Here is a 55237-nt window from a genome sequence, read left to right as displayed (position 1 = left end):
GTATGGCCGCCATGAGACTGATGCACCTCGGATTGACCGTTCATGTTGCCGGTGACACCACTACTCCCGCGATCCGTGCCGGGGACCTTTTGGTGGTCGCTTCCGGCTCCGGGACGACGTCGGGCGTGGTCAAGGCTGCCGAGACAGCAGTCAGGGCCGGGGCGAAAGTCGCAGCTCTGACGACGCGCCCGCAGTCCCCTGTGGGCGAACTGGCTGATGCGCTGGTGGTCATTCCCGCTGCACAAAAGACAGATCACGGATCCAACATTTCCCGGCAGTACTCCGGCAGCCTCTTCGAACAGGCACTCTTCATTGCCACCGAAGCAGTTTTCCAGGGCCTCTGGGAAAACACTGACGAGTCCGCTGAACAGCTGTGGTTGAGGCACGCGAACCTCGAGTAAGCCTCTCCGCTATTCCTATACAAATCACCCCTAAGAAAGAAGAAATACTATATGAAACTCCAAGTTGCGCTCGATCTCCTCACCGTTGAGGATGCCCTCGAACTGGCCGGCAAGGTTGCCGAGCACGTCGACATCATCGAGCTCGGTACGCCGCTGATCAAGGCTGCGGGCCTTTCCGCCGTTACGGCCATCAAGGAAGCCCACCCCAGCAAGATTGTCTTCGCCGACATGAAGACCATGGATGCCGGTGAGCTCGAAGCGGATATCGCTTTCAAGGCTGGCGCCGACCTCGTTTCCATTCTCGGCTCTGCAGATGACTCCACCATCGCCGGTGCAGTCAAGGCTGCCCAGGCACACAGCAAGGGCATCGTCGTAGACCTGATCGGCGTTGCCGACAAGGTCACACGGGCCAAGGAAGCACGTGCACTCGGTGCCAAGTTCGTCGAGTTCCACGCTGGACTGGACGAGCAGGCCCAGCCGGGCTTCAACCTCCAGAGCCTGCTGAACGCCGGCGAAACCGCACGGGTTCCGTTCTCCGTGGCCGGCGGCGTCAACGCCTCGACCATCGAGGCCGTGCAGCTTGCCGGAGCCGACGTAGCCGTCGCCGGCAGCGCAATCTACAGCGCAGCCGACCCTGAGCTGGCCGCCAAGGAACTCAAGGCAGCCATCCGCTAGCCTGCTCTGCTTCAGAGCTACCATTAGCGATCCCCCGGCCACTCGGTCGGGGGATCGCTTTTGTCTTACAGGAACCAGTTACGCAAACTCCCCCGTCTCGAAGAACTCCTCCAGTACGGCGAACGCCGGAGCAGGATCCAGTCCGCGCTCGGCGAGCCAGGCGTCGTCGTTGTAGGAACAGGCATAACGCTCGCCCGAGTCGCATAGCAGGGAGACGATACTTCCTGTCCGGCCGGCCGCTTTCAGCTGCGCGACCAACTGCCACACTCCCCACAGATTGGTCCCGGTCGAGGGTCCGGCCTCGATCCCGGTGAGTGAATGCAGGTGCCGGGAGGCCGCGACGGACGCAGCGTCGGGCACCTGAATCATCGCGTCGATGACCGACGGGACGAAGCTCGGCTCAGGCCTCGGTCGCCCGATGCCCTCGATGCGGGACGGCTTGCCCACGGCCGCGACTCCCCCTGCCCAGGTGGGATAGAAGGCCGAGTTCTCCGGGTCCACGACGGCAAGCCGGGTGGGATACCGGTTGTATCGGAGGTACCGGCCGATGGTGGCGCTGGTTCCGCCGGTTCCCGCGCCGACCACCACCCACTCGGGAATGGCGAACCGCTCGTGTTCCATCTGGCGGAAGATGGATTCGGCGATGTTGTTGTTTCCGCGCCAGTCAGTGGCGCGCTCCGCGTAGGTGAACTGGTCCATGTAGTGTCCGCCGGTTTCGGCCGCAATGCGTTCGGCGTCGTCGTACACCTCGGAGGCATGGTCAACGAAGTGGCAGGTCCCGCCGTACTGCTCGATGAGGGCAATCTTCTCGGGACTGGTGGAGCGGGTCATCACTGCGACGAAGGGCAGCCCGAGCAGCTGGGCGAAGTACGCCTCCGATACCGCGGTGGACCCGCTCGACGCCTCGACAATGGTGGCGCCCTCCCGGATCCAGCCGTTGACCAGCCCAAAGAGGAACAGCGAGCGGGCAAGGCGGTGCTTCAGGCTGCCGGTCCGGTGCGTCGACTCGTCCTTGAGGTAGACGTCGATGCCCCAGTTTTCCGGCACGGGCAGCGCGAGCAGGTGAGTGTCAGCGGACCGGTTGCCCTCGGCCTCGATGCGTCGAATCGCCTCATCGGACCAGGCGCGGTCGGCCCCAGCGGAAATTGTCATACCTGCACCTTACGGACCCGCCCTGATGAAGAACCACGGCAGAACGACGACGGCGCCACGCAGGTGCCGCCGTCGTCGTCCGTTCTCTAGAGGTTGCGGTCAGCGAAGACCTTCATCGCGTCGCGCACAAATTCCGCACCCTGCCGACCGCCGTAGTTCGCCGCGAAACGGTCATCGTCGACGTACATGTCACCGAGCCCGACGAAGTATTCCTTCACGAGCCGCCCGCCCGACGACGGCAGTCCGGGGACACCGGAGAGCCACTCATAGTGCCGCCGCGCCAAGTCCTGCGCCGCGTCGCTGTCAGCTGTGATGCCTTGCCCTGCAGCGGCGGTCCAGTCAGCCCCCAGCTGCGTCGTCCGGGCCTTCCACTCGGTGCGCTCGACGTCGCTCATGCCGGCCCACCAGCGGTCTCCGGTGGCGTAGGCCTCGGCGCCCCACCGTTCCTCGACCTCGTCCTTGTACTGCGTATGGTCGAATCCGTCGAACATGTTCTCTGCCATCAGTTCTCCACCTCCTTCCAGTTGTTCGATGGTGAGCGAGACCGACGCGATCTGCCGCGCCAGCCGTTCCTGCTCGTGCTGCAGCAACTCGAGGTGCTTCCGCAGGGCACGCGCTGGTTCCGCTTCCCTGTCCAGGACCTCCGCGATGGCCGGAAGCCCGAGGCCAAGCTCGCGGAGCAGGAGGATCCGCTGCAGCCGTACCAGTGCGCCGTCGTCGTAGTAGCGGTAGCCGTTGCTGCCCACCCGGGACGGAGGCAACAGGCCCATGCGGTCGTAGTGCCGCAGGGTGCGGCTCGTGGTTCCCGCAAGCCGCGCTATGTCCTGAATCGACCTGTCCATGCGCACCTCCCTGACCATCTCTTTCAGGGTATAGGTTGACGCTGCGTCAAGGTCAACCGCCGGGTGTAGGGTTCCTGCATGAGCACTGTGGAGGAGCAGTTCCTCACCCGCGCCATCGACCTTGCTACCCGCAACGTGCACGACGGCGGCGGCCCGTTCGGCGCCCTCATCGCCACAGATGATGGGCACACTTTCGAGGGCACCAACAGGGTGACCGCGAACAATGACCCGACTGCCCATGCCGAAGTCATGGCGATTCGGAACGCGTGTTCGTCGTTGCAGACCTTCGACCTGACCGGGTGCACCCTCTACACCAGCTGCGAGCCCTGCCCACTGTGCCTGGCGGCCGCACTGTGGGCCCGCGTGGATGACATCGTCTTCGCCGCGGACCGGCACGACGCGGCACGTGCGGGATTCGACGACGCCGTGTTCTACGAGTTCTTCGCCAAGCCCGTGGAGGAACGGTCAATGCAGGTTCGGCAGGTCGAGCTCCCCGATTCAGCGAGTACGAATCCATTCCGCGCCTGGGCGAAGCTGGCCGACCGCATCGATTACTGAGGCGTTAGCAGACCGCCCGGCAGCCATCGCCGCAGGCAGGCCCACACCCACCCCGGAAAAAATACACAGTATGCTTAGCATTTATGTCAGCGCATACCGAATCACCCCCCGGGAAGGGAAGACACATGGCCGGATCCCACCTGCACAGCGTTCGACCGAGCGCCTGGTCAGACGGGCTTGGCCGGACCGGCTCCCGGGCCGCGCAGATCCTGCTGATACTCACTCTCGCGGTCGTGGCCATCTACGGCCTGCTCCAGATCCGCCTGCTCGTCATCCCGATCATCATCGCGCTCATCCTCGCGGCAGCCATCGGGCCGTTCGTGAACCTCCTGCGTCGGCGCGGAGTTCCCGGCGCGCTCGCCACAGCGATCGCCTTCCTTGCCCTGCTGATCGCGCTCTCCGCCGTTATCACCATCATCGTGGTGTCGGTCCGAAGCCAGGCCGATGAGCTGATCACGGCCGCCAATGAAGGCCTCGATGAACTGCAGGCGTTCCTCACCAGCGGACCATTCCCCATCGCCCCGGAGCAGCTCGACCAGGCCCGGACAGCCCTGATCGACTTCGTGACGAGCCCCCAGTTCCGGTCGGGTGCGATCTCGGGCGTCTCCCTGGTGGCCGAGTTCCTCGCAGGCGCCACCCTGACGGCCGTGATCCTCTTCTTCTTCCTGAAAGACGGCAAGAAGATCTGGGAGTTCTTCCTTCGGCCCTTCAAAGGCGAGCGCGACCAGAAGCTGCGCCGCGCAGGCACCCGCACCCTCGAGGTCCTCGGCGGTTACGTCCGCGGTACGGCGATTGTCGCCCTGGTGGATACCGTGGCGATCGGCATCGCGCTTCTCGTTCTCGGTGTACCGCTCGCTTTGCCGCTTGCCATGATCGTTTTCATTGGCGCATTCATCCCTCTGGTGGGCGCCACCATCGCAGGCATCCTCGCTGCCCTTGTTGCACTTGTGGCCAACGGGCCGATTGTCGCGCTCATCGTGGTTGGTGTCGTCGTCGCCGTCAACCAACTGGAAGGCGACCTGCTGCAGCCGATCGTGATGGGCAAGTCGCTGAGCCTTCACGCACTGGTGATCCTGCTGGCGCTGACCGCCGGCACCATCCTCGCGGGCATCATCGGCGCCGTGCTCTCTGTTCCGATAGCAGCGGTGACCTGGGCAATCCTGCAGGTGTGGACCGCGGAGGACCCGCGGATGGAACCCTTGAATCCGGACCTCCCGCCCGCGGGATCCGAGCCGACCTGACCCTCCCAAACACCAAATATCAGTAGGCTTACTAACGAGTAGGATGCGGAAGATGACCACTGAGACTGCGGTCCCCTCAAAGCTCCGCCAAGGCATCTCCGGCAAGCTGCTTTACCTGTTCATCCTGGGCGATGTGCTCGGCGCGGGCATTTACGCTCTGGTGGGGGTGATCGCGGCGGAGGTCGGCGGCGCAATCTGGGTGCCGCTGATCGTGGCGCTAGCGCTGGCGTTGCTGACCGCCGGGTCATACGCAGAGTTGGTAACCAAATACCCCAAGGCGGGCGGCGCGGCTGTCTTCGCGCAGCGGGCCTACAAGAAACCGTTCATCTCGTTCCTCGTGGGATTCTGCATGCTCGCCGCGGGAGTGACCAGCGCTGCCGGGCTGGCTCTCGCATTCACCGGCGATTACCTTTCTGCGTTCATCTCCGTACCGCCCACTTGGGCGGCCGTAGCATTTCTGACATTGCTTGCCCTGCTCAACGCCCGTGGCATCAAGGAATCAGTGCGCTCCAACGTAGTGATGACCGTCGTCGAGGTGTCCGGTCTTGTACTGGTAATCGTGCTGGTTGCGGTCTTCCTGGGTCAGGGCGGAGGAAATCCGGGCCAGATTTCCCAGTTCCCCGCCGGCGCCAATCCAGCCGTTGCCGTCCTCGGAGCATCCCTCATTGCCTACTACTCCTTCGTGGGCTTTGAGGTCTCGGCCAACGTGGCCGAGGAAGTCAGAAACCCGGCCCGCGTCTACCCGAAAGCTCTGTTCGGAGCCCTCGCCACCGCGGGCGCCGTCTACCTGCTGATCGGGCTCGTGTCGGCCGCCGCCCTGCCCGCCGATGAACTCGCCGGTTCCACTGCGCCCCTGCTCGATGTCGTCACTGCCACCGGATTCGGGATCCCACCGTGGCTGTTCAGTCTGATCGCACTCGTCGCGGTCGCGAATGGCGCACTGCTGACCATGATCATGGCGAGCCGGCTTACCTTCGGTATGGCCGAAGAGGGCCTTCTCCCGTCGGTCCTCGGCAGGGTTCTACCCAACCGCCGCACTCCGTGGGTGGCCATAATTGTGACGACAGCGCTCGCCATGATCCTCACCCTCACTGGAGATCTTGCGTCGCTGGCTGAGACCGTAGTGCTGCTGCTCCTGTTCGTGTTCATCAGCACGAACCTTGCTGTACTGGTACTTCGCCGCGACCGGGTGGAGCATCGACACTTCCGCGTCCCCGCAGTCATTCCGGCGTTAGGAGTGGCATCCTGCGTCCTGCTGCTCACCCAACAGTCGGCAGAGATCTGGCTCCGGGCGGCCATCCTGGTGGGCATCGGCATCGTGCTGTATTTCATCAGCACGGTGGTGGCCAAGCGCAGCAAACGGGACGGGTCCGCGGAAAGGAGCTAGCCCGTGGGGATGGCGTTGATCGGTTCGCTTGTCATCGCGCTGGTGCTGGCGGCGCTGCACCTCGCCGCGCCGCACATTCGCAAGCTGCCGCTCGTCCCGGAAAACGTGACCGGCTCGTTTGCGGGAGGACTGGCGGTTGCCTACGTCTTCCTTCACCTGCTCCCGGAAATCGCCGAGGGCAACGAGGCAATCGGTGAGCTCCTCGAGGACACCATTGAGGTCACCCCGCTCTTCGATCTGGGCATCTTCGTCGTAGCCCTTACCGGCTTCACCATCTTCTACGGGCTGGACCGTCTGGCAACCTTCCGGCGGACGCGCAAGCGCCCCGATTCGGCAGCGGCCTACTGGGTTCACCTCGGAGCGTTTGCGTTCTACAACACCCTCATCACCTACACGATGGCCCTGCGCGTGGAAACGGGTTACCTCTTCGCAGTCCTGTTTGCCGTCGCCATGGGCCTGCACTTCGTGCTCACGGACCGGCACCTCGAGGAGCACTACCCACGACGCTTCGACTCCAGCGGTCGGGTGGTCCTCGCCGGCGCCCTCCTCCTCGGCTGGTTCCTGTCGTTCGTGTTCGCACCGACCAGCACGGTTGTCGTGGCCATCCTCACCGCGCTGTTGGGTGGTGCCGTCCTGCTGAACGTCTTCAGGGAGGAACTCCCGTCAGACCGCGGATCCAGCTTCCCCTGGTTCCTCGCCGGCATGGCGCTGTGCTCCATCCTGCTTGCCCTCCTCACGGCGGCCGCTGAATGAACCCGAAACTCGAGGCCACCGCACGGGAGCTCTTCGGCTGGGACTCCCTCCTCCCCGGACAGCGCAAGGCTCTGCATGCGGCCGACGACCGCAGGAACCTCCTCTGCGTACTCCCCACCGGTTATGGGAAGTCGGCCATCTATCAGGTGGCGGCCATGGCTGTCCCGGGTGTCGCCGTCGTGGTTTCTCCGCTGATTGCCCTCCAACGTGACCAGGTGGAGGCCATCAATGAGGCGCTCGGCGAGGTTCGCGCCTATATCTTGAACTCCACCGCCACCGACGCTGAGATCGATGAAGCCTGGGCGGCCGCGGGAGACGTCGACGAAGAACGCCGGGCCAAGTTCCTCTTTCTCGCACCCGAACAGCTGGCGCGGCAGGAGGTAGCCGAGCGGCTCAAGGCCCTCGACGTGTCCTTCCTCGTGATCGACGAGGCGCACTGCGTCTCGGCATGGGGTCACGACTTCCGCCCTGACTACCTCCAGCTCGGCTCGCTCGTGAAGCGGCTGAAGCGCCCGGTCATCGCACTGACGGCAACAGCCTCTCCCCCCGTGCGGCAGGAAATCATCGAGCGGCTGAAACTGAAGGACGCCGTCGTCGTCGCCGAAGGCTTCGACCGGCCGAACCTGCACCTCAGCGTCCGGCAGCACGAGTCCGAGCGGGACAAGAAACGCGCCGTTCTTGAGCAGGTGACTTCCCTGGCAGGGCAGGGGCTGCTGTACACCGCCACCCGCAAGCAGACGGAGGAGTACGCGCAGGATTTGCGGGAGGCGGGACTGCGCGCTGACGCTTACCACTCGGGCCGCGGGAAATCAGAGCGGACCGTCCTGCACGAGGCGTTCCACGCCGGCGAACTGGACGTCATGGTGGCGACCACGGCGTTTGGAATGGGCATCGACAAGCCCGACGTGCGGTTCGTGGTCCACGCAGACATCCCCGATTCGCTCGACAGCTACTACCAGGAGGTCGGGCGCGCCGGCCGGGACGGTGAACCTGCCGGCGTGGTGCTGCACTATCGCGCCGAAGATCTTGGGATCCGCCGGTTCTTCGCGGCCAAGAACGTGCAGGAGGACAGCCTTCGCGAGTTGCTTGCCGCCCTGAGGTCAGCCGACACCGCGCTCGACGCTGCGGGCATCCGGGAGGCGACCGGGCTGACGCAGCGGAAACTGTCCGGACTCCTGAACCAGCTCCTTGAGGTGGGAGCGGTCCGCGAGCGGGCCGGGAAATACCGGGCTGCGGCCGACGATGCTGATCAGATGGTGGCCGACGTCGTCGAGCATCGGATGCGGCGGCAGGAAGTGGACCGCTCTCGCCTGGACATGGCACGGCAGTACGCCGAGCACCGGGGGTGCCGGCGGAAGTTTCTGCTCGGTTACTTCGGTGAGGAACGGGACGGCCTCTGCGATGCCTGCGACAACTGCGACTCCGGCCGGTCGGCCGGAAACAACGACGACGGCGACAACCACCCCTTCGCCCTGCAGAGCGCAGTGCGGCACGGCGAATGGGGTCGAGGCGTGGTGATGGGGTACGAGAACGACGTCGTCACCGTGCTGTTCGAGGAGCACGGGTACAAGTCACTGTCCGTCCCCCTGGTGGAGGAGAAGAAGCTACTGAAAGAGGTGGGATCGTGAACGTGGTGTCCTCGCTGGCACGCGCCGGCGGACAGGCGCTGAAGGCCGTGTTTGCTGTCCTGCTGGTTTTTCGGCCCGGGCGGCCCATTCACCGCAACGGCGTGATGCTGGAAGGTACCCTCACCCACAACCGGGTCTTCAGCGGCGAAGAATGGCTGGACAGCGCGGGTGACGAGCAGGTGCTCGCGCGGATATCCCGCTCGGCGGGCCTGCCGGATAGCGTGCCCGACGTCGTCGGCCTGGCTTTACGCGTCGGCGACGCGGACGTGCTGCTCTCCACGACCGGGCGCGGGATACCCGGTCGATTCGTGATCCTGCCACGGCGGTCGGTCGTCGACGGACCGTTCACCACGCTCATGCCGTTCGAGGGGACCGAAGGTCCCGTGCTGCTGGCTATGCGCCGCGAAGGTCCCGGGCGCGAGTTGAAGACGCTGTCGGAGCTTCGCAGGTACGGAGAGGAGCTTCAGTGGGGCCTGTTTTACAGCCGTCTGCGCGGGCCGTGGACCCGCGTCGGCACCCTGCGGTTGAGGGTCAGTAGCAATCAGGAGCAAGCGATACGGTTCGACCCCGTGGGACGTCCTCCTGCCGGTCTGGGTACGTATGGATGGACGCGGGCGCTGCGGGTTCCGTCCTACGCCCTCGCACAAAAATCAAGAGCATGGATACACTTCGGAGAGAAATCCGATGAGCCCGAAAGTGACCCATGGAAACGAACCACAAGCTTTCTCCGGAAGAACCGTTCCCGGAAGACTTGACCGTCCTGCAAGACGTCGAGGTGGAAGTCCTCAACAGCCGAATTCACCGGGAGCTTGAGGCCGAGTACGCGGAAGGGCTCCCGGAGCCGGAAACCGAGGCACGGCTCGAGGAGGTCAACCTGGAGTTGAACCGACGCGAGCAGGAAGGCTGAGCCGGTACTCCATCGAACACATACAAGGTGACTTAATCGAAAATATGTTCTAGCTTTAAACCCGGCACTGCGGAAGGTGAAGGGTATGACGGCGGAGCACCTAGATGAGGTTCAACCAGGCTCGCGGTCGCTCAATGAGGAGGCAGACGTACGCTTCACTTCGCGGGGAGAGCCACTGGCGCTTCGCTGGAGGGCAAGCATCTGGCAGGTACTGGGCGAGCCCATGCACTGGACAAGTTCCCGGAGCTGGTGGGAGCCGGATCCCGCGGGCGTCATGGGGCAGGGCAGCATCATGACCATGCAGTACTGGCGGTTCCAGGCACAGACCGGGCCGGCGTCGCCCGTCCTCGTGTTCGACATCTGCAGTGATCCGCGCTGGGACGGTTGGCGTCTGGTGCGGGTCACCAACCTCGGATCAGGCTGAGGATGATCGTTTAGGAAGCAAGGAACCGTTCGTAAGCCCGGATGGCGCCGTCGAAAGCATGAGGGTCGGTGACTTCCGATTCCGGGAACGGCGTGATTGTTGCCGAACGTTCACGCGGGCTCCTCCGCCACGTTCCCACTGCCCGGCCGTCCAGCACGAGCGAGGGCTTGAAGACCCCGTTCTTGGCCAGCATGATGCGCGACGCATACTCACCGGGGAGCGTCAATGACCTGTCCTGGTAACCGAGGATGTATTCGTCATATCCGGGGAGGAGCAGCCCTTCAGCAGCTTCCGGTCTCCGGTCAGCTGCCGCAGACGGAGCCCAGTAGCTGACCCCGTCGTGGACATACTCGGTGAGCTCGCTGCGGGCGAGCGCCAGTCCAACCCTGGCGTCGGCGACCGTAAGCTTCGACCACCAAACGAAGTCCTGCAGGGTTGCCGGACCATGCCCCGTGAAGTAGCCGAGAACGAACCACCGAAGGGCCTCTTCCCGATCCGGATCATTCTCCCCCGGCGCCCACTCGTCAAGCAGCACGAGAGCCTGCTGCGCCCCGTCCGGCGGCCCCCAGCACACCAGCTCCGTATGCGCGAGGTACCAGATGATGTGGTATCCCCGCTGGCCAAGGGTGGAGACGCCGGCACGGTTCAACGCCTCCAGAAAGTCGTCGCGGTTCAGTGCCATTCCGCCAGCCAGCACCTCCCCCGCCACGTCACGGGCCTGACCGAGTGTCCGCTGATCCAGCCCCAACTCGCCCAGCCGCCGTGCTGCAGACTTGATCATCCGGCCCGCAGTCAATCCCAGCATCCAGCGGAGGTCAGACGGGCGCACGAAATGCAGCGTGCCTCGGACGGGATAGGAGCGCACCACATCCGCGCTATCCAGGACGGCAAGAATGTCGTCCCGGGTTGCTCCCGGGGCCCGCAAGCCGAGCGCCCACAGCGCCTGACCAAATTCCTGCGCCTGAACCGCGAGCATCGTGCGAACGACATTTGCCACACCCTCGGGTCCGTCGTCGTTCATCGGGAAATGAGTGGCGAGCCGGAGCTTCAACAGGTGATCCCGGGTGATTGGCATTCCCATGGCTACAGTATGCGTCGAGCCGGAGGAGAACCTACGGCATGATGGGCAGATGGTTTTCTTCGAGCGTTTCACCCTGCACGCTGACGACGCCGACTTCACCTGCGCGTACAGTTCCCCGGATGACCCTGCGGCGACGGTTGCCATCGCCCACGGCGCCGGCGCGGGAATGGACCACCCCTTCCTCGTCGGTTTCAGCGATGCGATGAACGAGTCCGGCTTTGCGACGCTCAGGTTCAACTTCCCCTACATGGACCAGGGCAAACGTTTCCCGGACCGCCCTCCGAAGGCCATCGCGGTCTGGCGCCGGGTCATGGAAGAGGCGCAGGAGCGTTCCGACGGCAAACCCGTGTGGGCGTGTGGAAAATCGTTCGGCGGGCGCATGGCGTCCATGGCTGTCGCGGAAGGGATGAGCACCGCCGGCCTCGTCTTCCTCGGGTACCCGCTGCATCCGCCGGGTAAACCGGAAAAGATCCGCGACGCCCACCTGGACGCCGTCGACGCTCCGATGCTGTTCCTCCAGGGGTGCAATGACCCGTTCGCGCAAAAGGATCTCCTGGACGCAGTCGTCGCGAAACTCGGAAGGCGGGCAACCCTCCAGTCAGTGCCCGACGCCGACCACTCCTTCGCGATCAAAGGCGCCAAGCGGAGCTCGCACGAGATCGGCGCGTCCCTCGCGCCTCCGGTGACGTCGTATATTTCACGCAATGCATAGGCAAGGCGGCGGATGGGTACGGTGAATATATGCCGAGTCCTGCTCCCTCAAACCTGACTGTCATCCCTGCCGCCGACGGTGCCGGCACCCCACGCCCGGCCGTGCTGGTTCTGCCCGGAGGAGGCTACGGCAAGACGTCGCCCCACGAGGCCGAACCGGTCGCGGAATGGCTGGCCGGCCTTGGCCTGCACGCCTTCGTGCTCCGGTACCGGGTTGCGCCACACCAGCATCCGGCACCGCTGAGCGACGCCAAGGAGGCGATGCTCTGGATCCGGGGCGGCGATCACGGCGTCGCTGTAGATACCGGGCGGGTGGGAGTGCTCGGGTTCTCCGCCGGAGGGCATCTCGCTGCCACCCTCTCCACCGCCACCTCCTGTGACGACCCGGAACTGGACGTCGCCGCTGCCATCCCGGCGCTGTCCATCCTGTGCTACCCGGTGGTGTCGTTTACGGACGCCGTCCACCAGGGAAGCATCGATAATCTGCTCGGCCAGTCGCCGTCGTCGGCCTTGCTTCGAAGAATGTCACCGGAATTGAACGTTACCGAGGCAACACCACCGGCGTTCCTCTGGCACACGGCCGACGACGATGCCGTCCCCGTGGAGAACACATTCGCCTACGCGGGCGCCCTGGTTCAGCACGGGGTGCCGGCGGAGGTCCACGTGTTCCCGCACGGCCGACACGGGCTGGGACTGGCAGACGGTGAAACCGGCCCGGATGAATGGACTGCACTCTGTGCCAGGTGGCTATCCAGACAGGGCTGGACGAACTGAGGCCTCGGATCCTCCGGACTGGGCATTCGAACGTAGGCTGGCGTCACAATCTTCGCTAGTCTCGCGAATTGATGAAACCCTAAAGTCCTCAGGCGCAATGTGGCGCCGGCATTTGTGGGGAGAACATATGCCCGGGAACTTCGAGATTTTCAGGGACGCGGATGCGTTGTATCGCTTCCGTCTCATGGACGAGCACGGAGGGGTCCTAGTGACTTCTGCCGGATACGGCCGAAAGGTGGAGGCAGTCAAGGCGATCACTGCCGTCCGCGAGAGCGCCGCCACCGGCCACATCAATGACCAATGCCGCGGCTAAGCAACGGCAGGTCCAGCATTACGGCCTAGGGGCCAGCTGCGCTTCCCCGGAAACTTCGGACGCACGCTGCGCGGCCCATTCGGGGGTGAGCAACTGCTGCTGCGTCGACTCAAGAACTTCACCCAGGAGCATCTTGGCGATGGCAAGCAGTTCGGCGACGCGCGGGTAAGCCAGACTGTAGAAGACCTGGCTGCCACGCCGCTCCGACACCACGAGGTGATGGGTCCGCAGGACGGAGAGGTGCTGCGACAAGCGGGAGGCTTCGACGTTCATGTCCGAAATGAGCTCGGTCACCGAAACATCCGGTGAAGCGGAAAGGATTTCCAGGACCCGCACGCGCACCGGATGCGCCATGCCCTTGAAAAGATTCGCCTTCACCTCGTACAGAGGTCTGTGCGCTCCCGGAAAAGTCTCCAACGGGTCATCCTTCGCGTGCGTGGAACGGCCGGACAAGCGAATGAGAACCGGTTCCTGGAAAGCCTCCGGCGGTCGCCGGGGCAGTTGAGCACTTCATCATACCGTCACGGGGTTACTCACCGGTAGGTATCCGCGTGGCAGTACGACGTCGGCCGCAACGGACGCACGTCGGCCCGCCCCAGAGGCCACCCCGTCCGCGGGCGGCCTCAAGGGCGGGCCGACGGGCGGTGGCTAAACGGGCTCTTCGTCAATGGGTCCGCGGGGGTAATCCTCGTCGCCGTATACCGAACGCGCCTGCTCCACGACGTCGGCCTCATTTGCTTCCCGGGTTGCCGTCGTCACGGGCTCTTCCAACTCGTCCCCAACGGGTTCCTCACTGACCTCCGCCTGTTGCTCGAGCCGGTCAGCGTCATTCGCGGTGAACAGCTCATTTCCTTCCGTGCTCATCACTCATCCTCCTCATCGTTCAGATCCTCCTCGGCCCTGCAGGAGAGGAGCGGATCAGTAGGAGATCAGTTCAACGAGCTCGCCCACCCTGTCTTCGGGGTAGTTGCGGGCAATGTCGCCCTGGCTCAGCATGCCGATCAGATCGTGACCGTCAATCACCGGAAGCCGACGGACCTGGTGGTCGGCCATGGTCTTGATGGCCTCCTCAATGCTGTCATCGGCACCGATGGTCACGGGCTTTCCTTGCCCGAGCTCACCGGCCTTCACCTCGCGTGGATCAGATCCTTCAGCGAGGCACTTGATCACTATGTCGCGGTCGGTAACCATGCCCTTGAGCCGGTTATCCTCCCCGCAGATAGGAAGCGACCCCACGTCCAGGTCCTTCATCTTTCGCGCCGCTACTTCCAGGGTTTCGTTCTCGCCGACGCATTCTGCACCGCCGGTCATGATGTCGCGTGCGGTTGTCATGATCAGTCCCCTTTCCTGCGTGATTGATGTACGGATGAAACAGGTCCTGCACGATGAGACGAACCTGTGACTACGATCATAAGCAAGCTTGCTATCTTTGTGAAGAGGTGCCGGGACGGCCTGGAGACGCGACGCGACCGGGCCTGGAAGACCACGGAAGGAGTGCCGGAAAGCCATGAAAGCAGCTGTCATAGGCGGCGGATCAACCTACACGCCGGAGCTGGTGGACGGGTTCGCCCGGCTCAGGGAGATGCTGCCCATCGAAGAGCTCTGGCTGGTCGACCCTGAGCCCTCCCGGCTGGAACTGGTTTCCGGCCTTTCCCGGCGAATCTTCTCCAGGGCGGGGCATCCGGGCAGGATCATGACCACGTCCAGCGTCGAGCAGGGCGTCAGCGACGCCGACGTCGTCCTCCTGCAGTTGCGCGTTGGCGGGCAGGCTGCGCGACACGGCGACGAGACCTTCCCCCATGAGGTTTGCTGTGTCGGCCAGGAGACGACCGGTCCCGGCGGCTTCGCGAAGGCGCTGAGGACTGTGCCGGTGGTGCTGGAGATTGCTGAGATCATCCGGCAAAAAGCGAAGCCGAACGCCTGGATCATTGACTTCACAAACCCCGTTGGGATCGTCACCCGCGCCCTCCTCCAGGCGGGCCACCGGGCGGTCGGCCTGTGCAACGTGGCCGTCGGCTTCCAGCGCAGGTTCGCTGCGCTCGTTGGTGCTGACCCTGACAATATTTCCCTGGACCACGTGGGCCTCAATCACCTCACCTGGGAACTGGGGGTCAACGTGATGACGGGCGAGGACTCCGTGGACCTCCTCCCCCGGATCCTTGAGGAGCATCTCGAGGAAGTGGCCCGGGAAGTACAGCTCCCGTCGTCCCTGTTAGCGATGCAGCGTGCCGTACCGTCCTACTATCTTCGGTACTTCTATGCGCACGACGCGGTGCTTGAGTCACAACGCGGTCAGCCCTCCCGGGCGCAGTCCGTCATGGAAGTCGAAGATGCGTTGCTCAGGAAGTACGCCGACCCGGACGTGGACGCCAAACCGGAAGAACTGTCCCTTCGCGGTGGTGCGTTCTATTCCGAAGCTGCCGTCGACCTGATGTCATCCCTGGCCTCGGGGTGCGGAGACAAGCAGGTCGTCAATGTTCGCAACGACGGCGCCCTCCCCTTCCTGCCCGATGACCACGTGATCGAAGTTCCCGCGATCATAGGAGCCGACCGGTTGACGGTCCCTCCGATCGAAGCACTGCCTGAGGAGATGGTCGGGTTGATCAGCCACGTCGCCTCCTACGAGCGGCTTGCCCTCGACGCGGCACTGCACGGCGGACGCGAGCGGGTCGTCAAGGCAATGCTCGCTCATCCCCTAGTGGGCCAGTTCGACAAGGCGGAGAAGCTGACGGACATCCTGCTCGCTGCCAACCGGGACCATCTGGCGTGGGCCAGATGAGTCAGTCTGATGCCCCCGTTGTTATCGGCATTGACGGCGGTGGATCAAAGACCGACCTCGTGGTCCTCTCGCTCGAGGGCGAGGTGCTCTTCCGGTCGCGAGGGAGTGGAACGAACCCACAGCTCGTTGGCCTCGACCGGTCGGTGACGGTGATTCGCGGACTCGCCGCCGAAGCGCTGGGCACTACCGGCGGCCGGCCCCTGCTGCAGACCAGTGTGTATCTTGCCGGCATGGACCTTCCGGTCGAGATTGAGGAGTTCTCCTCGGCAATCTCCGACGACGCGTGGGCAGTGGGAGTCGGTGGAGGGCACGCCGTCGTCGACAATGACCTGTTCGCACTCCTCAGGTCAGGAACGGATAGCTCCGACGCTGTAGCCGTAGTCTGTGGGACCGGAATCAACGCTGTCGGTGTACGGGCCGACGGCCGAACCGTACGATTCCCCGCCCTCGGGATGATCTCGGGAGACTGGGGCGGGGGCAGTGACCTCGGCGCGCACGCACTGTGGCACGCAGCAAGGTCGGAAGATGGACGGGGGCCCACAACGTTGCTCGAGAAAATGGTCCCGGAGGCCTACGGCCTTGCCACCGTGCGGGACGTCATCGAGGGAATCCACCTCAAGCGCATATCCATGCGCTCGGTAACTGACCTGACTCCAGTACTCTTCAAAGCCTCAGCGGCCGGGGACGAAGTCGCCTCATCATTGATCGACCGCCAGGCCGACGAGATCGTTGTGTTGGTCGCCACCGCACTCGAGCGTCTCGACCTGCTGCATGCCGATGTCCCAGTGGTCCTGGGCGGCGGCGTACTGGCGTCGAATGACACCCGGCTCCTCTCCCGGATCCGGTCGGGCTTGAGAGAGCAAGCACCCAAGGCCCATATTCATCTCGTGACTGCGCCTCCGATTGTGGGAGCGGGCCTGCTCGCGCTGGAAGCAGCGGGAGCGACTGACCACGCGCTGACACGCGCGCGGGACGAGATGAAGCGCCGGCCGGACGATCAAGAACACCGTCGCAATTAAGCCGTCACTGAACCGTCACCTGGTCGCTCACATACCGGATACCGACCTGTCTCCGGATGTCATCGAGAAGGTCCATCGTGGCAATCGAGTCCGCCCACGGCATAGTGGGGCTTTCGGTCAATCCCTCCTGGATGCACCGTGAGACTTCGCGAAGCTGGTAAACGTAATTGCTTCCAACCTGGCCGAAGGCTTCGACCCGGGAACCGCCGTCGTTCGTTGAGATGGTGAGCTCCGCAGGGTTGCACTGCGGAGTGGACGCCGTCAGCCATCCTGCATTGCCGCTTACCGTTGCAGTACCCGGGCAGGCGGCTACGATCGACGTGATCAGCTGGGCGTGCGCCCCGTTTTCGTAGGTTAGCGTCAATGCATTGCGCATATCGACGCAGTCGTCAGTCAGCGTGGCCTGAGCCACCACTTCAGCAGGGAAACCCAACGCGCCGAAGGCCCACGTCAGTGGATAGACCGCGAGGTCCAGCAGCGCGCCACCGCCTGCGGCCGGGTCCCACAGGCGGGAGCGCCGATCGTAGGGGGCAACGAAACCCAAATCTGCCTGGACCCACTGGACCTCTCCAAGCTCTCCCGAGGCAATGATGTCCCACGCCCGGTTGATGCTCGGAAGGAAACGGGTCCAGACCGCCTCCATCAGGAAGACACCATTGGCCTGCGCAGTCTCAGCCAACGTCCGGGCTTCCGCAGCGTTCACAGTGAACGGCTTCTCGCACAGGACGTGCTTTCCCGCGGTGAGCGCTGCCTCCGCTACCAAACGGTGCTGGCTGTGAGGCGTCGCGATGTAGACCACGTCCACCTCCGGGTCGGCGAACAGCCGCTCGTACCCCGTTTTGCCGTGCGCGTCGTGGTAGCTGGACACGAAACCGAACTCATCCGCGAAAGCCGTAGCGTTCGCTTCGCTGCGTGAACTCACGGCCTGCAGCACGGAATCCTCGAGTAGCGCGAGGTCGGCGGTGACCCGGCGGGATATCTGCCCCGGGGCTACGACGCCCCAGCGCAGGTTCTTCCCGGTCGGGGCCAGAGGGTCAACCCCGGGTTCGGCGCACGGCGGAATAGGCAGTAGGTGTTGGCGCATGGTCTTCCTTCAAGGCTCAGGCGGAACCGCGGACCACCAACGAAGTAGGCAGCAGGGTCGCTCGCTCGGCCGGACCGCCCTCGATCAGTGAGAGGAGAATCTCGGCCATTCGGTGTCCCATCTCAACAATGGGGTGATGAATAGTAGTCAGTGCGGGCGTCAGCGAGGTGGCGAACGAGTCGTCATCGAAGCCGACGACGGCGATATCGGCCGGGATGCTGATGTTGCGTTCAGCGAGCACCGCGTAGGCTCCGGCGGCCATCTGGTCATTGGCAGCGAAAAGCCCATCAATCTTCCGGCCGCGGTCAAGCAGCCTGCGCATCGCCTCCCTGCCCGACGCCTGTGTGAAGTCGCCTATTTCCACGAGTGAGGTGTCGAGCCGGGCGGACCGCAGCGCTGCTTCCCAGCCCCGCAACCGGTCGATACCCGCATACATGTCCTGCGGACCCGCGATGGTGGCGATCGACGTCCGTCCGGCTCCGATCAGGTGCTGCGTGGCCCGCGACGCAGCCGCAAGGTTATCGACCTCAACGAAGTAGCTTTCGCGTTCCGCCTGGAATGGACGTCCCGCGAAAACCACCGGGAGCGAATCGCTGATTCTGGTCCACGAGTGGTCCCCACTGTGGTGGGAGACCACCAGCGCACCATCGACATTCCCTCCAAGCAGATAACTTCTGGTCTTCTCAGGCCGGGCTTCGGACGAAACGATCAGGTTGAGCGTGTATTTCGTCTCCACCAGTGTTTGCGCGATGCTTTCCACGAGGGTGGCGAAGAACGGGTCGGCGAACACCTTCGACGTGGACTCCGGTACAACTACTGCCACTGAATTGGTGCGCCTGCTCGCGAGTGAGCGCGCGGCGCGGTTCGGTATGTAGTTGAGGGTTGCGATGGCGCTCTGCACGGCTTTCACAATGTCCGGATCCACGTTCGGCGCATCGTTGACCACCCTGGACACTGTCGATCGTGAGACGCCAGCCAGCGCGGCCACCATTTCAAGGGTTGGCGCGGGCCGCGACCGGCTTGCGTCTGTCTTCACAATTCACTCCGTGCATGGTGCTGGAACCTGTCGGTCCAGTCTAGGTCGGCTCAGGCCCCGGCCGCCGTCAGTACCTGTGCTCCCGCTGGTTTCACCTCCTCGTTTGCCCTCGCGTGGGTGATCAGCTTCCGGTACGCGTGGCCGCTGTCCTTGACTGTCCGCTCGAAGGAGTCGTAGTCCACCCGCACGATGCCGAACCGCTTGCCGTACCCCCAGGACCATTCGAAGTTGTCGAGCAGGGACCACACGAAGTAGCCGCGCACGTCAGCGCCGGCGTCAATAGCCTCTCCAACGGCGGCGATGTGGTCGAGCACGAATCGGGTGCGTTCCGCGTCGTGCACCAGACCGTCAGAGCTCACGACGTCGTCGTACGCCGCGCCGTTCTCCGTCACGTACAGCGGCGGCAGGGTGGGGTATTCCTCCCCCAGACGGACCAGCAGCTCCCGGAGCCCGTCCGGGTTTACTTCCCAGTTCATGGCGGTCCTCGGAAGCCCCCGGCTTGGGAACGCGATGTCCTCCGACCCGATCCAGCACGACGACGTCCGGCGGGTGGTTCCGCCGGAGTGGCCATCGCCGCCTTCGGGATCCGGGTGACCGCTGATGAGGTCATCGTGGTAGTGGTTGACTCCCAGGAAATCAAGCGGCGTTCCGATGATCTCGAGGTCGCCGAACTGCATCACCTCCCGGAGGCCGAACTGATCGAGGTCCGCCAGGGTGTCTTCCGGGTAGGCGCCCCGCAGGATCGGGTCGAGGAAGATGCGGTTCTGCAGCGAGTCGAACCTGCGCGCCGCGTCCAGGTCCACCGGGTCTGCAGGATCTCGCGGGATCGAGTTGCTGAGGTTCAGCGTGATGCCAAGCTGCCCTGCCCCGCGGGAGCGGAGCGCATTGACTGCCAAGCCGTGTGCGAGGTGCTGGTGGTGGATCGCGGCAACCGCGGCGCGGGGCTCCTGCCGACCGGGGGCATGGACACCGGCGGCATAGCCGAGCAACGAGGAGCAGAACGGTTCATTGAACGTGGTCCAGTGCTGCACGCGGTCGCCCAGCGCCGAGTAGACGTCATTGGCGTAGTCCACGAACCGGTAGGCGGTGTCCCGGTTGGCCCATCCGCCTTTTTCCTCCAGGGCCTGCGGCAGATCCCAGTGGTACAGAGTCAGCCAGGGGAGGATCCCGGCGTCGAGCAATTCATCCACCAGGCGCGAGTAAAAGTCGAGCCCTTCCGAGTTCGGTCCACGGTCTCCGGGACGAACCCGTGCCCAGCTTGTGGAGAACCGGTAGGAGCCGAGCCCCAGCTCCTTCATGATCCGGACGTCCTCCGGCATGCGGTCGTAGTGCTGGACCGCATGCTTCAGGGTGTCGCCGTTTGCAATGGCCCCCGGCACGCGGGCAAAAGCGTCCCAGACGGAATCCTCCTTGCCGCCTTCATGACTGGCCCCTTCGACCTGGGCGGCTGCGGTGGCCGAGCCCCAGAGGAATCCTTTCGGCCAGGTCCTGGCCGGGTTCCCGGTGGTGGGTTCACGGTGTATATCGTCGAGTGGCATTAGCCCTTCACTGCTCCTTGCATGATTCCTGATATGAGTTGTTTGCCTGCGATGGCGAAGAGCACCAGCAGGGGAAGTGTTGCGAGTATTGCTCCCGTGAGCACGATCGAGTAATCGACGTAGCGGGCAGCCTGCAGTTGGCTCAGAGCCGTCTGCAGGGTCGGGTTGCCGGAGTCGAGCACCAACAGGGGCCAGAGGAAATCGGTCCATGCCGTCATGAACGTGAACAAGCCCAGGATCGCCATGGCCGGCCGTGCAGCGGGAAGCGCCACATGCCAGAAGGTCGAGATCATGGAGGCGCCGTCCATGCGGGCGGATTCAATCAGCTCGTCGGGGATGACGTCCACGAGGTACTGACGCATGAAGAACACGCCGAAGGCAGTCACCAGCGTAGGAACGACGACGGCGCCGATCTCACCGGTCCAGCCCAGCGTTCGCATCATCATGAACAGCGGGATGATGCCCAGCTGGGTGGGAATTGCCATGGTGGCGATCACCGCGACCATCAGTCCGTTCCGCCCCTTGAAGCGAAGCTTCGCGAAGGAGTAGCCGGCAAGCGTCGAAAAGCTCACGACCGACACAGTGATGATGCCGGAAATCAGGACACTGTTTCCCAGCGCCAGCCAGAACGGAATGGTATCCAGCACTTCCCCGGCGTTGATCCAGAAATTCCCACCGGGAAGTAGCGGTGGCCAGGTTCCGGCGAGCGCCGAATTGGACCGGCTGCCGATGATGACTGACCACCAGAGCGGGTACGCCGAGGCAAGGAAGAAGGCACACAGCAACCCGTAGGTCAGGAACCCGGGACGGTGCCCGTTGCCGAACAGCTTCCTCCGCAGGACGGGCGGGCGCGCGCCCCCATTGCGGGTGGCGGACTGCGTCCTGGCGTCGATGACAGTCATTGCCCTCTCCTCGTGGTCGTGTCTTCTGCTACGGCTGGGTTCCCGGCCGATGATTCCCCCGAGGGTGCCGGCGGCTGGGTTCCGATGGCGGGAAGTACGACGGCGGGAACCGGGGACTTCTTCCTGCGCCGGCTTCCTGCACCTCGCGTGGGCGTACGGGCGTCACCGGTGGTCGCGATGCGTCGCGAGATCAGCCAGTTCACGATGCCGAAGATAACGATGAGAAGGAACAGGAGCCATGCGATGGTCGCAGCCTTCCCGAAATCTTGGCGCTGGAAGGCCATCTCCCACAGGTAGAGGACGGTGGTCTGGAATTGACGTGCGGTTCCACCGGCTGTCCTGGGGTCATAGAGCTTCGGCTCAGTGAAGATCTGCAGGCCGCCGATGGTCGCGGTGATCACCACGAAAATCATGGTGGGACGGATGCTCGGCAGGGTAATGCTGAAGAAGCGGCGGAATGGGCCGGCACCGTCAATCGCGGCGGATTCATAGATGTCCCGCGGCACGGCCTGCATGGCCGCCAGGAGGATCAGTGCGTTGTATCCGGTCCATCGCCAGTTCACCATCGTGGCGATCGCGATGTGGCTGGGCAGGGTTTCGTTCATCCACATGATGCGATCGATGCCCGCGCTGGCCAGGATGTTGTTGATGAGCCCGTACTGCTCTCCGAACATGTTCGTGAAGATCATGGCAACGGCAACCGGAGTGACGATGTACGGGAGCAGGATGCTCATGCGCCAGAACGTCTTGGCACGCAGGTTCTGGTCGAGGACCGCCGCAATTGCTGTTGCGACAACCAGTTGCGGGATGGTGGAGAGCAGGAAGATGCTCACCGTGTTTAAAAGCGAGTTCCAGAAGAACCTGTCCTGCAGTACTTCACTGAAGTTCCGAAGACCCACGAACTCGCCCTGCCCCTTCAGCAGGTGCCAGTCGAAGAGGGAGACAACGAAGGTGTAACCGAGGGGGAAGAGCCCCACGAGGCCGAACAGGAGAAAGAACGGTGCTATATAGAGGTACGGAGACGCCTTCACATCAAGCACGTTCAGGCGCTGGCGGAAGGTCGGGGCAGGTTTGCTGGCAGCAGGGCTGCCGGCTGCCGGGCGATTCAGTGTCGTGGTCATTGACGGTTCCAGACTCCATGAGGGGGCCTCCGGTACTCCCGGAGGCCCACGGCCGGTGTGCTAGTTGTTGACGACGAGCTCGTCGAGGAGCTTGACGGCTTCATTCCATGCCTCGTCGGCCGTTCCGGAGCCCGTGTCGAGCATCTTCAGTGCGGGCGCGAAGACGTTCTCCTGAATCACCGAGTCGTGCGGACCCTTGAACTGTGCGACGACGCCCTCGGCGCGGGAGGAGAAGATGGCACCGTAAGGAGCGTCATTGAAGAGCTCGTTGGGCACTGCATCCTCAACAATCTTCTGCTGCGCCTCAAGGGTGCTCGGGAAATTGTTCGCGGCGGCAGACTGCTTGACCTGCTGCTCGGGGGCTGTCAGCCAGGCTGCCAGTTTGGCGGCCTCGGCGGGGTGCTCTGAGCTCTCAGGGACGGAAAGGAAGGCTCCACCCCAGTTCGAGGCGCCGCCCGGGAAGACGTCGGCGACGTCCCAACCGCTCTCCGGTCCGCCGCCGGCGGATTCCAGCTGCTCCTGGATGGTTCCGAGCATCCAGGCGGGGCACACATGGACAGCGAAGGAGCCGTCCACGAACGCCTTGCCCTTGCCCCAGTCGAACTGCTTCTGGTTGGCGGACAGCCCGTCGGCGGTACCGGCAGCGAGGAGATCAAACTTTGCGCGCATAGCTTCGTTGCCCTCGACGTTCAGCTCGCCGTCGGCGGTGTAGTAGCCCTCTTCCATCTGGTTCACCATGGAATTCCAGACGAATGACGACTGGTCGTACCAGGCTTTTCCTGTGGCCTCGTTGTACTGGCGGCCCAGGTCGAAGTAGGTTTCCCAGGTAGCGTCGTCGCCGCCGAAGAGTTCAGCAACTTCCTTGCGGTCGGTGGGAAAGCCTGCTGCTTCGAAGAGTTCCCGATTGAAACACAGCGCCTGCGGGCCGATGTCGGTGCCATAGCCGATCACGCGACCCTCAGGGTCGGTTCCCTGCTCAAACTTCCAGTCCACCCAGTTGTCCTTGATGTCCTGTGCGCCGTACTCGTTGAGGTCCACGAACTGGTCGGACACCTCCATGATGGAGCCGAGCCAGCCCTCTTCGACGGCAACGACGTCGCTCAGGCCTGACCCGGCTGCGAGCTTGGTGAATGCGTCCGTTCGGGCATTGGCGCTGCCGTCGATGTTGGTGGCCTCGATGGTTACGCCGGGGTTCTGCTCCTCGTACTCGGCGTACAGGTCGTCATAGCCGAAGTTTCCGAAGGTGGTGACGGTCAGTTCAACAGGGTTCTCGGCGCTGGCGGGTTCGTCGCTATTGCTGCCGCAGCCGGTGGCTGCGAATGCCAGGGCAACAGTGCCGGTGAGGGCGGTAATCATTCTGGTGCGTCGTGAAAGGATCACGGTCACTCCTTTGTGTGCGTGCTTGATCGGAAAGGGGCATGGAAATTCGCACCGAATGACCTTCGCAATAGGGCGTTGTCAACCAGCGGACGGCTTGGTGCGGAAGAGTTGATGGAGCGCTCCATCAGCGGTTCAGCCAATCTACAGATGATGCACGTCACATGTCAATAGAGCGCTCCATCACCCTTTCACGAGGCAAGGCCCATTGCGGCCTGAGACGCTGTCGCCGCCCCGCGGCGGGGGACGGCGACCGCTAGGTCAGGAGCGTTCCGCGAGCTGGAAGGTTCCGAAGGTGACGACCGAGGCGCGGGTGATCTCCGCCGTCGTCTCCTTCAATGAGGCCTTGACGCGTTCTGCGGCCTCCGGAAGCCAGATGGGGGTGTCAGTGCACAGCGGGTAGATCAGCACGTCCACTTCCCGGCGACTCGTGTCCTCGGCCTGTGTGATGTCGATGTCCCACGCCGATCCGTTCCAGAACACGTCCTCGGTCCGCCCGTCGAAGAACGACGACGCCACGTCACCCACGAGCTCCAGCCGCAGCAGCGACCGCACACCCGCCGCCGCTTCCCCGTCCACCGTGATTCGGAAGCGGGCGACATGGCGGCTGAACTGCTCGGACGACGGCGCGGACGCGCGGCCCGGAATCTCAACGGTCCTAGGCGGCGGCGCGGCGGCGCGCGAGACCTCCTCGATCGTCACTTCAATCTCCTGCTCCGGCGGGTGAACAGGATGCCGGGAGAAGCCGCCGTCGTTCGGGTGAGCGAGAGGAGGGAAGACGGACGCCTCGTCCGGCTGCGATGCAACCACGACCAGCCCGCCGTCCTTCTCGATAACGTCACTCGCTGAGAGCACCAGCCTCCGGCGTCCTTCGACCACCGGCGTCCATGCCTCCAGCGCCTGCGCAGCCGAAAGGATCAGCAGGCGCAGCCGTGCGCCGTCATTGCTGATGAGGGTGATCAAGCCCTGTCGAAGGTCCTCAAGCACCAGCTCCCCATCACTCTCGACGCAGGGATGACCGTCAACCCGGTAGCCGGCCGGCACGGCGAGGTGGGCATCGACGCCGTCGTTGGTTGTCAGCACCAGGACGGGCGGTTCGTTCTCCGGCTCAAGAACCGTCAGGACGTTCAGCGTCGCCCAGCGCACGACGACGCCACCCACCTCCAGATTGATGGGCCACGACATGAACTCGCCCGGCGGGACCGTCACCGGCCGGTGCGGGAGGCGGACCGTCTCGTCGGGGAGAGTGATCTCGAACCGGAGGTCTGTCTGCGTGGGCAAGGGCTCGAACGGCCGGTGGTTGTTGATGAACACGAATCCGCTTCTGCCGTCACTGCGCAGTGACCAGCGCAGACCGTCCCCGTCGTCGTTTTCCGGAATGGTGGCGTTCATTGCCGCGAGGCGGGATCCGATAGCTTCCAGGAATGAGTGCTGATTCCGCAGGCGGTGGAAGCTTTCGCGGGTTTGGAGGTGCGCACCGACGGGTGCGCCGAAATCGTAGTTGAACTCCGGCAGATCGTTCGGGTAGCCGGTGGCGTGGGACTCCTGCAGCCCGCCCCGAGGGTTCGTCCCGCCGACATACATGTAGTAGCCCTGCCAGGTGGACCCGCTGCCCAGCTTGCAGAGCGCGACGGCAGCGATATCTCGCGCGGTCGGCGACGGACGGCGGTGGTAGGCGGTGGCCATCCCGCCGCCGAGTTCGCAGGTGGCGGCGGGGAAGTCGGGGTGCTTGGCGCCGACGACGCCGGTCCAGCTCTCCCCCGCGAGATCCTTGCCGATTCCGGGGTCGTCCCACTGGTGGGAAAATGTGAAGTGGGCCTGGAAGCTCTCATCCCAGCCCTGATCGGTATCCACCCAGAAGCCGTCCGAGTACCCGCCATAGAGTGGGAAGACCTCACCGACCGGAATGGCCGCACTCCCCCACGCCGTCGCCGTCCACAACGGTGCGTGAAGTCCCGCACCACGAGCGAGGTCCTTGAGCGCGAGGATGTGGTCCGGCTGGTCGTACAGTTCGTTCTCGAGCTGGATGCCGATCACCGGACCATTGCTCCCGCACAGCCCAGCGACCTCCCGGCCAATGAAGCCGAACCAGGTCCGGACAGCTCCAAGATAGCCGGGGTCGTTGGTGCGTTCAGTGTAATCGGCATTGACCACCCAGTCCGGATGGCCGCCGTTCCGGACCTCGCCGTGGCACCACGGGCCGAGCCGAAGTATGACCTCCAGCCCGATCTCCGCGCAGAGCTCGACGAAGGCGGCCAGGTCCAGGTTCCCCTCGAAGCTCGGTTCATCCCCGGTCGGCTGATGATGAATCCAGAAGATATACGACGCCACGACGTTGATACCGCCCGCCTTCATGAGCCGCAGCGCCTCGGCCCAGCGTTCGCGCGGCTGGCGGCTGTAGTGCATTTCGCCGGTCACCGGGATCCACGGCTCGCCGTTGCGGAGAATGCTGCGGTTGGTGAGGCCGAGCCCGGGCCTACGGTCGAGGTCGTTGGCCATTCGTGGGCGGGTTTCGGGAGCATCCCAGCCGCGGTGGGTGATCTTCAGAGGGGGCATGACCTTGACGGTAAGCGCATTCCTAGAGGAGGGCAAGGAACGCCTAGGGTTCCAGGACGTAGGTCAACAGGTCATCCAGCGTCTGCTCCATGTGCCGGTCCATCGCGAGCCTGGAGCGCTCGGGATCCTGCGAGCGCATCGCGTCCATGATGTTGGCGTGCTCGGCGATGGCGTTGATCTGAATCTGGACCACTTTGGAGGTCTGCGCCCGCCGGGAGGCGAGGATCCGGGTCAGCGGCTCAAAGAGCACCGCGACGAACACGTTCCCGGACGCGTGCAGGATGAGGTCATGGAAGGCGAGGTCGGCAGCGACGAAGCGGTCGACGTCGTTCGCTTCGTGCGCAGCGCGCATCTCCGCGAGCTGCTCGTCCATCCCGTCAAGTTCCTCGACCGTGATGCGACGCGCGGCCAGTTCCGCAGCGCCGGTTTCGAGCATGCGCCGCAGCTCGATCAGCTGGACGGCCACGGCTGCGTCATCCTGGCCTTCGGAGGCCGCCCGCAGCACCGCCTCGAGGGATGACCACTGATTCAGCGGGTTCACGAACGTCCCGCGTCCCCGCTCCACCCGCAGGATGCGGCGGGCCACCAGAGTCTTCATCGCCTCGCGGACAGTCATGCGGCTGACCTCGTGCCGGGCACTGAGCTCCAGCTCCCCGGGTACGCCTGACCCGGGCGGGAACTCACCGGCAACAATGCGGTCGAGCAACTCATCAGCAACGACATCGACGAGCGATTTGCGTGCCATGCTCCCCCTCTTCCGCTGATCAGACCAGCTTACTTGCGCGTTTCGAATGTCCTCTGTCACACTATTTCGAATGGAAGATGTCTGACATCTTACATCCCTTCGGAAAAGCAGCTTTTACACAATGGAGTGCGCAGTGCCTACAGAGACATCTCTCCTCGCCGGTTACCCGGCCGAGTTCACCGTCCCGGCCGAAGCAGTGGCTCAAACACTTGAGAACCGCATGTTCGTAGTGCTCGACGACGACCCCACGGGAACGCAGTCCCTCGCGGACCTGCCGGTCCTCACCCGGTGGGAAACCGACGACTTCAGCTGGGCCTACGGCGAGGGCAAGCCCGCCGTCTACGTGCTCACCAACACCCGCAGCCTCGATGAGGCTGAGGCTGCTGCGCGCAACGAGGAAGTGGTCCGCAATGCGCTCGATGCCGCGGCCCGGTTCGGATCCGACCTGCGCGTCAGCTTCGTCAGCCGCAGCGACTCCACCCTGCGCGGGCACTACCCGCTGGAGCCGGACGTCATCGCTGCCACGGTCGCCGACACCATCGGCGAGACCACCGACGGCGTCGTCATCATCCCCGCCTTCCCCGATGCCGGCCGCGTCACGATCGGCGGCGTCCACTACATGCGCGGAGGCGAGGACGAACTCATCCCGGTCGCCGAGACAGAGTTCGCCAAGGATGCCACCTTCGGTTTCAGCAACTCGGAACTGCCGAAGTATGTGGAGGAGAAGTCGGGCGGACGGTTCTCCGCCGATGACGTCATCGTTCTCGACCTGAACATCATCCGTGCGGGCAGCGAGACCAATGACCCGGCACTCTCCGCCGTGTCCATCGCCGACGCGATCGAGGGCGCCGAGAACTCGACGCCGATCGTCGCCGACATCGTCACAGAGAACGACCTGCGCGCGCTCTCCCTGGGACTTGCAGCGGCTGAACGCCGCGGCAAGCGCCTGCTGTACCGTGTTGGCCCTCCGTTCATGCGCGGCCGCATCGGTCAGGACGTCCGGGAGCCGCTGACCGGAGAGGAAGCGTTCGCCGGGACCACCCCGAACGCAGCGGGCGGCCTGATCGTTGTCGGCTCGCATGTCGGCGTGACCACACGCCAGCTGAACGTCCTGACCAGCGAGCACAGCGCGGCACGCATCGTGGAGATCGACGTCGAGCGCCTGCTCACCGACGATTCGGAGCGTTACCTGGACGAAGTGGTCGACGACGTCACCACAGCTCTGGACGGCGCGGACGTCATTCTTCACACAAGCCGCCTCCTGGTGCGCACCGATGACCCGGTGGAAAGCCTGCGCATCGCGCGGACTGTCTCAGCCGCCGTCGTCGACGTCGTCAACCGGACGCTGAAGGCGTTCCCGCCACGGTTTGTCATCGCCAAGGGCGGCATCACTTCATCCGATGTCGCAGCTCACGGCCTGGAGATTCGCCACGCGATCGTGCGTGGGCCCATGCTGCCCGGAATCGTGAGCCTCTGGGCACCCGTGGACGGACCTGCCAAGGGCATCCCCTACATCGTCTTCGCTGGAAATGTCGGCGATGACCGATCTCTCGCGGATGTCACCCGCAAACTCAGCACCACCTTCTAATCCACACGTTTCAATGGAGATCCACATGAGCAGCACCGATTACCAAGTCACCGTCCTCGGCCTCGGCGCGATGGGCCTGCCGATGGCCTCGCGCCTGGCGACCAAACTGACCGTCCACGGCTTTGATATCGCGGAGGAGCGGCTGAAGCTGGCGAACGACGCCGGCGTGCGCACCTTCACTTCCGGCCGCGACGCAACCCATGGCGCGGACGCCCTGCTGCTGGCGGTGCGAAACGGCGAGCAGCTTACGGATGTGCTGTTCGGAGAGAACGGGGTGGCCGCCGCGCTGAAGCCCGGCGCCGTCGTCGTCCTCACCAGCACCGTCGGCACCGAAGCGATCGCAAGCACCGTCGCGCGGCTGGCAGAGTACGGTGTGACCCTGGTCGACGCCCCGTTGTCCGGTGGTCCGAAGCGGGCCGGTGAGGGGGATCTGCTCATCGTCGTCGGTGCCGAACCTTCCGCCGTGGAGGCTGCCCGTCCGGTGCTCGAGCTGTTGGCCTCCACGCTGAGCATCGTCGGCGACAAGCCCGGTGACGGCCAGGCGCTCAAGACGGTGAACCAGTTGCTGTGCGGAATCCACATCGCCGCCGCCGCCGAAGCGATGGCGCTGGCCGATGCACTCGGCCTCGACCAGAAGAAGACTCTCGCCGCCCTTGAGGCCGGAGCCGCCGGTTCCTTCATGCTTTCCAACCGCGGACCCCGCATCCTCGAGGCGTACAGCCAAGACGGCGCCGAAGTCCTCAGCCGGCTCGACATCTTCGTCAAGGACATGGGGATCGTCGGCAAGGCCACCAGGGACGCCGGGCTGGCGACACCCGTCGCTGCGGCCGCCGAGCAGCTCTACCTCCTCGGCCAGGCGCACGGCCTTGCCGCTGCGGATGATTCCGCCGTCATCCGCGTCGTTGCCCCCACGAGGCGCAGCGCCTAACTTTCCCGCTCACAGCGCGCTCCCGCCAAGTGATAGCAGTTCGGTCATCCGACAGCGTTCCGCCGCTATCGAATGGCCGAAGCGCTATCCGAACATGACGACCGGTCAGCCGGCCGCCGAAGAGCGTGAACCGTCGTCGTTCTCCGGATCACCTTTGGGCACCAACTTCAGAGCAGGGCGTGCGCTCTCCGCTTCCCGGTCCAGACCGAGAGCCCTGATTCGATTGATGAGTTCAGCTCGGAGCTGTTCATCGGATCCCAAAGTGCGCTCTTGTTCCTCTTCAAGCTCGTAGGCGCGTTCGAGCACTTTGCGCCCCTCCCGGGTGATTACCAGCCGGACGTCACGTTCGTTGGCGCCGTTTCCGCTTTGGACAAGCAGCCCATTCAGCCCAAGCCGGTCAATCACCTTGCCGAGGGTCTCCGGACGAACACGAAGCTTCCGTCCGAGCTCGTCCCGGCTCATTGTCTGCCTCTGAGACAAGAGCCGAAGCACGGTGAACCCGGCTTGCGTGATACCCAGGATGCGGAAGTTATCGCTTTCGGTATTTTCAGTTAGTCGCGCAGCGGTATTCAGAAGTCGGTTCGTTGGCCACTGGGCAAGATCCATAATCATCCCCACTGCCGCCTCTTGAGCGGCGCCGCTATTTGTCTAGGGCTGCATCCCCCTGACAACCATGATTCAAAGACTTTAGCAAACTACTGCCAGCGCATCATGTGGTCAGCTGGCGTTCCGAACATCCGCCTGGCGGCTCCACCCGCTCCGGGAAGGCTCCCCGTTTTCGCGGCGGTCCAGTTCTTCCCGGACCTCGTCAAGGCGCACTTCAGTCTCCGATGGAAACCACCCGGCGGAGTATTCCGCGTCCATCTGGCGCCGCAGCCTGCTGTGCAGAACGTGCAAGGGCTCGTCCCCCAAACCCTCCAGATTCTCGGGAAAGTAGCCACTCGGCGTCAGTCTGAATTTGCTATTCATCACAACTCCTCCAAAGACACGAACCGCTTCAAGGAATTTGTAGCTTACCGAAAATGAGAAGCAATGCAATATTGCAACTGCAATCACATTCCAATAACGGAGACAGCTGCCGACATCCCTGGCCGCAGGCCGACAGCTAAGCTTGAGCGGTGGGCGCGTCCTTGGGTCGGATCGCAGTCTGGTCCCTAATGGCCTTCCTGATAGCGATCGTCTTGGTGTTCGCGGGCATCCGCGTTACCACTGATGTGCCTATGGTTCTGCTCGGGCGCCCGGCTCCATCAGGTTCCTTCGAAGAACGCTACGTGGGTCATCCGTGGCTGGCCTATCTGCACATCGTGCCGGGTGTGCTGTACCTCCTGGGCGCCCCATTCCAGCTTTCTCGTGAGTTTCGCAATCGCCATCTCCGCCTGCACCGCCGGATGGGGCGGGTGGTCCTCACAGCGGGGGCGGTCAGTGGTGTTTTCGCGCTGGCCTTTGGCATTCCATATTCGTACGGAGGCTTCTGGCAGTCCGCGGCGACCGGCGTCTTCGGTACCTATTTCCTGGTCGCGCTCGCCCTTGCTTACCGGGCCATCCGCAGTCGCAGGATCACAGCACACCGCCGGTGGATGATCCGTGCCTTCGCCGTCGGACTGGGGGTAGGCACCATCCGGGTGTGGATCGGTCTTTTCGTGGGCTTGGGAGGGATGACGCTCCAGGACGCCTTCGTGCCGGCGTTCTGGTTGGGTCTGAGCCTCCACGCTCTGGCCGCGGAACTGTGGTTGCGGCGCCGCCAGCGCGTGCCGGTCACCCGCTGAATCTGTAGTCCCAGCCCTACGGACATGGTCTGTAGCTTCGCGACGGTTTAGACTCCAGCGATGCGCGCAGTAGTTCTGGATCAGGTTCAGGGGACCCCGGAGGTCCGGGAAGTACCCCACCCGACGGCGGCGCGCGGTGGCGTCGTGGTCAAGGTGATGGCGACCGGTCTGTGCCGCAGCGATTGGCACGCCTGGGCCGGGCACGACGACATCGCTTTCCCTCACATACCAGGCCACGAGCTTGCCGGCGTCGTGAGCGGGGTGGGCACCGACGTCGTGCGCTGGAAGGTGGGCGACCGGGTGACCGTACCCTTCGTGTGCGGCTGCGGCGGGTGTGAATGGTGCTTGAGCGGAAATGCGCAGGTCTGCCCCAATCAACAGCAGCCCGGTTTTACGCATTGGGGATCGTTTGCCGAGTACGTCGCCCTGCACGCCGCCGACACCAATCTGGTGGCTATTCCTGAGGCGGTCGATTTTGCGACGGCGGCCAGCCTCGGCTGTCGGTTCGCGACGGCATACCGCGCACTGGTCGGCCGCGCGCAAGTTGTTGAGGGCGAATGGGTAACCGTTGTCGGCGCCGGGGGTGTTGGACTGAGCGCGGTGATGATCGCCCATGCCATGGGCGCCCGGGTCATAGCGGTGGACCGGAACCAGGAGGCTCTGGCGCTTGCGTCCAGGTTGGGAGCAGAACACACGCTAATGGTCGACGGTGGGACGGACATCCCTGCCGCTGTTGCCGACATTACCGGTGGTGGTAGCCACGTCGCCGTGGATGCCGTCGGGAGCGAGCGGACTTGCGTTGACGCCATACTGAGCCTTCGACGCCGGGGACGGCACGTACAGATCGGGCTGTTACCCCCGATCAACGGTGACCCCCGTGTACCGATGGCCCGGGTAATCGCGTGGGAACTGGACGTCCTGGGCAGCCACGGCATGGCGGCCGCCGACTACCCGGGAATGATGACCCTCATTGAGCAGGGTTCACTACGGCCTGAGCTGCTGATCGAACGCACAGTCGGACTCGCGGAGGCGGCTTTCCTCTTGCCCGGGTTCGACCGGGCGAAGCCGGCCGGCATGACGATGATCGACCCGTCGCGCTGACGGTCGTCGCTCAGGGGAGCAGAGCGACGTGGATCTGGATGAGTACCACTTGGGGCAGCAGGCCGTTTATAACCTGTGCAAAGTCCCTCGTGATGTATAGATTTTATGAACGCTTACCAGCTGTATGAAGCGGTCCTCGCGGCATGGGCAAAACTGTCGTCCTGAAGGAGTTGGAAGATGAGGCCCGCCTGGCGGGTGGGCTGGTGTTGCGCGCCAACCCGGGGCCAGACCTCGTCGAACGTCTTGTCCGCACTGATCTTCCCTCGTTGTTACAAAACCACGATCCGGATCAGACAGAACGCCGAATGACGGGTGCTGGAATCGCGGGTTTGGGCAGTATCTCGACGAGGGTGCACGAGAAGTACCGTCCCGAACACAGCCTCAATTCGTTGCTGTCCCGACTGACCCAGGTTCTTGCCGAACGGGAGACTGGATTGCTGATCAGCGTCGACGAACTGCAGTCCATCGATATAGAACATCTGCGGACACTCACCACGGCGTTCCAGGAGTGTGTTCGCGATGACCCGATATCGCCTTTGTGGGAGCCGGATTACCCATCGGCGTCAAGAATTTGCTTGACCACCCTGGAACTACGTTCCTACGTCGCGCTCAGCGAGTTGACCTCGGACCCGTTTCCAGGGCAGAAACGCGCATAGCTTTCGAGGAAACGGTTAGGAGTAGTTCCCGCGACATCACTGAGACGGCTCTGGAACGGATCACCGCATTGTCGCTCGGGTATCCCTACCTCATTCAGCTCGCTGGATACCACGCATGGCGCCGGTCTGCGAACCAAGACGCCATCACCATGGAGCATGTTCAAGAGATTGAGCAGCGCGTCATACAGCGCCTCGGTACACAGCTTCACCAACCCGCGCTGCGGGAGTTGTCCGACACCGACAGGGCCCATCTCGAAGCCATGGCTCTGGACGCAGGGCCGCCTTCAACAACGGACATTGCAGATCGACTCGGCAAGAAGTTGAGCTACCAGAGCGTGTACCGGAAGAGGCTTCTAAATCAAGAGATCATCGTGGCGACCAGCCGTGGTTTCGTCGACTTCCGCAATTTGGTCAGGGAATCCGCAAGGGGTCAGTAACGGGGGACACTCACCGCAAGGGTGGATTGACACACCCGAAGCCGGGCGACAAGGGTTGCCGCCGTCAGAGCCAAACCCATTTCGAGCGCGATAATCATCAGAGACGACCCCGCCGCCGACCCAACGTAAGGCGAAGCTACCCCGTGCACATGCCCGGACGACGGTGCTGCCAGCACAAGGAGCAGGTGCAGCACCGCCATTCCGACGGCGCACCCGGCGACTTTCTGCAGTGCCTTTATCGATGAGTGCCGCCAGATGTGCACCGCACACGGCAGGCACACACCGACCATGAGGAGCATGAACACCCTCATCCACACCGGGTGATGCTCTCCCATTGCCATCCATAGGTGCGCCGCGCTTGAGCCGAGCACTACCCAGGCACAGATTCGGGGGTGGAGGAAAGGCCCCCGGATCACGCCGGGCCTAGCTGTGGCAGTGGCCACCGGAAGCCTGTGCGTTCGGTGGGACGTCAAGGACAGGACTCCGGTCGAAGAAGCCTTCCGGGCGGAGCTTGAAGCCAACGGTGTCCACCGGCATGATCGGCCAGTCCTCCACACGGGGGAAGTGCGTTAGCCCGAAGGTGTGCCACACGACGAGGTCCTGCCCGTCGAGGTCCCGATCCTGTGCCACGTACGTCGGCAAACCTGCTCCACCCGCATGCTGGTTGACGAAGTCACCGGTGGGGTACAGCTCGTTTTCCGCGTACCTGGTGACCCACAGGTCCTTGGTGGCGAAGGCGGCACGCCGAGCGATCGACGATCCTGGGTCTGCCAGCAGCGTTGGCTGGTTTTGCGAGTGGAGTTTGTAGCCCACCGGCTCGCCAAGACGGTTGCGGGATTCCGGGTTGGAGATGATCCACGTCCGGCCGGCAGCGGCGGCGGCTTCGCGGACAGCCTCCGATTCCCGGGTGAGTACGGTGCGCTTTCGGGAGAAGGCGTTGCCACGCTCATTTCCTTCACCCATGGTCTGGCGGACCACGTCCTCTTCCTCCACGCGGTTGGTGAAGCCATCAATCGCCATGTCGAGACGGGCACTGAAGAGGTGCTGGTGATAGGGAGCGCCCAATCCGGGGGCGAGCTGGGAAATGTTGTCCGAACCGCCCTCAGGGAAAGCAGAGGTGAATACGATGCCGGTTGCCTTGGCTTCGAACTCGATGGTGCCGTCAAGGTAGAGGTACCAGTAAAAGCCGTAGTCATAGTTGCCGATTGTCGTGAAGAAAGAAATCACCATGCGCCGGTTTCGGCGGGTGTAGTTGATGCCGGACCAGTCATCGCTGTGCTTGGCCAGTATGCCCCAGTCCTCCTCGTGCATACAGATGCCGTTCCGGATCTCACGAGGGTTCCCGAACGCATCACTGACAACCGGGCTGAGATAAGTGATATCGCCCAGACAGTCGCACCCGAGCTCGAGCGAGTTGGCGTACTGCCCCACGAGGTATTCGCCGGTATCGAAGTAGTTCTGCCACGACCGAATAGGCGAAGGATCGCCATACGGAACAACCATCTCTGCGATGGAAGCGCGCTTGATGATGGGTCGGAGCGTGCCCTTGTCGTTGAAGGACAGGTTGTGCAGAACGACACCCTCACGGACATCAAAGCCGACGTCGACACTCCAGTTTTCCCACTCCACATGGTTACCGCCGGTGACGGTGAAGCTGGGGCCCTCGGGCTGCGTGATGCTGATCGGCTTCTGGCTGGTGCGGAGCGGTCCGGTCAGTTCGGGATCTGTGTAGTTGCCGTGCTCCGTCGGCACCGGCATGATCTCCAGGTCCAGCACCTGCGTGACCTCTTCATTGACGACGTCGACGTAGGCAACCAGCCCGTCTACCGGATGTGCCCACGCACTATCCGCCTCGTGCTCCTGCACGAACGCGAGGCCACGGAGGATGCGGCGGCCTTTTTCTTCGGTGTACTCGTATACGCCGGCAGACAGCGGGGCAACACGCACTTTTGCAACGTCCAGGTTCCGGCTGGCGAGAGCTGCCAGCCACCGCTCATCCTTGGACAACAGCGCCTCAACGGCCTCGAACTCCTCTGCAAGCACCGGCAGCTCACCGGTGGAACCTGTATCAAGCTCAACGTGGGACAGGACTTCACCGCTCGTCGTGGAAACGAGGACGTCGTGAGGAGCTGCACCCGAAACGTCGTGAAGAAAGACGCGGAACCGGCGCCCGTCCCCGGTTGAGGCTGACCCACGTCCAGGATCAACGAGGCCAAGATACGCGATCCTCTTGGCGGGGCCGAGAAGGTCCCTCTCCCGGAGGATTCGCTGCACCTCAAGGATTTCTTCGCTCGTGGCCAGTGCGTAGGAATTGGCTGTCGCCGTGGGTGACGTTGTCATTGGATCTTCCTCGGTCCGCAGGTTTTTCTATGCTTGTAGAATAAACCCACCGTAAGGTGAATCACAAGGCTTTGCAATGAGGAGAAAAGAATCGTGCCGAAGATCGTGGACCATGACCAGCGCCGCCGCGAGCTGGTGGAGGCGACGTGGCGCATCATTGCCCGGCATGGCATCGAGGGCGCCACGATGCGGGACATCGCCCTCGAAGCCGGCTTCTCCAACGGAGCACTGAAGCCCTACTTCCCCACGAAAGACGATCTCCTAACCTTCGCGTTCCGCCATGTCTTCAACCGCACTAATCAGCGGATAGCGCTGACCACGTTCAACCGTTCGGGACTGATGGCTATTCGGGCGCTTGGACTGGAAATACTGCCGGTGGACGAGGAGAAGATCAGTGAAGCGCGTATCGTCATTGCGTTCTGGCAGAAGGCGGTCACGGACCAGCACAAGGCTGAAATTCATCAAGAGTCCATGAAGCAGTGGCGCTTTGCCCTGATGCGGCATCTGGCCGAGGCCCGCGAGATGGGGGCTGTGACAACCGGCGTCGACGACTCCGTAGTCACCGAGCAGCTGATGAACATGTTCCTCGGTGCGCAGGTCACCGCGGCCCTGACGGCAGTGTCGGACGAGCTGCCGTCGTACGCCTCACAGCTGGATGGGCTCCTTGCCAACCTGTCCTGAAGGATTCGCCCGGCGTCGGGCATAGTTAGTTGGGCTAGACAGCACGAGCAGCCGATCCCCCGGGAGGCGCCGGCTGCTCAGCGGTCGTTAGTGCACCGTCGTCGATACTGGGTCGGGGTCGAATCGCTCGAGGTCGCTCTCGAGTCGGCCGTAGACCTCAGGCCGCTTAGAGCGCAGGTAGGCGCCGTAGACCACGCCAGCGACGACGGCGAGCGCCAGCAGCCACGGCAGGATCGTCACGTACCACGCATCCGACCCGGCAAGTACGTCGAAGTTGATGATCGCCATAGTGCAGATGCCGAGGAGGCCCAGGAAACCCAGCCCGGGTGCCACAAAGGTTCGTCCCCAGCGACCGTCACCGCGTCGGCGGAAGTGCACAACCACAGCCAGCGCCGCTGACATTTGCAATACCAGGATGCAGAGGGTCCCGAAGCCGATCATGACGGGCACCAGCGTGGTGATCGCGTCGAGACCGAATGCCGCGAAGAGTCCGGCCACGATGATGGCGAATCCCGCGTTGACCATGAGCGCGTTTTGCGGCACACCGTTGGTGCGCGTGCGGGACAGGCTCGCCGGAAGGATGCCCGCCCGGCCAAGCGAGAACAGGTAGCGTGATGCCACGTTGTGGAAGGCCAGCTGCGCCGCGAAGAGACTCACCACGAGCAGGATCAGGACAACGACCAGCATGAATGGGCCGAGGTATTGGTCGACGAGCACGAGAACGAGGTCCCCGGTCTCGAGGCTCGCAAGCGCGGTGTCCTGAGCGTTCTGGACGCCAACCGCACTGACAATCGCCCATACCGTAATGGCGTGGATGAGGCCGACGATCACGATAGCGGCGTAGGTGGCGCGGGGAATGGTGCGGTGCGGGTCTTTTGCCTCCTCACTGAACAGCGACGTCGCCTCGAATCCGAGGAAGGCGGTCGCGGCAAGGAGAAGGCCAACGCCGAGCGAGCCGCTCAGGATGACGTCGAGACTGAAGACTTCGAAGCTGAATCCGGTCTGCACGAGCACGGAGATGCTGAACACGAGAAGAATGAGGACTTCGAGCACGAGCGCGACTCCGAGCACAACAGCGCTGAGGTCAATGCCACCCCGCGCGAGGAGGAATGCAATGAGCATGACAATGACGCCGGCGACGTACCAGTGCACTTCGAGGCCGGTGGTCTGCGCCACCACGATGCTCGTAAAGAAGCCGGCGGTACCGACAGCGCCGGCGACGAAGAAGTTGTAGCCCATCGTGGCGATGAAGCCCGCGATGAGGCCGGCGGTCTTACCGAGGCCCTTGACGATGAAGGCGTAGAAGCCGCTCGCATTCGCCAGGTCCCGCGACATCTGTGCGTAGCCGACAGCGAACAGGAGGAGCGTGATCGCGACGATGACGAATGCCACGACCACCCCGCCTCCGTTGCCGAGGGCAATCGCGAGAGCGGCGACTACGATTGCGACCGTGAGCGGTGCGACGGCCGCGAGAACCAAAAAGACCACGCCTGGGACTCCGAGTTGGTTCGGAGCCAGGTGATCGCGAGTGTGTTGCGCTGGTGTTGCCATTTTGAGTGATCTCCCAGTCGGTATGTGTGGTCTCAAGTCTGCTGAAGTCGCGACCCTCGCAATTGACCACCAGCGAAGAGGCTTGGACTCTCAGTGCAGACATGACCGGTGTCACATACCGACGTGGGCGAATGCCGTGGTCGGCACGTCGACGCTTGTAGCGCCGCCGTCGACCGGAATTACCGCTCCGGACACGTACGAGGCCGCGGGCGAGGCGAGGAACAGGGCGACTTCCGCGATCTCTGAGGGGTCCGCCGCGCGACCGAGAGGAACATCGATCGTCACGGTCGCGTATGCACTCTCGCGTCCGTCCAGTCCCGCCTGGGTTGCGAACTCGTCCATCTCGGAATCGGCCATCGGCGTGCGCACCCAGCCGGGACATATTGCGTTGGCGCGTACTCCGTTCACGCCGTAGTCACGCGCAATCGAGCGGGTGAGGCCGATGAGGGCGTGCTTTGCCGTGGTGTAGCCGATGGTGCTCGGGCCAGCCGCGAGTCCGGCGAGCGAGGAGACGACGACGACGGAACCCCGTGCCGCCTTGAGCGCCTCGATCGACGAACGGGCGAAGACGAACGCCGAGTCGAGGTTGGAGCGCATGCTCGCCGCCCAATCTTCGTCTGTCGTCTCCCCCAGGGCCGCGAAGCCGTGACCACCAGCATTCGCCACGATCGCGTCAAGCCGGCCGAAATGATCAAGCACGGTAGCGATCGCCGCGGCAGCATCCGTAGTGTCTGCCGCATCCGCGACAATGGGCAACGCTCCCGTGCGGCGCGCGACGTCGTCGAGTGGACCCGAGCGGCGCCCGATCACCGCAACGCGCCAGCCAGCCGCGACGAAGCGCTCGGCGACGGCGGCGCCTATTCCGGTGCCTCCGCCAGTCACCGCCAGCACGGGGACGTCGGTTTCTCCTCTGCGCACCGTCTCAGTCATCGCTACTCCCGCTCTCATCTGCCTTCCGGTCGCCGCTCTGCCCGAGCGCGCCCAGCCCCTTGAGGATCGTCCAGACCGATGCCTCGAACCGCTCACAGAGCTCAGGGCTCTGGGCTGCGGCGATACCGGCATCGCGCAGGCTCGAAACGAGCAAGGTGGCGAGTGTCTCTGGGTCAGCATCGGCGGGCAACTCGCCTGCCGCGTGGGCTGTGGTTAGTTCATGCCTGATGTCATCGAAGTAAGTCTGTGAGCCGACACCGCGCTCAGCCCGAAAGCCGAGAAGGTTGGGCCCCGAGACGCTGTAGAAGCTACCGAGGTTAGGTGAGCTGGAGAACTCGAGCATGGTGTTGGCGTAGCTGGCGATGCGCGCATCCCACCCGACCGTCTGCGACGCCCTCTCGCGTGCCAGAGCGATCAGCGACTCCCCCGCACGGTAGTAGGCGGCCCGGAGTACGCCATCACGTCCGTCAGGAAAGTGCGAGTAGATCGTGGAGCGTGATGTGCCGCAGGCGGCGCAGATGCGCTCGATGGTCGCTGCATCCACCCCTTCTTCGCTGATGAGCTGCAGGGTCGTGGCGGCCAGTTCCGCACGCACGTGATCACGCCGTCGTTCTTTCAGGGTCGTCGACATAGGGCTCCAATCAGAATTTGATTCTGGTAAATAGAATCAGAGTATGGCAGAGTGGGCACACTGTCCACGACGGGAGAAGCATGCACATCAACGTTGCCCACCAGATCGCCCAGGCTGCGCTCGCCCCGTTTGGGCTGGACCCGGATGCTCGCATCGATTTCATCAAGTACCGCGAGAACCACGTTTTTCGGGCCACCGGGCCCGACGGCAGTTCGACTGCAATCCGCCTCCATCGACCGGGCTACCGCGACGAGGATGAACTGAGTTCTGAGCTGAAGTATCTTCTTGCACTGCGAGAGGCGGGAGTTGAGGTCCCAGAAGTCATCACCACGCGCGACGGCGAGCTCTTCACGCTTGTGCAGGTGGGGGAGCATAGCCGTCAGGTCTCGGCACAGCGCTGGATCGAGGACGCCTCCCCCTTTGGTGACATCGAGTCGGTACTGGCAGGACGGCACAGTCCCGAGCCTGCCGCCTTTGCGCGAATCGGCGCACTGATCGGTCGCCTGCACGCCGCGGCGATCAAGATCGGAGTCCCCGCCGACTTCCGCCGTGCGGCATGGGACGCCGCCGGCCTCGCTGGTCCCGCCCCGCTATGGGGAGACCCGCGGTTGCTGGCCTCCCTGGCAAGCGAGGAGCGGGATGCGGTGGACCAGGCACTTCCTGCCCTTCACGCGCAGCTCTCCGCATTGCCGACGGACAGCTCGGTTTTCGGCGTCATCCACGCCGATGCCAGTCCGGAGAACCTCCTCGAGACCGCGAACGGCGTCGTGCTCATCGACTTCGACGACTTCGGCACGGGCTGGTTCATCTTCGACCTCGTGACCGCGATCTTCCACCACGCGCTCCACCCCCGCTATCTGGACTACGAACAGGCCCTCATCACCGGCTACACGCAGGAACGCTCGCTGGGCAGTGTTGAGACCGCGCTCTGGGACACCTTCATGCTGGCGCGCGGCCTCACGTACCTTGCCTGGGCAGCGGAACGGCCAGGAGATCCCGCATCGGAATTCGTGGCCGCCAACGTCGCACCGTGGGTTGCCCGGCTCGCCGACCTCTACAACCGGGGAGAGGCCGCGCCGTGGCGCCGGCCTGCCGCCCCAACCTCAGGAAAGGACCCCCGTTGAGCACCTCCGAACTCCTGGCACGCCGCTTCGCCACGATCGGACGCCACTCCCCCCTCTTCTATGAGGAACCGGTCCATCTCGTGAAGGGATCCGGCGTGTGGCTCACGGATGCCGCGGGCCGCCGCTATCTCGATGCCTACAACAACGTTCCGCACGTCGGGCACTCCCACCCACGTGTCGTCGAAGCACTTCGAGCCCAGGCGGCAACGCTGAACATCCATACGCGCTACCTCAACGAACGCGTCGTGGAATATGCCGAGGCGCTCCTGGCTCGATTCGAGCCCGAACTCGATCGCGTGCTCTTCAGCAACAGCGGCTCAGAGGCAAACGAGTTGGCGTTCCGGATCGCGCGTCAGCACACCCGGGCCACGGGAATCCTGGTCACCGACTTCAGCTACCACGGCAACACGACGCTGCTCGCCGGCATCACCACGGGACTCAAGACGCGCGAGGGACTCGCCCCGAACGTGCGCGCTTTTCCCGTCCCTGACCTCGACGCTGCAGTCAACGCAGGCCGCACGTCGGAGGAGGTTCGGGACGAAGCGCTCGCCCACGTCGACCGCGCGATCACTGAACTCATCGAGGCTGGCCACGGCGTCTCCGCCGTCATCCTCGAGTCGATCTTCTCAACCGAGGGGCTCCCCTCCGTGCCGGAAGGTTACGTCGAGGGAATCGCCGCGCGGGTGCGCGCTGCGGGAGGACTCGTCATCGGTGACGAGGTGCAGGCGGGGTTGGGTCGGACGGGAAGCCATTTCTGGGGATACCAGCGCTACGACCTGGTGCCGGACTTCGTCACCCTCGGCAAGCCACTCGGGAACGGGCATCCGCTCGCCGCCGTGGTAACGAGGGATGCTCTGCTGGAGGAGTTCGGATCACACAACGAGTTCTTCAACACCTTCGCCGGCAATCCGGTGTCGTCCGCCGTCGGACTGGAGGTACTGCACATCATCGATGACGAGCAGCTCGTGGCACGGTCGAAACGGCTCGGAGATGCAATCCGAGCCGATCTCACGACGCTCACCAACGGTCACGACCGGCTCGGGCCGGTCAAGGGCGATGGCCTGTTCTTCGGCTTCTCCGTGTTCGAGGACGCAGCGCACCAGGTGCCTGACCCTGTCACGACCAGGCGACTCGTCGAAGCGATCAAGTCTCGGGATGTCCTGCTGAGCAAGATCGGGCCGACCGGTTCGGTTCTGAAGATTCGCCCCCCGCTTGCGATTGAGGATGGGCACCTCCCGTTGCTGTTGGGAGCGATCCGGGCAGCCGTCACCGACGCCGTTAGTTGAAGGCTGACTGTGAACTGAACTGAACACAGTGCACCGACACGGCCACTGTGGTAAATTGGAGAATCGTATACGATCACGTTTCACGATGGAGTGAGACCACATGACACACATCCGATCCACACTACGACCAGCAGGACCCGTAGAGTCCCTTCCGCTCGCGGGGTTCCGCAGCGCCGTCGCAGAAGCAGTCGTCGCTCTCGATGTCAGGACGGACAGGCCGGATGACTTCCACGCCGCGCTGAGCGGTCGTGCGAGCGGCGACGTGCAGCTGCTCGCGATCGCCGGAGACGCCCATTCCGTACACCGGACGCCCTGGCTCATCTCGAAGAACCCGCAGCACTACGTGAAGTTCACTGTGCTCGAGCAGGGCAGCGGACTGATCATCCAGGACGGCCGTGAAACGAGTCTGGCTGCGGGAGACATGACGGTCTACGACACCGACCGCCCCTACTCGCTCATCTGCGGCGATGACATGCGCATTTCCGTCGTGATGTTCCCCAAGGAGATGCTTGCCCTTCCCGGCCCGGTGGTCGCCCGGGCCGCTGCGACGCGCCTGGACGGCGCATCCGGTATCGGCGCGATGGTACGGCCGTATATCTCCTCCCTCGCCCAGCAGGCCGGTGACCTCGAAACCCACACCCTGCACCGCCTCTCGCGAAACGCACTGGACCTCGTGTCGATCCTTCTGGAGTCGCACTATGCCTCCGTGGGCGCCGCTAGCGCCCACGAGACCCTCCTGCACCGAGTCCTCGACTACGTCGACGAGCACCTCTCGGAGGCCGAACTGAATCCCGGCATGATCGCGGCGGCTCACTTCGTTTCTGTGCGGTACCTGCACCTGTTGTTCAGTGACCAGGGCACGACAGTGTCAACCGTCATCCGGAATCGGCGTCTCGAACGTTGCTATGACGAGCTCACCGACCCGCTCCGCACGGAGCGATCCGTGACCTCGATCGCCCTCGACAACGGCTTCGTCGACCCAGCCCACTTCAGCCGAACGTTTCGTACACACTTCGGCGTCTCACCCAGCTCACTCCGTCCCAAGAGGCCCTGAACCGGGGTGAGACGCCGCCGCATCGATCCTACGAGTGCGCGCACTCACCCCGGTGCGTCAGCTGACCTTCGAGCGGTCGCTGCGGTCTGAGCTCGGTCCCGGTGTCGTAGCCGCGGCGAGCCGCCGCGCCTTGGCCGCAGCGAGGCGGTCCCTGAGCACGTGGGTCACTAGGCTGAGCCCGATCGCTGCGATCAGCGCAAGGCCGCTGGCCACGGACTGCCAGAACGTCGTGACCCCCAGCAGCACGAGGGAGTTGTTGAGTGCGCCGTAGAAGAGCACCCCGACGAGCACCCCGAAAACCGTTCCCTCGCCTCCCGTTAGAGCCACTCCGCCCAGAAGCACAGCGGTGAGCACGACGAGCTCGAAGCCCGACCCGATCTGGCCCGCCGGTGCGCTGTTGAGCCGCGCAACCACAATCGTGCCGGCGAAACCGGCGAAGGCACCGGAGAGGACGAACAGCACGAAGGGAATCACCTTCACGTGCACGCCGGAGAGATAAGCGGCCTCGCGGTTGACGCCGAGGGCGTACACATGGCGGCCCACCGGGGTCAGCGTCAGGAACACCGCGGCTACGACGAGCAGGATTCCGGCGATCCAGACTGACAGCGGGATGCCGGCGATCGTGCCTACACCCAGGAAGCCAAACTCGTCGCCGAAGTTATTCCGGGGCGCGGGGCTGACGAGTTGGGCGACACCTCGCACGGCAGTGAGCGTGCCCAGAGTCGTGATGAAGGAATTGAGCCCGAGCACCGTCACAGCGAATGCGTTGGCGAGCCCGACCGTGGCGCCGGCGAGCATGGCCAGGGCGATAGCCACGACCGGTTCGCCCGCGCCCTTGTCCATCACTACTGCGGCAACCACGCCGCCGAGCGCGAGGGACGACCCGACAGACAGGTCGATGTATCCCGAAATCAGGAGCATGGCGACGGGAATCGCGACGATAGCGATGACGGCACTGTCCTGGAGGACGCCGCGTACGTTTTGCCAGGCGAAGAAGGAATCCGTCGTGAAGTGGACCGCGAGCACCATGATGATGAGGAGCACGAAGAGCGGCGTGCGTATGACGCCCTCGATGACAGCTGGGACAAGGCGATTGTTCATCATTGCGGGAGCCCTTCGGCGGAATCGATAATTCGTGTGTCGGGATGTGTGCTGTGCACTATTGCGAGGAGCTGATCGGCTGTGGTGTCGGCGACGGTGTATTCGCCGACAATCCGCCCGCGCTCGAAGATCAGGCAGCGGTGTGCCAGGTCAATGACTTCCTCTGACTCGTTTGTGGCGACGAGGATGCCGACACCACGCTCAACGGCGAGGCGCTTGACCGCGTCATAAATGTCCTTGCGGGCGCCGACGTCGACCCCCTGCGTCGGGTCGTCGAGCAGGAGCACGCGGGTTCGGGCAACGTCGTTCACCCAGCGGCCGAGGAGGATTTTTTGTTGGTTTCCGCCGCTGAACCTGCCGGCAGGAAGCGTCAGCGAGAGGGGGCGCAGGGAGAGCCAGCGCGCGACGCCGTCGAACGTGCCGCGTTCCGATTTCTGCGAGCGGAACCCGAAGCGGGACAGCCTCGGCGCAATGCCGACCACTGTGTTGTCCAGCGCCGACAGTGTGCCGAAAAGTCCCTCCCGCGCCCGGTCTCCCGGCACGAGGGCGATGCCTCCCCGGAGCGCAGTGAGGGGCCTGTCCGCTTTCCGCGGCACTGCGTCGACGCTGACCGTGCCTCCTGTGCGGCGGATTCGTCCGAAGAGGGTGTTGAAGAATCGAGTGCGGCCGGAGCCGATGAGCCCATAACAGGCGACGATCTCGCCGGCGGCAACTGTCACGTCAATCGGTCCGAGGCCCGGCGAGGTGAGACCACGCACTGCGAGGGCCGGTGCGCGGTCGAGATACGGTGGGGCGGGGCGGTCGTGCGTAGCACCCTGGCCTTCGCTGATGGCGTCAACGAGTGCTTCCTGCGTGATTCCTCCACCCCGGGCGCTCCAGACGACCTTGCCGTTGCGGAGCACTGTCGCGGCATCCGCGAGCTTGAGCACCTCGCCCAGGAGGTGCGTTACGTACAGGATGGCGATGCCGCGACTGGCGAGATCACGAACAAGGTCCCCGAGGCGGTCGGACTCCTCGCGGGAGAGCGCCGCCGTGGGTTCATCGAGGATCAGCAGTCGGGCATCCCGTTGGAGGGCCTTGGCGATCTCGACGAGTTGACGCTGACCGATGGGAAGTGCCCGAACCTGCATGTCAGGGTCGATTCCATGCGCGCCGACCCGTTCGAGGGCGGCCCTGGCGAGCTCACTCTGGCCGCGCCGATCGATGAATCCCCCGCGAGTGTGCTCCTGGCCGATGAAGAGGTTCTCGGCCACCGTGAGCCCGTCGATCACGGTGAGGTGCTGGTAGATGACGGCCACGCCCGCCGCGATCGATTCACGGGGGGTGAGGCTGTCGTAAGCTCGGCCGTCAAGCTCGATCGTGCCGCCGCTGGGATGGGTCCCGCCGCCGAGGCACTTGATGACTGTGGACTTGCCTGCTCCATTGTGGCCGAGAAGGGCGTGTACCTCCCCGTCGGGTATGTCGAGCGTGACGTCGTCCAGCGCCAGGGTGGCACCATATTGTTTGGTAAGCCCGTGCACCGATGCGGCCATAGCGTCTCCTTCAGGGGTGGGTGAGGGCGGGCGTGGTGGCCGGGCGTGCGTTCGGCGCCCGGCCGGTCGATCAGCCGCCCAGTTCAGCGATGTAGCCCGCGAGTTCGGGGGTGTCTGCCGTTACGACGGTCACCGGGATATCGACGCTGGGGTCTGTCTCCCCCTCGCCGAGGGCGACTGGGATGTCGATGACGTTCTTCACGAGTTCTTCCAGCGAGAAGTAGGTCGCGGCGCGGAAAAACTTGCCATCCTGCATCTTCTGGAGACCGAAGAGGTTGGGGTCGAGACCGCCGACGAAGGTTTCAGGGTCATCCTCCGAACGACCGGAGGCGACGAGCGCCTGGTATGCGCCCTGCGCGGCGTCACCCACTGCGGTAACCACGATGTTGACGTCCGGGTGCTGCGCCAGCAGCGCTGTTGTGACCGAGAGCCCGTCCTCGGGTGTCACGGCCTGCTGCTCCGCAACGATCTCCAGGTCGGGTGCCGTCTCCTTGAGACCGTCCATCAGGCCTTGTGTGCGCTCGATGCCGATCTGGCGCTCGGTCTCATTGAGCACAATGACCTTGGCTTCAGGGCCGACGTTCTCCAGGGCCCACTCGGCCGCTGTCTGGCCCATTTGGTGACCGGAGTCGTAGAAACTGAACTGCAGCGTCGCATCCTGGTTCTCCATGTCACCGCCATAGGTGACCCAGTACTTGCCTTCGTCCTGGTACTGCTGTGCGATGCTCTCCAGGCTCGCCGGGTCCACGGGGAAGGAGACGACGGCGTCCACGTCACTCGTGAGGTACGAGTTGAGTTGGCTGACCTGCTTCTGCAGGTCCATTTCGTCATTGGTGAAGACCACCTCGACGCCCTTCTCTGCGGCCCGCTCCTCGACAATTCCCACGATGGCTCCGTAGACGGGCAGGGCTGTAAAAGGGTAGTCGAACAGGATCTTGTCGACGGCGCCGCGCTCGACGGGCTCACCCGTAGGGTCGGTCGCCGTCGTGGTGCCGCAGCCGACGAGAACGAGTGCCGCGGCACTGGTCGACGCTACTGCTGTGAACAATCTGCTGATGCGCATGCGCTGTTCTCCTCGGTGTGTTTGCTTTGGCGCAGGGGTGAAATGGCTTGATTCAGGCGTGGGTGTAGACGCGGCGGCCTGCGAACCACGTCTCGACGGCGTGTGTTTCGACGATCCGTTCGGCAGGCACAGCGAAAGGATCCTGGTTGAGCACGGCGAAGTCGGCGGACTTGCCGACGGTAAGGGAGCCGGTCACGTCATCCATGCCCATGGCCTTCGCGCCGTTGATGGTGAATATCTTGAGGGCCTCCTCGAGTGTGACCGCCTGCTCGATCCAGAGGGTGCCGGGCGCGCGACCGAGCGGGTCCGCCCGGGTCACTAGTCCCTGGATCCCCTCCCACGGGTTCGGAGACACGCTCACGGGCCAGTCAGAGCCACCGGCCACCAGCACGCCGAGGTCGAGGAGATCCCGGTTCGGCTGCAGGTGGGCCGCCTGATCGGCGGGACGGACGTTGGCGATCGCGTCCGGGATAACCCCGGGGAACCAGAGGTACGGCGAGATGTCAGCGGCCACATTGAGGGAGGCAAAACGCGGCCGGTCATCCGGATGCACGAACTGGCCGTGTGCGATGTGATATTTCGGCTCGGAGTGCCCGGCAGCGCGGACTGCCTCGATAGCGTCCAGTGCCACCCTCACCGCCGCGTCTCCGGTGCAGTGGATCTTCGCGCCGAGCCCGCGCGCCGCCGTCCGGAGCAGCCAGGCCTCGAGCTCAGCCGGCTCCATCGTCGTGACTCCGCAATGTTCGTGGCCATGCTCGGGGGTCTCGAGATAGGGGGTGAGGAAGGCACCGGTGTAGGTCGGCGGCACCCCATCCAGGGCCACCTTGACAAAGTCCGGGCGATGGTGTGTGGTGCGGAACTCCTCACCGCGCGCGACGAGCTCATCACCGAAGGGAGTGTTGGCGAAGAGGAAACCGGAGGACAGCATGCAGGAAGAGACCCAGGCGTGAAGGTCGCCTGCCTCATCGAGATCGCGCAGCGCCCCCATGATCTCGACAGTGGCGGCAGCATCCTGAAAAGCGGTGATGCCAAAGGAGTGCAGAATCTCAAGCGCCCGCTTGCTCGCATCGCGATATCGCTCGGGTGTGCGCTGCAGGCCTGCATCCACCGCTTCCGTCAGCGCGATTGTCGCGGACTCAAGCAGCAAACCGGTCGGCTCGCCCGTGTCGGCATCCCGGACGATGTGCCCTTTGTCGGGGTCGGGCGTGTTTGTCGTGATCCCCGCAAGTTCCAGGGCACGAGTGCTTGCGAAGCGATTGTGGTGGCTGTCGTCGGTGAGGGCGACGGGCCGTCCACCTGCCGCCTCGTCGAGCAGGTGCCGGGCGGCCTCCCGCGAGAAGGCGTCGATGAGCACGCTTCCGAACGCTTCGCCGATGACCCACGCGTCCGGTTCCAGGCCGGCAGAATACGCGCGGACCGCCTCGATGACCTCGTCGAATGTGGCGGTCGGTGAGAACGCCAACTGGTACAGGTCGGCCTCGCCCGCCATCAGGTGGTGGTTGTGGACATCGACGAGACCGGGGATCACGGTTGAACCGGCGAGATCCACTATCTCGGTTTCAACATCAGCGATCGCACGTACCTCCTCGTCGGATCCGACGAGGACGATGCGACCGTCGGTGACGGCGAATGCCGTGGCACTCGGCTGCTCCGGGTCCATCGTGCGGACAATAGCGTTGGTGACGATGACGTCGGCTCTGCTCACGAGGCCTCCTTGACTACCCCGAGATCCGGTCGTCCCGGGCGTTGCCTCAACTATCGGCGTCCTGCAGCGCATCATCTTGACCGCCAGCGCAGGCGCTTTGACCCCTGATGCAGACTCTGGTCTCGCGTAATTACGGTGTCTACTGTTATTAAGTGAACGATCCTGCACCGCGGGGCAACCACAGTGCGCGCATCGACAATCGACCTCCGGCGCCGCCGCGAAGAATAAAATTCACAATTCGATCGAGGAGGATCACTATGACCGCTGGAACTACAATTCTCGACGCCATCACCGTTTCAGAGGCAGACGGCCGGGCCATCCCCGACGCTGCTACGCGCGAGACAATCGGCTATGCGCCCGTTCACACGGCAGCCGACCTTGACGGGATGATCGTCCAGGCACGCCAGGCACAGCCGGCCTGGAACGCGCTCGGCCACGAGGAGCGCTCTCGGCTGCTTAACGCGATCGCTGATGACCTCGAGGCTGACGCGGAGGAGCTGGCCGAGCTGCTCTCTCGCGAGCAGGGCAAGCCGCTCGGCGGCCTGAACGCTCGCTTCGAGGTGGGCGCCTGCGCGGTTTGGACGCGTAGTGCGGCAGACATTCCTCTCGAGCCGGAGGTCGTCTTCGAAGACGGCCCTGCCCGCGCCGAGGTGCACTATGACGCACTCGGTGTTGTCGCGGCGATCGGCCCGTGGAACTGGCCGATGATGATCACCGTTTGGCAGATCGCTCCATCACTGCGCATGGGCAACACAGTCATCGTCAAGCCGAGCGAATACACCCCGCTCTCAGTGCTCGCGCTCGTCGAAATCTTCAACCGTCACCTGCCCGAGGGCGTGCTCTCCGTCATCTCCGGCGACGGCGAGGTCGGTGCTGCGATGACAGCGCATCCGGATATCGACAAGATCATGTTCACGGGATCCACGGAGACGGGGCGCAAGATCGTCGAGTCGTCGTCGAACAATCTTGCACGCCTCACGCTCGAGCTCGGCGGCAATGATCCCGGCATCGTGCTTCCCGGTACTACCGTCTCGGCGATCGCCGAGAATCTGTTCTGGGGGTGCTTCATCAACACGGGCCAGACGTGCGCCTCCCTCAAGCGCCTCTATGTGCATGACTCCGTGTACGACGAGGTAGTGGAAACGCTCGCCCAGCTCGCAAAGACCATGCCGATGGGCCGCGGGCTCGACGACGCATCCGTGCTCGGTCCACTGCAGAACGAAGTGCAGTTCGATATCGTCTCGTCGCTCGTCGAGGACGCTCGGTCGCGCGGCGCGCGCATCGTCGCTGGTGGTGCACCCGCTCCCGAGCTCGGGCCGCTCTTCTATCAGGCCACTATCGTCGCCGACATCGAAGACGGTGCCGCGCTGGTCGATCAGGAGCAGTTCGGCCCCGCGATTCCCGTCATCCGCTACTCGGACGTCGACGACGCGGTGCGTCGCGCCAACGATTCAGACCAGGGCCTCGGCGCATCAGTGTGGTCTGACGATGTTGACGCGGCCGTCGAGGTCGCCAAGCGCATCCAGGCTGGAAGTGTGTGGATCAACCAGCACGGTGGCCTAAACCCCATGGTGCCGTTCGGCGGAACCAAGGCTTCGGGCTACGGCCAGGAATTCGGTGTCGCCGGGCTCAAGGCAGTGGCGGCCCCGAAGGTCATTAGCCGCTGACGCTCCGCCCCTGGTTGAAGCCCGGAGAAGACGACGCGGGTTTAGAGCCCCGAGTCGAGCCTTCCTCAACATTGGAACAGCAGTTCCAACGTTGAGGAAGGCTCCGGCCTTACTCGACCAGATACACGTGAAGCAGCACAGTGTCCGGCGTTCGCTCCCCCGTGGCGACAAACACCCGGGAGCCAAGCCAGGCCCATCGCTCACCGCTTCCCGAGAATCGCGGCGAGCTCCGGAAGTAGATACGGCTCGGGTGAACGGTCTGCCCCTTCACTAGCCGATCAATGTCGTCGGCCGAACCGCTCCGCACTCCCAGGTTGTGGACGGCGATGCGGTCACCGTCATCGGTCTCCAGCGCGTAACGTGCCTCCAACTCGCTCAGGGTGGCGGACCGAAGCACCTGGTAGTCCGCGCCTCCTGCGAGCACGATGCCTCTGAGCAGCGGGCCCTCCACACTGCCGCCGAGGATTGGCACGATGCGCCGGTGCTCACCGTCAGCCACCCCGAGATCAAGCGGGGCGGCAACCTTCACTTCGATTCGAGCGAAGTAGCTGAGCTCTGGGGGTAAGGGGTACAGACTTTCTCGCTGCATGATCCAACTTAATCACCGGACATCAACCCCGACGGTTCCCTCAGACACGTGAAATGCCAGCCCTATGCACCCGCAAGAACCGAAGGCCATAGCACTCCCCCAGCGTGGTCAACGGCTAAGTTCGGACCGATACCCGTACAGCCCTGCCATGAGAGCCACGATCCTGTCGCAGGCGGCAGGTGGATCCGACGCAACCCAGGCAGCGTAGACAAGCACCGGCGGCGCGTCCCGGATGGGTCGATAGACAATCCCCGGGCGGCGGTATTGATGCGTCGTGGATGCCGCCGTGACGCCGCGGGCGCTGCCGGACCCAATCGTGGTAAGCCAGTCATCGACGTCGTCGGTTTGAATAATCTTCGGCTGGGCGTCCTCCGGCCACAACGATAACCGGGTGCTGCCGGTGCGCAGGTCCACAGCGAGGGGCAGCGTTGCCGCCTGCGCGAGCGTGACACTCTTCCGCCGCGCGAGCGGGTCGCCACTGACCATTGCGCAATACCGTGCTTCTTCGCCGACAACTTCATAACGCAGGGCTTTCGAATCAGGGCGGTAACGCAGAATGCCGACGTCCGTCTTCCCTTCGGCCAATCCGGCGGTGGGCGTGTTCGTCTTGACCAGTTGCAGCGTCATGTTCGGGAAGGAAGCGGGCCATTTGTGCTGGAATTCGGCTGTGTACTGGCCCAACGCGGACCACGGATAACCGATTCGCACCACCCGGCTACCCGTGAGAATCTCCGCTTGAAGGTCGTCCAGGGCGTCAAGCGCCCGGCGCACATGCCTGACCGCGAGTTCCCCCGCAGCAGTGAGGTCTACCCATCTGGTGGTGCGTTGTAGAAGCCGGACCCCGAGAGCCGCCTCCAATGCTGCGACATTCCGCGTCACTGTGGTTTGTGAGATGCCGAGGTCGATCGCAGCGTCCGTGAAGCTGCCCGCCTCGATCACAGCTAGGAAGGATCGCAACTGGCGCAGCTCGATGTTCATGAGAGCAGTCTATTGATGCAAGCCACGCATCAATAGAGCGTGAAGTGAATTGTGAACATGCCTGGATAGTGGCCGACGATTTCCCCATGAACATGCAGTCCGGCACCGGTAGAGCCGCAGGAATCGCGACGCTCATGGGCAGTGCCGCATCGAACCAATTCGGTGCCGCCACAGGCTCGCTCGCGTTCCCTGTCCTGGGACCCGTCGGTGTTGTCGCTATGCGCCAGCTCATCGCGGCCGCCGTCCTGCTCCCAATCGTCCGGCCCCGCATCCGGGAACTCACTCGAGCGCAGTGGTGGCCGATCATCCTCCTCGCCGTTGTCTTCGGAACGATGAATCTTGGGCTCTACTCGGCCGTGGAACGAATCGGCCTGGGACTTGCTGTGACGCTGGAGTTCCTCGGCCCTCTTGGGGTCGCGATCTTCACGCGCCGCAGCAGGAGGAGCGCTGCATGCGGTGCTATCGCTGCGGCCGGCGTCATCGCGATCGCCCAACCGGAAGCGACTTCCGATTACGTCGGCATTGGCTATGCACTGCTCGCGGCGTTGTCCTGGGCCGCTTACATCCTGCTCAACAGAACGCTGGGAACCCGAGTGTCCGGCATTGAAGGAACGGCCGTCGCCGCCGGGCTGTCTGCTCTGGCCTTCGCCCCCATCGCCTGCCTCATCATTCTGGAGGCTCGGCCCAGTGTCGCCGTTCTGCTCTATGCGGTTATTGCCGGAATCCTTTCCTCCGTCGTTCCCTATGTTGCGGACCTCCTGGCGCTGCGACGTATTCCCGCAAACCTCTTCGGGATTCTTATGAGCGTCAACCCCGTTTTCGCTGCCATCATCGGAGTGGTCGCCCTGCAGCAGCTGCTGAGCCTAGCTGAGGTGATGGGAATTGCGCTTATTGTCATCGCGGACCTCGCAGCCGTCAGCGGAGACTCACCGGCACCGTCGAGACGGCGTCGCCGGCGTTCTCCAGCGACAGGCGGCGGTCCGTCACTGCGGAGGCGAGACCGACGTCGTGCGTCACCAGAACAAGCGCCGCGTCCTGCTCAGTGACCTGATCCATGAGACAGTCCACTGTTTCCTGCTGGGTGAGCAGGTCGAGACGCGAGGTAGGTTCATCCGCAAATATCACCTTCGGCTTCAGAAGCATGGCGCGGATGATCGCGAGGCGTTGAAGTTCCCCGCCGGAGACCTCGCCCGGACGGCGGTCCAGCAAGGAGGGATCCAGCCTCAGCCGGTCCATCAGCACACTGACCCGTTTCCGTTCGACCCGATGACGACGTATTACATCGCGAAGACCCGCCCGGATCGGCACGCGCGCAGGGAAGGCAACAGTCGGATCCTGGTAGAGCTTCTGCAACCGGCCGTCGGCCAAACCAGTATGGTGGCGCACTTCACCGGCGTCGGGACGCACCAGTTTCAGAAGGATCCCGCCAAGCGTGGTCTTGCCGCAGCCGCTCGGACCGGTAAGCGATAGCCGTTCCCCCGAGCTGATGCTCACGTCCAGTCCGGTGAAGAGCTGACTGCCCCCGTACCCCTTGCTGAGTCCACTGGCTTCGATGAGAGGTGTTACGTGCCCACTATCCGTGTCCGATGTGCGCCACGACCGAACCCATTGGCTCGGCTCCGCAGCGAGCAGCCGCCGGGTCCACGGATGCGTAGGTGCAGCGAGCACGTGCTCGGCTGGGCCCTGTTCGACGATGTTGGCCCTCTGCATGACGAGCAGATCCCCACCCAGAGCCCTTGCCAGATCCAGGTCATGTGTGATCGTCAGAAGCGATCCGCCCTGTTCGACGTGCTGCGCGAGCAGCCTCGCCAGGGAGTCCCGGGCAACCGGGTCCAACCCTTTCGACGGCTCGTCGGCGATGAGAACCTGCGCTCCGCCGATCGTTGCTGCAGCGAATGCCACCCGTTGCGCCATGCCTCCGGAAAGCGTGTGCGGGTAGATACGATCCACTCCGTGGAGGCCCAGTCCAGCGAGGTGATCGCCCGCCTGTTCCAACGCGCCCAGGCGTCCCCGCCGCCCGCGGAAGAAGCTTGGGTGGCCTTCTGCCACCTGCTGGGCCACCCGCATGGTGGGGTCCAGAGCCAGCACGGGCTCCTGCGGAAGCAAGGCCAGCCGGTGGCCCCAAAGCTTGCGTCGAGCACCGGGGTCGGCCAGGGAAGAACGGTCCGCACCAAAAAGGATCTCTCCTTCGGCCCGCAAACTGCTGGGTAGGCTCCCCATCAGTGCGTGCGCAAGGAGGGACTTGCCGCTCCCGCTTTCACCGACGATCGTCACCGCCCGGCCGGGCTCAAGGTTGAGACGGGGCACGTCGACGAGGGTGCCGCCTTCATGTGTAACCCGGACGTCGAGCAGTTCGATGGTCATCGGCGACCCTCCTGGGAGCGCAGCCCGAGCAGTCCCACGAGGAGGAGGAGCAGCACAGCGACGGGCGCCATCACCATCCAGGGTGCCTCGTAGTAGTAGGGCAGGGATTCGGTGATAAGGAGTCCCAGTTCGGCGGTGGGGGGCTTGAGCCCTACCCCGACGTAGCTGAGAGTGGACATGGCGAGGACTGCCGAAGCCATGCCGAGCGAGCCCATGGTCAGCAGCACCGGCGCCAACTCCGGCCACAGGTGACGCCGCAGCACGTGCAGCGGACCCAACCGCAACAGGTTCGCCGCTTCGACCGCGGAGCTGGTCAGCACGCTGACTGATCGCGCGCGCACAACCCTGAAGTATTCCACCCACTGGGCCAGTGCGATCCCGACATAAATGGTCCACATCTCCCCGGAAGCAAGAGCCGCGAAAATCAGGACAATCAGCAGAGCGGGCAGGGCAAGGAAGACCTCGGAGATTCCGAGCAGCACCTGATCCAGCCAGCCCCTGCGCCAGGCAGCCAGCAGGCCGAGAGCGACTCCGGCAGCAGCGGCGGTGACCACGCAAAGTATGGCGAGTCCGAGCGACAGGCGGGTGGCGTGGGCCAGCCGTGCGATGACGCTGCGTCCGAGATGGTCATGGCCGAATGGTTCTGCCAGCGAAGGTGGCTGGAGGAACTGGCTCAGGTCCTGGCCCGCGTACTGGCGCCAGACGAGCGGGCCAATGAGAGCGAAAAGCACAAGGGCGGCCAGCAGACCCACCGATGCAAGGCGTACCCAAGGGGTGCGCCGGGCCGCTCGTCCGGTCATTCCCCACAACTGCGTGGGCCGGGAACCCGCAACCGCTACCGGGCTCTCCACGTTCGCGTTATCAATGTTCGGAGGTGTGGCGCTCATCAGGCCTCCCTGGTACGCGGGTCGAGTGCTAGAACGGCCAGGTCCACTATGGTCGAAACGACCACGACGATCAGGGCAAGCGCCAGAACGGTAGCCTGCATCGCCGGAATGTCACGCCAGAACACTGCATGAACGAGGGCGTGTCCGAGCCCCGGCCAGGCGAAGAGGCTTTCGACCACTACCACTCCCTCGATGAGAATCAGTACCTGGACACCGATATAGGCGACCAGCGTGACCCCGGCGTTGCGCAACACATGGCGGGCAAGCACAACGT

General features: G+C 64.0%; 55 protein-coding genes and 2 pseudogenes (2 of these 57 cut by a window edge). 27 read left to right on the top strand and 30 right to left on the bottom strand.

Annotated elements, in window-relative coordinates; all coding sequences use genetic code 11:
* Both hxlB and hxlA read left to right on the top strand, forming a co-directional pair.
* Positions 1 to 401, top strand: the 3' portion of a protein-coding gene (gene hxlB, locus AC5RTB_RS08195) for a 6-phospho-3-hexuloisomerase (protein ID WP_494060848.1). It extends 193 nt beyond the left edge of the window; only the last 401 of its 594 coding nucleotides appear in the window; its start codon lies off the left edge, out of view; the stop codon is at positions 399 to 401.
* A gap of 51 nt (positions 402 to 452) precedes the next feature.
* Entirely contained in the window at positions 453 to 1076 is a 624-nt protein-coding gene (gene hxlA / locus AC5RTB_RS08190; protein ID WP_494060571.1) for a 3-hexulose-6-phosphate synthase, read from the top strand.
* A 78-nt stretch (positions 1077 to 1154) separates the two neighbouring features.
* On the opposite strand, the gene AC5RTB_RS08185 is transcribed toward hxlA, so the two are convergent.
* Both AC5RTB_RS08185 and AC5RTB_RS08180 read right to left on the bottom strand, forming a co-directional pair.
* Complete coding sequence (locus AC5RTB_RS08185; RefSeq protein ID WP_494060570.1) at positions 1155 to 2228, bottom strand: PLP-dependent cysteine synthase family protein; 1074 nt, start codon at positions 2226 to 2228, stop codon at positions 1155 to 1157.
* Between the two features lie 86 nt (positions 2229 to 2314).
* Positions 2315 to 3070, bottom strand: a complete 756-nt coding sequence (locus AC5RTB_RS08180) for a MerR family transcriptional regulator (protein WP_494060569.1) — start codon at positions 3068 to 3070, stop codon at positions 2315 to 2317.
* A 78-nt stretch (positions 3071 to 3148) separates the two neighbouring features.
* Here AC5RTB_RS08180 and AC5RTB_RS08175 point away from each other — a divergent pair, with 78 nt between their 5' ends.
* The 8 genes from AC5RTB_RS08175 (at position 3149) to AC5RTB_RS08140 (ending at position 9968) form a co-directional block, all read left to right on the top strand.
* Positions 3149 to 3628, top strand: coding sequence for a nucleoside deaminase (locus AC5RTB_RS08175; RefSeq protein WP_494060568.1), 480 nt, complete (start codon positions 3149 to 3151; stop codon positions 3626 to 3628).
* Between the two features lie 125 nt (positions 3629 to 3753).
* A complete protein-coding gene (locus tag AC5RTB_RS08170) occupies positions 3754 to 4869 on the top strand; it encodes an AI-2E family transporter (protein WP_494060567.1) in 1116 nt (371 codons plus the stop codon).
* 52 nt (positions 4870 to 4921) lie between these two features.
* Complete coding sequence (locus AC5RTB_RS08165; protein ID WP_494060566.1) at positions 4922 to 6256, top strand: APC family permease; 1335 nt, start codon at positions 4922 to 4924, stop codon at positions 6254 to 6256.
* A gap of 3 nt (positions 6257 to 6259) precedes the next feature.
* The gene (locus AC5RTB_RS08160) at positions 6260 to 7009 is read left to right on the top strand and encodes a hypothetical protein (RefSeq protein WP_494060565.1); all 750 of its coding nucleotides are present in this window, start codon (positions 6260 to 6262) and stop codon (positions 7007 to 7009) included.
* The gene (locus tag AC5RTB_RS08155) at positions 7006 to 8637 is read left to right on the top strand and encodes a RecQ family ATP-dependent DNA helicase (protein WP_494060564.1); all 1632 of its coding nucleotides are present in this window, start codon (positions 7006 to 7008) and stop codon (positions 8635 to 8637) included. Before AC5RTB_RS08160 ends, AC5RTB_RS08155 begins: the two co-directional genes overlap by 4 nt.
* Entirely contained in the window at positions 8634 to 9392 is a 759-nt protein-coding gene (locus AC5RTB_RS08150) for a hypothetical protein (RefSeq protein ID WP_494060563.1), read from the top strand. The genes AC5RTB_RS08155 and AC5RTB_RS08150 overlap by 4 nt, the downstream gene beginning before the upstream one ends.
* Positions 9389 to 9544 carry a hypothetical protein gene (locus AC5RTB_RS08145; RefSeq protein ID WP_494060562.1) on the top strand — a complete coding sequence of 52 codons (156 nt, stop codon included), beginning with the start codon at positions 9389 to 9391 and terminating at the stop codon, positions 9542 to 9544. The genes AC5RTB_RS08150 and AC5RTB_RS08145 overlap by 4 nt, the downstream gene beginning before the upstream one ends.
* 85 nt (positions 9545 to 9629) lie before the next feature.
* Entirely contained in the window at positions 9630 to 9968 is a 339-nt protein-coding gene (locus tag AC5RTB_RS08140; RefSeq protein ID WP_494060561.1) for a hypothetical protein, read from the top strand.
* A 10-nt stretch (positions 9969 to 9978) separates the two neighbouring features.
* On the opposite strand, the gene AC5RTB_RS08135 is transcribed toward AC5RTB_RS08140, so the two are convergent.
* A complete protein-coding gene (locus AC5RTB_RS08135) occupies positions 9979 to 11049 on the bottom strand; it encodes a winged helix DNA-binding domain-containing protein (RefSeq protein WP_494060560.1) in 1071 nt (356 codons plus the stop codon).
* Between the two features lie 49 nt (positions 11050 to 11098).
* Between AC5RTB_RS08135 and AC5RTB_RS08130 the strand changes: the two genes are divergently transcribed.
* The 3 genes from AC5RTB_RS08130 to AC5RTB_RS08120 all read left to right on the top strand — a co-directional run bounded on the left by AC5RTB_RS08130 (position 11099) and on the right by AC5RTB_RS08120 (position 12847).
* Entirely contained in the window at positions 11099 to 11761 is a 663-nt protein-coding gene (locus AC5RTB_RS08130; RefSeq protein WP_494060847.1) for an alpha/beta hydrolase family protein, read from the top strand.
* 29 nt (positions 11762 to 11790) lie between these two features.
* Positions 11791 to 12534 (top strand): alpha/beta hydrolase, encoded by a 744-nt coding sequence (locus AC5RTB_RS08125; protein ID WP_494060559.1) that lies wholly within the window; start codon positions 11791 to 11793, stop codon positions 12532 to 12534.
* Between the two features lie 127 nt (positions 12535 to 12661).
* Positions 12662 to 12847: a YegP family protein gene (locus tag AC5RTB_RS08120; protein WP_494060558.1), complete on the top strand. Its 186-nt coding sequence runs from the start codon at positions 12662 to 12664 to the stop codon at positions 12845 to 12847.
* An 18-nt stretch (positions 12848 to 12865) separates the two neighbouring features.
* Here the strand turns inward: AC5RTB_RS08120 and AC5RTB_RS08115 are convergent, their stop codons facing one another.
* The 3 genes from AC5RTB_RS08115 to AC5RTB_RS08105 form a co-directional block, all read right to left on the bottom strand.
* Positions 12866 to 13264: an ArsR/SmtB family transcription factor gene (locus AC5RTB_RS08115; RefSeq protein ID WP_494060557.1), complete on the bottom strand. Its 399-nt coding sequence runs from the start codon at positions 13262 to 13264 to the stop codon at positions 12866 to 12868.
* Positions 13265 to 13495: 231 nt separating this feature from the next.
* Positions 13496 to 13711, bottom strand: coding sequence for an Rv3202a family protein (locus AC5RTB_RS08110; RefSeq protein ID WP_494060556.1), 216 nt, complete (start codon positions 13709 to 13711; stop codon positions 13496 to 13498).
* Between the two features lie 54 nt (positions 13712 to 13765).
* Positions 13766 to 14179: a CBS domain-containing protein gene (locus AC5RTB_RS08105; RefSeq protein WP_494060555.1), complete on the bottom strand. Its 414-nt coding sequence runs from the start codon at positions 14177 to 14179 to the stop codon at positions 13766 to 13768.
* Positions 14180 to 14354: 175 nt separating this feature from the next.
* Between AC5RTB_RS08105 and AC5RTB_RS08100 the strand changes: the two genes are divergently transcribed.
* Both AC5RTB_RS08100 and AC5RTB_RS08095 read left to right on the top strand, forming a co-directional pair.
* Positions 14355 to 15626, top strand: a complete 1272-nt coding sequence (locus tag AC5RTB_RS08100; protein ID WP_494060554.1) for a 6-phospho-beta-glucosidase — start codon at positions 14355 to 14357, stop codon at positions 15624 to 15626.
* Positions 15623 to 16645, top strand: coding sequence for an N-acetylglucosamine kinase (locus tag AC5RTB_RS08095; protein WP_494060553.1), 1023 nt, complete (start codon positions 15623 to 15625; stop codon positions 16643 to 16645). Before AC5RTB_RS08100 ends, AC5RTB_RS08095 begins: the two co-directional genes overlap by 4 nt.
* Before the next feature lie 4 nt (positions 16646 to 16649).
* Here the strand turns inward: AC5RTB_RS08095 and AC5RTB_RS08090 are convergent, their stop codons facing one another.
* The 8 genes from AC5RTB_RS08090 to AC5RTB_RS08055 form a co-directional block, all read right to left on the bottom strand.
* The gene (locus AC5RTB_RS08090) at positions 16650 to 17729 is read right to left on the bottom strand and encodes a Gfo/Idh/MocA family protein (RefSeq protein ID WP_494060552.1); all 1080 of its coding nucleotides are present in this window, start codon (positions 17727 to 17729) and stop codon (positions 16650 to 16652) included.
* A 16-nt stretch (positions 17730 to 17745) separates the two neighbouring features.
* Positions 17746 to 18765, bottom strand: a complete 1020-nt coding sequence (locus AC5RTB_RS08085; protein WP_494060551.1) for a LacI family DNA-binding transcriptional regulator — start codon at positions 18763 to 18765, stop codon at positions 17746 to 17748.
* A gap of 50 nt (positions 18766 to 18815) precedes the next feature.
* On the bottom strand, positions 18816 to 20303 hold the full coding sequence (locus tag AC5RTB_RS08080; RefSeq protein WP_494060550.1) for a GH1 family beta-glucosidase: 1488 nt from the start codon (positions 20301 to 20303) through the stop codon (positions 18816 to 18818).
* Positions 20303 to 21205, bottom strand: coding sequence for a carbohydrate ABC transporter permease (locus AC5RTB_RS08075; protein WP_494060549.1), 903 nt, complete (start codon positions 21203 to 21205; stop codon positions 20303 to 20305). Before AC5RTB_RS08075 ends, AC5RTB_RS08080 begins: the two co-directional genes overlap by 1 nt.
* Positions 21202 to 22326, bottom strand: coding sequence for a carbohydrate ABC transporter permease (locus tag AC5RTB_RS08070; RefSeq protein ID WP_494060548.1), 1125 nt, complete (start codon positions 22324 to 22326; stop codon positions 21202 to 21204). The genes AC5RTB_RS08075 and AC5RTB_RS08070 overlap by 4 nt, the downstream gene beginning before the upstream one ends.
* Positions 22327 to 22386: 60 nt before the next feature.
* Entirely contained in the window at positions 22387 to 23682 is a 1296-nt protein-coding gene (locus tag AC5RTB_RS08065; protein WP_494060846.1) for an ABC transporter substrate-binding protein, read from the bottom strand.
* Positions 23683 to 23964: 282 nt separating this feature from the next.
* Positions 23965 to 26259, bottom strand: coding sequence for a beta-galactosidase (locus AC5RTB_RS08060; RefSeq protein ID WP_494060547.1), 2295 nt, complete (start codon positions 26257 to 26259; stop codon positions 23965 to 23967).
* A 43-nt stretch (positions 26260 to 26302) separates the two neighbouring features.
* Positions 26303 to 27004: a FadR/GntR family transcriptional regulator gene (locus tag AC5RTB_RS08055; protein ID WP_494060546.1), complete on the bottom strand. Its 702-nt coding sequence runs from the start codon at positions 27002 to 27004 to the stop codon at positions 26303 to 26305.
* A gap of 121 nt (positions 27005 to 27125) precedes the next feature.
* On the opposite strand from AC5RTB_RS08055, the gene AC5RTB_RS08050 reads away from it, so the two are divergent.
* Positions 27126 to 28592 carry a four-carbon acid sugar kinase family protein gene (locus AC5RTB_RS08050; RefSeq protein WP_494060545.1) on the top strand — a complete coding sequence of 489 codons (1467 nt, stop codon included), beginning with the start codon at positions 27126 to 27128 and terminating at the stop codon, positions 28590 to 28592.
* 25 nt (positions 28593 to 28617) lie between these two features.
* Complete coding sequence (locus AC5RTB_RS08045; RefSeq protein WP_494060544.1) at positions 28618 to 29520, top strand: NAD(P)-dependent oxidoreductase; 903 nt, start codon at positions 28618 to 28620, stop codon at positions 29518 to 29520.
* 105 nt (positions 29521 to 29625) lie between these two features.
* On the opposite strand, the gene AC5RTB_RS08040 is transcribed toward AC5RTB_RS08045, so the two are convergent.
* Positions 29626 to 30126, bottom strand: coding sequence for a MarR family transcriptional regulator (locus AC5RTB_RS08040; RefSeq protein ID WP_494060543.1), 501 nt, complete (start codon positions 30124 to 30126; stop codon positions 29626 to 29628).
* 111 nt (positions 30127 to 30237) lie between these two features.
* The gene (locus tag AC5RTB_RS08035; RefSeq protein WP_494060542.1) at positions 30238 to 30489 is read right to left on the bottom strand and encodes a hypothetical protein; all 252 of its coding nucleotides are present in this window, start codon (positions 30487 to 30489) and stop codon (positions 30238 to 30240) included.
* A gap of 188 nt (positions 30490 to 30677) precedes the next feature.
* Between AC5RTB_RS08035 and AC5RTB_RS08030 the strand changes: the two genes are divergently transcribed.
* From AC5RTB_RS08030 to AC5RTB_RS08015, 4 genes and pseudogenes are all read left to right on the top strand, one after another.
* Complete coding sequence (locus AC5RTB_RS08030; protein WP_494060541.1) at positions 30678 to 31286, top strand: DUF2306 domain-containing protein; 609 nt, start codon at positions 30678 to 30680, stop codon at positions 31284 to 31286.
* A gap of 60 nt (positions 31287 to 31346) precedes the next feature.
* Positions 31347 to 32387, top strand: coding sequence for a zinc-dependent alcohol dehydrogenase family protein (locus AC5RTB_RS08025; protein WP_494060540.1), 1041 nt, complete (start codon positions 31347 to 31349; stop codon positions 32385 to 32387).
* 140 nt (positions 32388 to 32527) lie between these two features.
* Positions 32528 to 33043 (top strand): annotated as a pseudogene (locus AC5RTB_RS08020) (hypothetical protein); the annotation flags it as partial.
* A gap of 149 nt (positions 33044 to 33192) precedes the next feature.
* Positions 33193 to 33480, top strand: a complete 288-nt coding sequence (locus tag AC5RTB_RS08015) for a DUF8462 domain-containing protein (protein ID WP_494060539.1) — start codon at positions 33193 to 33195, stop codon at positions 33478 to 33480.
* Here AC5RTB_RS08015 and AC5RTB_RS08010 read toward each other — a convergent pair.
* Positions 33474 to 33815: a hypothetical protein gene (locus AC5RTB_RS08010; RefSeq protein ID WP_494060538.1), complete on the bottom strand. Its 342-nt coding sequence runs from the start codon at positions 33813 to 33815 to the stop codon at positions 33474 to 33476. The genes AC5RTB_RS08015 and AC5RTB_RS08010 overlap by 7 nt on opposite strands.
* 88 nt (positions 33816 to 33903) lie before the next feature.
* Positions 33904 to 35820, bottom strand: a complete 1917-nt coding sequence (locus AC5RTB_RS08005) for a primary-amine oxidase (protein WP_494060537.1) — start codon at positions 35818 to 35820, stop codon at positions 33904 to 33906.
* 93 nt (positions 35821 to 35913) lie between these two features.
* On the opposite strand from AC5RTB_RS08005, the gene AC5RTB_RS08000 reads away from it, so the two are divergent.
* Positions 35914 to 36501 carry a TetR/AcrR family transcriptional regulator gene (locus AC5RTB_RS08000; RefSeq protein WP_494060536.1) on the top strand — a complete coding sequence of 196 codons (588 nt, stop codon included), beginning with the start codon at positions 35914 to 35916 and terminating at the stop codon, positions 36499 to 36501.
* Positions 36502 to 36588: 87 nt separating this feature from the next.
* Here the strand turns inward: AC5RTB_RS08000 and AC5RTB_RS07995 are convergent, their stop codons facing one another.
* The 3 genes from AC5RTB_RS07995 to AC5RTB_RS07985 form a co-directional block, all read right to left on the bottom strand.
* Entirely contained in the window at positions 36589 to 38052 is a 1464-nt protein-coding gene (locus tag AC5RTB_RS07995) for an APC family permease (RefSeq protein ID WP_494060535.1), read from the bottom strand.
* Positions 38053 to 38163: 111 nt separating this feature from the next.
* Positions 38164 to 38982, bottom strand: coding sequence for an SDR family NAD(P)-dependent oxidoreductase (locus tag AC5RTB_RS07990; protein WP_494060534.1), 819 nt, complete (start codon positions 38980 to 38982; stop codon positions 38164 to 38166).
* Positions 38975 to 39613, bottom strand: coding sequence for a TetR/AcrR family transcriptional regulator (locus AC5RTB_RS07985; RefSeq protein WP_494060533.1), 639 nt, complete (start codon positions 39611 to 39613; stop codon positions 38975 to 38977). Before AC5RTB_RS07985 ends, AC5RTB_RS07990 begins: the two co-directional genes overlap by 8 nt.
* A gap of 80 nt (positions 39614 to 39693) precedes the next feature.
* Between AC5RTB_RS07985 and AC5RTB_RS07980 the strand changes: the two genes are divergently transcribed.
* From AC5RTB_RS07980 to AC5RTB_RS07970, 3 genes are all read left to right on the top strand, one after another.
* The gene (locus AC5RTB_RS07980; protein WP_494060532.1) at positions 39694 to 40737 is read left to right on the top strand and encodes a phosphotransferase enzyme family protein; all 1044 of its coding nucleotides are present in this window, start codon (positions 39694 to 39696) and stop codon (positions 40735 to 40737) included.
* Complete coding sequence (locus AC5RTB_RS07975; protein WP_494060531.1) at positions 40734 to 42023, top strand: aspartate aminotransferase family protein; 1290 nt, start codon at positions 40734 to 40736, stop codon at positions 42021 to 42023. The genes AC5RTB_RS07980 and AC5RTB_RS07975 overlap by 4 nt, the downstream gene beginning before the upstream one ends.
* A 100-nt stretch (positions 42024 to 42123) precedes the next feature.
* Positions 42124 to 43077: an AraC-like ligand-binding domain-containing protein gene (locus tag AC5RTB_RS07970; protein ID WP_494060530.1), complete on the top strand. Its 954-nt coding sequence runs from the start codon at positions 42124 to 42126 to the stop codon at positions 43075 to 43077.
* A 57-nt stretch (positions 43078 to 43134) separates the two neighbouring features.
* Here the strand turns inward: AC5RTB_RS07970 and AC5RTB_RS07965 are convergent, their stop codons facing one another.
* The 4 genes from AC5RTB_RS07965 to AC5RTB_RS07950 all read right to left on the bottom strand — a co-directional run bounded on the left by AC5RTB_RS07965 (position 43135) and on the right by AC5RTB_RS07950 (position 48478).
* The gene (locus tag AC5RTB_RS07965) at positions 43135 to 44181 is read right to left on the bottom strand and encodes an ABC transporter permease (protein WP_494060529.1); all 1047 of its coding nucleotides are present in this window, start codon (positions 44179 to 44181) and stop codon (positions 43135 to 43137) included.
* Positions 44178 to 45710, bottom strand: a complete 1533-nt coding sequence (locus AC5RTB_RS07960; RefSeq protein WP_494060528.1) for a sugar ABC transporter ATP-binding protein — start codon at positions 45708 to 45710, stop codon at positions 44178 to 44180. The genes AC5RTB_RS07965 and AC5RTB_RS07960 overlap by 4 nt, the downstream gene beginning before the upstream one ends.
* Before the next feature lie 70 nt (positions 45711 to 45780).
* Positions 45781 to 46773, bottom strand: coding sequence for a sugar ABC transporter substrate-binding protein (locus tag AC5RTB_RS07955; RefSeq protein ID WP_494060527.1), 993 nt, complete (start codon positions 46771 to 46773; stop codon positions 45781 to 45783).
* A 52-nt stretch (positions 46774 to 46825) separates the two neighbouring features.
* Positions 46826 to 48478 (bottom strand): amidohydrolase, encoded by a 1653-nt coding sequence (locus AC5RTB_RS07950; protein ID WP_494060526.1) that lies wholly within the window; start codon positions 48476 to 48478, stop codon positions 46826 to 46828.
* 257 nt (positions 48479 to 48735) lie between these two features.
* Here AC5RTB_RS07950 and AC5RTB_RS07945 point away from each other — a divergent pair, with 257 nt between their 5' ends.
* The gene (locus AC5RTB_RS07945) at positions 48736 to 50145 is read left to right on the top strand and encodes an aldehyde dehydrogenase family protein (RefSeq protein WP_494060525.1); all 1410 of its coding nucleotides are present in this window, start codon (positions 48736 to 48738) and stop codon (positions 50143 to 50145) included.
* A gap of 109 nt (positions 50146 to 50254) precedes the next feature.
* On the opposite strand, the gene AC5RTB_RS07940 is transcribed toward AC5RTB_RS07945, so the two are convergent.
* Complete coding sequence (locus AC5RTB_RS07940; RefSeq protein ID WP_494060524.1) at positions 50255 to 50734, bottom strand: DUF3237 domain-containing protein; 480 nt, start codon at positions 50732 to 50734, stop codon at positions 50255 to 50257.
* Between the two features lie 108 nt (positions 50735 to 50842).
* Positions 50843 to 51712, bottom strand: a complete 870-nt coding sequence (locus AC5RTB_RS07935; protein WP_494060523.1) for a LysR family transcriptional regulator — start codon at positions 51710 to 51712, stop codon at positions 50843 to 50845.
* A gap of 86 nt (positions 51713 to 51798) precedes the next feature.
* Here AC5RTB_RS07935 and AC5RTB_RS07930 point away from each other — a divergent pair, with 86 nt between their 5' ends.
* Positions 51799 to 52758, top strand: coding sequence for an EamA family transporter (locus AC5RTB_RS07930; protein ID WP_494060522.1), 960 nt, complete (start codon positions 51799 to 51801; stop codon positions 52756 to 52758).
* A gap of 64 nt (positions 52759 to 52822) precedes the next feature.
* Here AC5RTB_RS07930 and AC5RTB_RS07925 read toward each other — a convergent pair.
* The 3 genes and pseudogenes from AC5RTB_RS07925 to AC5RTB_RS07915 form a co-directional block, all read right to left on the bottom strand.
* Positions 52823 to 54076 (bottom strand): annotated as a pseudogene (locus tag AC5RTB_RS07925) (ABC transporter ATP-binding protein); the annotation flags it as partial.
* A complete protein-coding gene (locus AC5RTB_RS07920) occupies positions 54073 to 54963 on the bottom strand; it encodes an ABC transporter permease (RefSeq protein WP_494060521.1) in 891 nt (296 codons plus the stop codon). The pseudogene AC5RTB_RS07925 and the gene AC5RTB_RS07920, both read right to left, overlap by 4 nt.
* A protein-coding gene (locus AC5RTB_RS07915; RefSeq protein ID WP_494060520.1) for an ABC transporter permease crosses the window boundary here: on the bottom strand, positions 54963 to 55237 show its 3' portion. 739 nt of this gene lie beyond the right edge of the window; only the last 275 of its 1014 coding nucleotides appear in the window; the start codon falls outside the window, past its right edge; it ends in the stop codon at positions 54963 to 54965. The genes AC5RTB_RS07920 and AC5RTB_RS07915 overlap by 1 nt, the downstream gene beginning before the upstream one ends.

It is taken from the genome of Arthrobacter sp. M71 S08, assembly GCF_059089725.1.
This window is presented reverse-complemented; position numbering and strand designations above follow the sequence as displayed.

What these genes read in the sequence shown, in the direction of transcription:
- AC5RTB_RS07965 (WP_494060529.1), bottom strand. Translation starts at nt 44,181, where the DNA reads ATGATGAACAATCGCCTTGTCCCAGCTGTCATCGAGGGCGTCATACGC.
- AC5RTB_RS08130 (WP_494060847.1), top strand. Translation starts at nt 11,099, where the DNA reads ATGGTTTTCTTCGAGCGTTTCACCCTGCACGCTGACGACGCCGACTTC.
- AC5RTB_RS08125 (WP_494060559.1), top strand. Translation starts at nt 11,791, where the DNA reads ATGCCGAGTCCTGCTCCCTCAAACCTGACTGTCATCCCTGCCGCCGAC.
- AC5RTB_RS08140 (WP_494060561.1), top strand. Translation starts at nt 9,630, where the DNA reads ATGACGGCGGAGCACCTAGATGAGGTTCAACCAGGCTCGCGGTCGCTC.
- AC5RTB_RS08185 (WP_494060570.1), bottom strand. Translation starts at nt 2,228, where the DNA reads ATGACAATTTCCGCTGGGGCCGACCGCGCCTGGTCCGATGAGGCGATT.
- AC5RTB_RS08110 (WP_494060556.1), bottom strand. Translation starts at nt 13,711, where the DNA reads ATGAGCACGGAAGGAAATGAGCTGTTCACCGCGAATGACGCTGACCGG.
- hxlA (WP_494060571.1), top strand. Translation starts at nt 453, where the DNA reads ATGAAACTCCAAGTTGCGCTCGATCTCCTCACCGTTGAGGATGCCCTC.
- AC5RTB_RS08065 (WP_494060846.1), bottom strand. Translation starts at nt 23,682, where the DNA reads ATGATTACCGCCCTCACCGGCACTGTTGCCCTGGCATTCGCAGCCACC.
- AC5RTB_RS07995 (WP_494060535.1), bottom strand. Translation starts at nt 38,052, where the DNA reads ATGGCAACACCAGCGCAACACACTCGCGATCACCTGGCTCCGAACCAA.
- AC5RTB_RS08060 (WP_494060547.1), bottom strand. Translation starts at nt 26,259, where the DNA reads ATGCCCCCTCTGAAGATCACCCACCGCGGCTGGGATGCTCCCGAAACC.
- AC5RTB_RS08180 (WP_494060569.1), bottom strand. Translation starts at nt 3,070, where the DNA reads ATGGACAGGTCGATTCAGGACATAGCGCGGCTTGCGGGAACCACGAGC.
- AC5RTB_RS07990 (WP_494060534.1), bottom strand. Translation starts at nt 38,982, where the DNA reads ATGACTGAGACGGTGCGCAGAGGAGAAACCGACGTCCCCGTGCTGGCG.
- AC5RTB_RS08175 (WP_494060568.1), top strand. Translation starts at nt 3,149, where the DNA reads ATGAGCACTGTGGAGGAGCAGTTCCTCACCCGCGCCATCGACCTTGCT.
- AC5RTB_RS07920 (WP_494060521.1), bottom strand. Translation starts at nt 54,963, where the DNA reads ATGAGCGCCACACCTCCGAACATTGATAACGCGAACGTGGAGAGCCCG.
- AC5RTB_RS08050 (WP_494060545.1), top strand. Translation starts at nt 27,126, where the DNA reads ATGGAGTGCGCAGTGCCTACAGAGACATCTCTCCTCGCCGGTTACCCG.
- AC5RTB_RS08135 (WP_494060560.1), bottom strand. Translation starts at nt 11,049, where the DNA reads ATGGGAATGCCAATCACCCGGGATCACCTGTTGAAGCTCCGGCTCGCC.
- AC5RTB_RS08080 (WP_494060550.1), bottom strand. Translation starts at nt 20,303, where the DNA reads ATGCCACTCGACGATATACACCGTGAACCCACCACCGGGAACCCGGCC.
- AC5RTB_RS07930 (WP_494060522.1), top strand. Translation starts at nt 51,799, where the DNA reads ATGAACATGCAGTCCGGCACCGGTAGAGCCGCAGGAATCGCGACGCTC.
- AC5RTB_RS07970 (WP_494060530.1), top strand. Translation starts at nt 42,124, where the DNA reads ATGACACACATCCGATCCACACTACGACCAGCAGGACCCGTAGAGTCC.
- AC5RTB_RS07960 (WP_494060528.1), bottom strand. Translation starts at nt 45,710, where the DNA reads ATGGCCGCATCGGTGCACGGGCTTACCAAACAATATGGTGCCACCCTG.
- AC5RTB_RS08035 (WP_494060542.1), bottom strand. Translation starts at nt 30,489, where the DNA reads ATGAATAGCAAATTCAGACTGACGCCGAGTGGCTACTTTCCCGAGAAT.
- AC5RTB_RS08170 (WP_494060567.1), top strand. Translation starts at nt 3,754, where the DNA reads ATGGCCGGATCCCACCTGCACAGCGTTCGACCGAGCGCCTGGTCAGAC.
- AC5RTB_RS08005 (WP_494060537.1), bottom strand. Translation starts at nt 35,820, where the DNA reads ATGACAACGTCACCCACGGCGACAGCCAATTCCTACGCACTGGCCACG.
- AC5RTB_RS07985 (WP_494060533.1), bottom strand. Translation starts at nt 39,613, where the DNA reads ATGTCGACGACCCTGAAAGAACGACGGCGTGATCACGTGCGTGCGGAA.
- AC5RTB_RS07955 (WP_494060527.1), bottom strand. Translation starts at nt 46,773, where the DNA reads ATGCGCATCAGCAGATTGTTCACAGCAGTAGCGTCGACCAGTGCCGCG.
- AC5RTB_RS07945 (WP_494060525.1), top strand. Translation starts at nt 48,736, where the DNA reads ATGACCGCTGGAACTACAATTCTCGACGCCATCACCGTTTCAGAGGCA.
- AC5RTB_RS07940 (WP_494060524.1), bottom strand. Translation starts at nt 50,734, where the DNA reads ATGCAGCGAGAAAGTCTGTACCCCTTACCCCCAGAGCTCAGCTACTTC.
- AC5RTB_RS08120 (WP_494060558.1), top strand. Translation starts at nt 12,662, where the DNA reads ATGCCCGGGAACTTCGAGATTTTCAGGGACGCGGATGCGTTGTATCGC.
- AC5RTB_RS08155 (WP_494060564.1), top strand. Translation starts at nt 7,006, where the DNA reads ATGAACCCGAAACTCGAGGCCACCGCACGGGAGCTCTTCGGCTGGGAC.
- AC5RTB_RS08025 (WP_494060540.1), top strand. Translation starts at nt 31,347, where the DNA reads ATGCGCGCAGTAGTTCTGGATCAGGTTCAGGGGACCCCGGAGGTCCGG.
- AC5RTB_RS08030 (WP_494060541.1), top strand. Translation starts at nt 30,678, where the DNA reads ATGGCCTTCCTGATAGCGATCGTCTTGGTGTTCGCGGGCATCCGCGTT.
- AC5RTB_RS08015 (WP_494060539.1), top strand. Translation starts at nt 33,193, where the DNA reads ATGGAGCATGTTCAAGAGATTGAGCAGCGCGTCATACAGCGCCTCGGT.
- AC5RTB_RS08090 (WP_494060552.1), bottom strand. Translation starts at nt 17,729, where the DNA reads ATGCGCCAACACCTACTGCCTATTCCGCCGTGCGCCGAACCCGGGGTT.
- AC5RTB_RS08165 (WP_494060566.1), top strand. Translation starts at nt 4,922, where the DNA reads ATGACCACTGAGACTGCGGTCCCCTCAAAGCTCCGCCAAGGCATCTCC.
- AC5RTB_RS07980 (WP_494060532.1), top strand. Translation starts at nt 39,694, where the DNA reads ATGCACATCAACGTTGCCCACCAGATCGCCCAGGCTGCGCTCGCCCCG.
- AC5RTB_RS07935 (WP_494060523.1), bottom strand. Translation starts at nt 51,712, where the DNA reads ATGAACATCGAGCTGCGCCAGTTGCGATCCTTCCTAGCTGTGATCGAG.
- AC5RTB_RS08070 (WP_494060548.1), bottom strand. Translation starts at nt 22,326, where the DNA reads ATGACCACGACACTGAATCGCCCGGCAGCCGGCAGCCCTGCTGCCAGC.
- AC5RTB_RS08045 (WP_494060544.1), top strand. Translation starts at nt 28,618, where the DNA reads ATGAGCAGCACCGATTACCAAGTCACCGTCCTCGGCCTCGGCGCGATG.
- AC5RTB_RS08040 (WP_494060543.1), bottom strand. Translation starts at nt 30,126, where the DNA reads ATGGATCTTGCCCAGTGGCCAACGAACCGACTTCTGAATACCGCTGCG.
- AC5RTB_RS08100 (WP_494060554.1), top strand. Translation starts at nt 14,355, where the DNA reads ATGAAAGCAGCTGTCATAGGCGGCGGATCAACCTACACGCCGGAGCTG.
- AC5RTB_RS08095 (WP_494060553.1), top strand. Translation starts at nt 15,623, where the DNA reads ATGAGTCAGTCTGATGCCCCCGTTGTTATCGGCATTGACGGCGGTGGA.
- AC5RTB_RS08010 (WP_494060538.1), bottom strand. Translation starts at nt 33,815, where the DNA reads ATGGGAGAGCATCACCCGGTGTGGATGAGGGTGTTCATGCTCCTCATG.
- AC5RTB_RS08055 (WP_494060546.1), bottom strand. Translation starts at nt 27,004, where the DNA reads ATGGCACGCAAATCGCTCGTCGATGTCGTTGCTGATGAGTTGCTCGAC.
- AC5RTB_RS08105 (WP_494060555.1), bottom strand. Translation starts at nt 14,179, where the DNA reads ATGACAACCGCACGCGACATCATGACCGGCGGTGCAGAATGCGTCGGC.
- AC5RTB_RS08075 (WP_494060549.1), bottom strand. Translation starts at nt 21,205, where the DNA reads ATGACTGTCATCGACGCCAGGACGCAGTCCGCCACCCGCAATGGGGGC.